This is a genomic window from Maribacter algarum (ex Zhang et al. 2020), assembly GCF_005885635.1.
Taxonomy (GTDB): Bacteria; Bacteroidota; Bacteroidia; order Flavobacteriales; family Flavobacteriaceae; genus Maribacter_C; species Maribacter_C algarum.
In genome coordinates this window covers 230,686-288,356 of the sequence record NZ_VATY01000001.1, presented here as the reverse complement: position 1 = coordinate 288,356, position 57,671 = coordinate 230,686, and the positions used below count along the sequence as shown (strand labels likewise).

General features: G+C 37.6%; 57 protein-coding genes (2 of these 57 only partly in view). 37 read left to right on the top strand and 20 right to left on the bottom strand.

The features are described 5' to 3' along the window. The 3 genes in view from FEE95_RS01280 to FEE95_RS01270 are tightly spaced (at most 2 nt apart) and all read right to left on the bottom strand, a layout consistent with a single transcriptional unit that may run on beyond the window. Positions 1-126 carry the 5' portion of an SDR family oxidoreductase gene (locus tag FEE95_RS01280; protein ID WP_138656024.1) on the bottom strand. It extends 1,299 nt beyond the left edge of the window, so 126 of the gene's 1,425 nt are visible here — the first part of the coding sequence; its start codon is at positions 124-126; its stop codon lies beyond the left edge, outside the window. After that, on the bottom strand, positions 123-548 hold the full coding sequence (locus FEE95_RS01275) for a hypothetical protein (RefSeq protein ID WP_138656023.1): 426 nt from the start codon (positions 546-548) through the stop codon (positions 123-125). The genes FEE95_RS01280 and FEE95_RS01275 overlap by 4 nt, the downstream gene beginning before the upstream one ends. A 2-nt stretch (positions 549-550) precedes the next feature. Next, entirely contained in the window at positions 551-904 is a 354-nt protein-coding gene (locus tag FEE95_RS01270) for a bleomycin resistance protein (protein ID WP_138656022.1), read from the bottom strand. Between the two features lie 166 nt (positions 905-1,070). Between FEE95_RS01270 and argS the strand changes: the two genes are divergently transcribed. Then, positions 1,071-2,858: an arginine--tRNA ligase gene (argS, locus tag FEE95_RS01265; protein ID WP_138656021.1), complete on the top strand. Its 1,788-nt coding sequence runs from the start codon at positions 1,071-1,073 to the stop codon at positions 2,856-2,858. Positions 2,859-2,862: 4 nt separating this feature from the next. Here the strand turns inward: argS and FEE95_RS01260 are convergent, their stop codons facing one another. Together FEE95_RS01260 and FEE95_RS01255 are read right to left on the bottom strand one after the other, a co-directional pair. Further along, positions 2,863-5,055: a DUF3857 domain-containing protein gene (locus tag FEE95_RS01260; RefSeq protein WP_138656020.1), complete on the bottom strand. Its 2,193-nt coding sequence runs from the start codon at positions 5,053-5,055 to the stop codon at positions 2,863-2,865. After that, a complete protein-coding gene (locus tag FEE95_RS01255; RefSeq protein ID WP_138656019.1) occupies positions 5,052-6,995 on the bottom strand; it encodes a transglutaminase domain-containing protein in 1,944 nt (647 codons plus the stop codon). The genes FEE95_RS01260 and FEE95_RS01255 overlap by 4 nt, the downstream gene beginning before the upstream one ends. Positions 6,996-7,174: 179 nt before the next feature. On the opposite strand from FEE95_RS01255, the gene FEE95_RS01250 reads away from it, so the two are divergent. Further along, a complete protein-coding gene (locus tag FEE95_RS01250) occupies positions 7,175-8,005 on the top strand; it encodes a zinc-dependent peptidase (RefSeq protein ID WP_138656018.1) in 831 nt (276 codons plus the stop codon). On the opposite strand, the gene FEE95_RS01245 is transcribed toward FEE95_RS01250, so the two are convergent. The 3 genes from FEE95_RS01245 to FEE95_RS01235 all read right to left on the bottom strand — a co-directional run bounded on the left by FEE95_RS01245 (position 7,983) and on the right by FEE95_RS01235 (position 12,083). After that, the gene (locus tag FEE95_RS01245) at positions 7,983-10,535 is read right to left on the bottom strand and encodes a TonB-dependent receptor (RefSeq protein ID WP_138656017.1); all 2,553 of its coding nucleotides are present in this window, start codon (positions 10,533-10,535) and stop codon (positions 7,983-7,985) included. The genes FEE95_RS01250 and FEE95_RS01245 overlap by 23 nt on opposite strands. After that, positions 10,516-11,427, bottom strand: a complete 912-nt coding sequence (locus FEE95_RS01240; RefSeq protein ID WP_138656016.1) for a FecR family protein — start codon at positions 11,425-11,427, stop codon at positions 10,516-10,518. Before FEE95_RS01240 ends, FEE95_RS01245 begins: the two co-directional genes overlap by 20 nt. A 143-nt stretch (positions 11,428-11,570) precedes the next feature. Continuing rightward, positions 11,571-12,083: an RNA polymerase sigma factor gene (locus FEE95_RS01235; RefSeq protein ID WP_138657535.1), complete on the bottom strand. Its 513-nt coding sequence runs from the start codon at positions 12,081-12,083 to the stop codon at positions 11,571-11,573. 106 nt (positions 12,084-12,189) lie between these two features. On the opposite strand from FEE95_RS01235, the gene FEE95_RS01230 reads away from it, so the two are divergent. The 3 genes from FEE95_RS01230 to FEE95_RS01220 all read left to right on the top strand — a co-directional run bounded on the left by FEE95_RS01230 (position 12,190) and on the right by FEE95_RS01220 (position 16,020). Beyond that, positions 12,190-13,581 (top strand): hypothetical protein, encoded by a 1,392-nt coding sequence (locus tag FEE95_RS01230; RefSeq protein ID WP_138656015.1) that lies wholly within the window; start codon positions 12,190-12,192, stop codon positions 13,579-13,581. Positions 13,582-13,751: 170 nt separating this feature from the next. Continuing rightward, entirely contained in the window at positions 13,752-15,089 is a 1,338-nt protein-coding gene (ffh, locus tag FEE95_RS01225; protein WP_138656014.1) for a signal recognition particle protein, read from the top strand. Positions 15,090-15,135: 46 nt separating this feature from the next. Further along, positions 15,136-16,020, top strand: a complete 885-nt coding sequence (locus tag FEE95_RS01220; RefSeq protein ID WP_138656013.1) for a bifunctional 5,10-methylenetetrahydrofolate dehydrogenase/5,10-methenyltetrahydrofolate cyclohydrolase — start codon at positions 15,136-15,138, stop codon at positions 16,018-16,020. A gap of 44 nt (positions 16,021-16,064) precedes the next feature. Here FEE95_RS01220 and FEE95_RS22055 read toward each other — a convergent pair whose 3' ends face one another. Continuing rightward, complete coding sequence (locus FEE95_RS22055) at positions 16,065-16,202, bottom strand: hypothetical protein (protein WP_171036952.1); 138 nt, start codon at positions 16,200-16,202, stop codon at positions 16,065-16,067. 221 nt (positions 16,203-16,423) lie between these two features. Between FEE95_RS22055 and FEE95_RS01215 the strand changes: the two genes are divergently transcribed. The 6 genes from FEE95_RS01215 (at position 16,424) to FEE95_RS01190 (ending at position 21,498) form a co-directional block, all read left to right on the top strand. Beyond that, positions 16,424-18,154 (top strand): alpha/beta hydrolase, encoded by a 1,731-nt coding sequence (locus FEE95_RS01215; protein ID WP_138656012.1) that lies wholly within the window; start codon positions 16,424-16,426, stop codon positions 18,152-18,154. Between the two features lie 14 nt (positions 18,155-18,168). Next, positions 18,169-18,801, top strand: a complete 633-nt coding sequence (locus FEE95_RS01210) for a DUF2306 domain-containing protein (protein WP_138657534.1) — start codon at positions 18,169-18,171, stop codon at positions 18,799-18,801. Between the two features lie 18 nt (positions 18,802-18,819). Next, positions 18,820-19,143 carry a hypothetical protein gene (locus tag FEE95_RS01205; protein WP_138656011.1) on the top strand — a complete coding sequence of 108 codons (324 nt, stop codon included), beginning with the start codon at positions 18,820-18,822 and terminating at the stop codon, positions 19,141-19,143. 9 nt (positions 19,144-19,152) lie between these two features. Further along, complete coding sequence (locus FEE95_RS01200) at positions 19,153-19,593, top strand: hypothetical protein (RefSeq protein WP_138656010.1); 441 nt, start codon at positions 19,153-19,155, stop codon at positions 19,591-19,593. A 64-nt stretch (positions 19,594-19,657) separates the two neighbouring features. Then, positions 19,658-20,515: an alpha/beta hydrolase gene (locus FEE95_RS01195; RefSeq protein WP_138656009.1), complete on the top strand. Its 858-nt coding sequence runs from the start codon at positions 19,658-19,660 to the stop codon at positions 20,513-20,515. Positions 20,516-20,526: 11 nt separating this feature from the next. Next, positions 20,527-21,498 (top strand): aldo/keto reductase, encoded by a 972-nt coding sequence (locus tag FEE95_RS01190; RefSeq protein ID WP_138656008.1) that lies wholly within the window; start codon positions 20,527-20,529, stop codon positions 21,496-21,498. Between the two features lie 2 nt (positions 21,499-21,500). Here the strand turns inward: FEE95_RS01190 and FEE95_RS01185 are convergent, their stop codons facing one another. From FEE95_RS01185 to FEE95_RS01175, 3 genes are read right to left on the bottom strand one after another with little or no spacing between them, the layout of a single operon-like run. Continuing rightward, positions 21,501-21,926, bottom strand: a complete 426-nt coding sequence (locus FEE95_RS01185; protein ID WP_138656007.1) for a VOC family protein — start codon at positions 21,924-21,926, stop codon at positions 21,501-21,503. 32 nt (positions 21,927-21,958) lie between these two features. After that, positions 21,959-22,810: an alpha/beta fold hydrolase gene (locus tag FEE95_RS01180; RefSeq protein WP_238474484.1), complete on the bottom strand. Its 852-nt coding sequence runs from the start codon at positions 22,808-22,810 to the stop codon at positions 21,959-21,961. Positions 22,811-22,860: 50 nt separating this feature from the next. Continuing rightward, positions 22,861-23,403: a DinB family protein gene (locus tag FEE95_RS01175; protein ID WP_138656006.1), complete on the bottom strand. Its 543-nt coding sequence runs from the start codon at positions 23,401-23,403 to the stop codon at positions 22,861-22,863. Positions 23,404-23,519: 116 nt separating this feature from the next. On the opposite strand from FEE95_RS01175, the gene FEE95_RS01170 reads away from it, so the two are divergent. Next, on the top strand, positions 23,520-23,942 hold the full coding sequence (locus FEE95_RS01170) for a winged helix-turn-helix transcriptional regulator (RefSeq protein WP_138656005.1): 423 nt from the start codon (positions 23,520-23,522) through the stop codon (positions 23,940-23,942). Positions 23,943-23,979: 37 nt separating this feature from the next. On the opposite strand, the gene FEE95_RS01165 is transcribed toward FEE95_RS01170, so the two are convergent. Both FEE95_RS01165 and FEE95_RS01160 read right to left on the bottom strand, forming a co-directional pair. Further along, positions 23,980-24,540, bottom strand: a complete 561-nt coding sequence (locus FEE95_RS01165) for a hypothetical protein (RefSeq protein WP_138656004.1) — start codon at positions 24,538-24,540, stop codon at positions 23,980-23,982. A 4-nt stretch (positions 24,541-24,544) separates the two neighbouring features. Beyond that, positions 24,545-26,047: a helicase HerA-like domain-containing protein gene (locus FEE95_RS01160; RefSeq protein ID WP_138656003.1), complete on the bottom strand. Its 1,503-nt coding sequence runs from the start codon at positions 26,045-26,047 to the stop codon at positions 24,545-24,547. 154 nt (positions 26,048-26,201) lie between these two features. Here FEE95_RS01160 and FEE95_RS01155 point away from each other — a divergent pair, with 154 nt between their 5' ends. Further along, complete coding sequence (locus tag FEE95_RS01155) at positions 26,202-27,965, top strand: PQQ-dependent sugar dehydrogenase (RefSeq protein ID WP_138656002.1); 1,764 nt, start codon at positions 26,202-26,204, stop codon at positions 27,963-27,965. Positions 27,966-28,021: 56 nt separating this feature from the next. Then, entirely contained in the window at positions 28,022-28,654 is a 633-nt protein-coding gene (locus FEE95_RS01150) for a 7-carboxy-7-deazaguanine synthase QueE (protein WP_138656001.1), read from the top strand. A 3-nt stretch (positions 28,655-28,657) separates the two neighbouring features. On the opposite strand, the gene FEE95_RS01145 is transcribed toward FEE95_RS01150, so the two are convergent. The 4 genes from FEE95_RS01145 to FEE95_RS01130 are packed head-to-tail and all read right to left on the bottom strand — an operon-like array spanning position 28,658 to position 31,593. Then, complete coding sequence (locus FEE95_RS01145) at positions 28,658-29,035, bottom strand: DUF7079 family protein (RefSeq protein ID WP_138656000.1); 378 nt, start codon at positions 29,033-29,035, stop codon at positions 28,658-28,660. 12 nt (positions 29,036-29,047) lie between these two features. After that, positions 29,048-29,896, bottom strand: coding sequence for a hypothetical protein (locus FEE95_RS01140; RefSeq protein WP_138657532.1), 849 nt, complete (start codon positions 29,894-29,896; stop codon positions 29,048-29,050). Positions 29,897-29,956: 60 nt separating this feature from the next. Then, a complete protein-coding gene (locus FEE95_RS01135; protein WP_138655999.1) occupies positions 29,957-30,841 on the bottom strand; it encodes a hypothetical protein in 885 nt (294 codons plus the stop codon). 44 nt (positions 30,842-30,885) lie between these two features. Next, positions 30,886-31,593 (bottom strand): class I SAM-dependent methyltransferase, encoded by a 708-nt coding sequence (locus FEE95_RS01130; protein ID WP_138655998.1) that lies wholly within the window; start codon positions 31,591-31,593, stop codon positions 30,886-30,888. A 55-nt stretch (positions 31,594-31,648) separates the two neighbouring features. Here FEE95_RS01130 and FEE95_RS01125 point away from each other — a divergent pair, with 55 nt between their 5' ends. From FEE95_RS01125 to FEE95_RS01115, 3 genes are read left to right on the top strand one after another with little or no spacing between them, the layout of a single operon-like run. Then, on the top strand, positions 31,649-32,170 hold the full coding sequence (locus tag FEE95_RS01125) for a DUF2059 domain-containing protein (protein ID WP_138655997.1): 522 nt from the start codon (positions 31,649-31,651) through the stop codon (positions 32,168-32,170). Positions 32,171-32,172: 2 nt separating this feature from the next. Further along, positions 32,173-32,670: a YkgJ family cysteine cluster protein gene (locus FEE95_RS01120; protein ID WP_138657531.1), complete on the top strand. Its 498-nt coding sequence runs from the start codon at positions 32,173-32,175 to the stop codon at positions 32,668-32,670. A 57-nt stretch (positions 32,671-32,727) separates the two neighbouring features. Then, entirely contained in the window at positions 32,728-33,570 is an 843-nt protein-coding gene (locus tag FEE95_RS01115) for a sterol desaturase family protein (protein ID WP_138655996.1), read from the top strand. Here the strand turns inward: FEE95_RS01115 and FEE95_RS01110 are convergent. Next, complete coding sequence (locus FEE95_RS01110; protein WP_138655995.1) at positions 33,567-34,805, bottom strand: exo-beta-N-acetylmuramidase NamZ family protein; 1,239 nt, start codon at positions 34,803-34,805, stop codon at positions 33,567-33,569. The two genes, FEE95_RS01115 and FEE95_RS01110, sit on opposite strands and share 4 nt — an antisense overlap. A gap of 3 nt (positions 34,806-34,808) precedes the next feature. Here FEE95_RS01110 and FEE95_RS01105 point away from each other — a divergent pair, with 3 nt between their 5' ends. The 17 genes from FEE95_RS01105 (at position 34,809) to FEE95_RS22415 (ending at position 51,572) form a co-directional block, all read left to right on the top strand. Beyond that, on the top strand, positions 34,809-36,053 hold the full coding sequence (locus tag FEE95_RS01105) for an ABC transporter permease (RefSeq protein ID WP_138655994.1): 1,245 nt from the start codon (positions 34,809-34,811) through the stop codon (positions 36,051-36,053). A gap of 48 nt (positions 36,054-36,101) precedes the next feature. Then, positions 36,102-37,463 (top strand): pyridoxal-phosphate dependent enzyme, encoded by a 1,362-nt coding sequence (locus tag FEE95_RS01100; protein ID WP_138655993.1) that lies wholly within the window; start codon positions 36,102-36,104, stop codon positions 37,461-37,463. A 56-nt stretch (positions 37,464-37,519) separates the two neighbouring features. Continuing rightward, positions 37,520-38,920 carry a CotH kinase family protein gene (locus FEE95_RS01095; RefSeq protein ID WP_138655992.1) on the top strand — a complete coding sequence of 467 codons (1,401 nt, stop codon included), beginning with the start codon at positions 37,520-37,522 and terminating at the stop codon, positions 38,918-38,920. A gap of 9 nt (positions 38,921-38,929) precedes the next feature. Beyond that, positions 38,930-39,706 (top strand): aldose epimerase family protein, encoded by a 777-nt coding sequence (locus FEE95_RS01090; RefSeq protein ID WP_138655991.1) that lies wholly within the window; start codon positions 38,930-38,932, stop codon positions 39,704-39,706. Positions 39,707-39,712: 6 nt separating this feature from the next. Then, positions 39,713-40,345: a Crp/Fnr family transcriptional regulator gene (locus FEE95_RS01085; RefSeq protein WP_138655990.1), complete on the top strand. Its 633-nt coding sequence runs from the start codon at positions 39,713-39,715 to the stop codon at positions 40,343-40,345. Between the two features lie 173 nt (positions 40,346-40,518). Then, on the top strand, positions 40,519-41,109 hold the full coding sequence (locus tag FEE95_RS01080; protein ID WP_138655989.1) for a DinB family protein: 591 nt from the start codon (positions 40,519-40,521) through the stop codon (positions 41,107-41,109). A gap of 100 nt (positions 41,110-41,209) precedes the next feature. Next, a complete protein-coding gene (locus FEE95_RS01075) occupies positions 41,210-41,725 on the top strand; it encodes a hypothetical protein (protein WP_138655988.1) in 516 nt (171 codons plus the stop codon). A gap of 171 nt (positions 41,726-41,896) precedes the next feature. Further along, positions 41,897-42,661, top strand: a complete 765-nt coding sequence (locus FEE95_RS01070; protein WP_138655987.1) for a DUF6090 family protein — start codon at positions 41,897-41,899, stop codon at positions 42,659-42,661. Positions 42,662-42,846: 185 nt separating this feature from the next. Continuing rightward, complete coding sequence (locus FEE95_RS01065) at positions 42,847-43,263, top strand: VOC family protein (protein WP_138655986.1); 417 nt, start codon at positions 42,847-42,849, stop codon at positions 43,261-43,263. A 320-nt stretch (positions 43,264-43,583) separates the two neighbouring features. Next, positions 43,584-44,477, top strand: a complete 894-nt coding sequence (locus FEE95_RS01060) for a DMT family transporter (RefSeq protein WP_138655985.1) — start codon at positions 43,584-43,586, stop codon at positions 44,475-44,477. Positions 44,478-44,615: 138 nt separating this feature from the next. Then, the gene (locus FEE95_RS01055) at positions 44,616-45,395 is read left to right on the top strand and encodes a helix-turn-helix domain-containing protein (protein WP_238474483.1); all 780 of its coding nucleotides are present in this window, start codon (positions 44,616-44,618) and stop codon (positions 45,393-45,395) included. Between the two features lie 143 nt (positions 45,396-45,538). Then, a complete protein-coding gene (locus tag FEE95_RS01050) occupies positions 45,539-46,102 on the top strand; it encodes an NAD(P)H-dependent oxidoreductase (protein ID WP_138655982.1) in 564 nt (187 codons plus the stop codon). Between the two features lie 90 nt (positions 46,103-46,192). Next, the gene (locus FEE95_RS01045) at positions 46,193-46,678 is read left to right on the top strand and encodes a nuclear transport factor 2 family protein (protein ID WP_138655981.1); all 486 of its coding nucleotides are present in this window, start codon (positions 46,193-46,195) and stop codon (positions 46,676-46,678) included. A 193-nt stretch (positions 46,679-46,871) separates the two neighbouring features. Next, positions 46,872-48,047 carry a cytochrome-c peroxidase gene (locus FEE95_RS01040; protein WP_138655980.1) on the top strand — a complete coding sequence of 392 codons (1,176 nt, stop codon included), beginning with the start codon at positions 46,872-46,874 and terminating at the stop codon, positions 48,045-48,047. A 54-nt stretch (positions 48,048-48,101) separates the two neighbouring features. Then, positions 48,102-49,829 carry a SulP family inorganic anion transporter gene (locus tag FEE95_RS01035; protein WP_138655978.1) on the top strand — a complete coding sequence of 576 codons (1,728 nt, stop codon included), beginning with the start codon at positions 48,102-48,104 and terminating at the stop codon, positions 49,827-49,829. A 59-nt stretch (positions 49,830-49,888) separates the two neighbouring features. Next, a complete protein-coding gene (locus FEE95_RS01030) occupies positions 49,889-51,298 on the top strand; it encodes an MBL fold metallo-hydrolase (protein WP_138655977.1) in 1,410 nt (469 codons plus the stop codon). A gap of 145 nt (positions 51,299-51,443) precedes the next feature. Continuing rightward, positions 51,444-51,572 carry a hypothetical protein gene (locus tag FEE95_RS22415; RefSeq protein WP_262710870.1) on the top strand — a complete coding sequence of 43 codons (129 nt, stop codon included), beginning with the start codon at positions 51,444-51,446 and terminating at the stop codon, positions 51,570-51,572. Positions 51,573-52,024: 452 nt separating this feature from the next. On the opposite strand, the gene FEE95_RS01020 is transcribed toward FEE95_RS22415, so the two are convergent. Continuing rightward, positions 52,025-53,407: an exonuclease domain-containing protein gene (locus FEE95_RS01020; protein WP_138655975.1), complete on the bottom strand. Its 1,383-nt coding sequence runs from the start codon at positions 53,405-53,407 to the stop codon at positions 52,025-52,027. Positions 53,408-53,622: 215 nt separating this feature from the next. Here FEE95_RS01020 and FEE95_RS01015 point away from each other — a divergent pair, with 215 nt between their 5' ends. The 3 genes from FEE95_RS01015 to FEE95_RS01005 form a co-directional block, all read left to right on the top strand. Further along, positions 53,623-55,167 carry a DUF4832 domain-containing protein gene (locus FEE95_RS01015; RefSeq protein WP_138655973.1) on the top strand — a complete coding sequence of 515 codons (1,545 nt, stop codon included), beginning with the start codon at positions 53,623-53,625 and terminating at the stop codon, positions 55,165-55,167. Positions 55,168-55,247: 80 nt separating this feature from the next. Next, positions 55,248-56,840, top strand: a complete 1,593-nt coding sequence (locus FEE95_RS01010) for a sulfatase family protein (protein ID WP_138655971.1) — start codon at positions 55,248-55,250, stop codon at positions 56,838-56,840. Between the two features lie 16 nt (positions 56,841-56,856). Continuing rightward, a protein-coding gene (locus FEE95_RS01005; RefSeq protein ID WP_138655969.1) for a sulfatase crosses the window boundary here: on the top strand, positions 56,857-57,671 show its 5' portion. 730 nt of this gene lie beyond the right edge of the window; only the first 815 of its 1,545 coding nucleotides appear in the window; its start codon is at positions 56,857-56,859; its stop codon lies off the right edge, out of view.

Here is a 57,671-nt window from a genome sequence, read left to right as displayed (position 1 = left end):
TTCTTTATCTACCGATAAACGCTCGGCATCACGAACGGTGCAGACAATCTCATGTCCTAAATCAAGTAACATAGGAAGCAATCGCATTCCAATATAACCATTTGCACCTGTAATGAGTATTTTCATAAGTCTCCAATGGATGTAGGTGTATTGTCTGCCTTAAAATCCAACATTTTACGAAAGTACTTTTGAATCGCCTTTGTGTCTGATTTTACTTTGATGAAGTGATTGTCTCTATATATAGAATAGATGGCAAAATCACCTTTGTATACTGTGAGTTTGTAATAGGGGATTACCAATGCAAAAGTTTCTAATAAAGATCTAAACCGAACGATAATTCCTTCGGGGCGCATTTCAATATTGCAGGAGTTGGTGTTGTTATCTAAAATAAGCAGGTTGTTTATTTCAACGCTGGTTTCTGTTATGAAAAGTTTTGGTGAACCAATACCGTTCATTTTCCAGCGCTCTTTCAATGTAAAGGGTTTACCAACAGCCTTATCTACTTTGCGTGTAACTTCTTTATTGTTATATGATACGTTTAAGAGCATGTCTAGAGGTTTTCTCCGAATTTTATCATATTACCGTCCTCATCTAAAATGGCAAACTCACGAATGTTCCAGGGTTGGTCAGTTAAGGGGCCATTGGGGTGCACAACACCTGCTTGTTTCATTTCTTCATAAAGCCCATCAACATCCTTTACACGAATGTAGCAACTTGTATTCTTGGGATGAATCTTATTGTTGCACTTCCAAAAATGGATTTCTATTTTATCACGACATACTACTGCATAATCTTTGTCTTTATACCCAATACGGTTAAAGCCGAGTTTGGTTTGATAAAATTCAACGGTTCTGTCAATATTTAACGAAGCCAATACCGGAACCGCGATTTGCATATGTTCCATAAATACTAGTTTTTTCTAAAGTTAAGTAAAACTCATGAAGGCATTGAAATAGCTCGTAGATTTGACTTGATAATTTAGATTTAAAATGTACTGAGGATCGCCCGGAGCTTGATTACCTAAAAGGCGCAAAAAATGCTTAGTTTTGCAAGCTTAGAAACCCAACACAATGAGCATTCACACTATTTTAGAAACTAAAGTAAAAGTAGCTGCGCGGTCTATTTTTGATGCGGAATTACCATCTGTAGAGTTTCAGCCAACACGCAAAGATTTTGAAGGTGATATTACTGTGGTCGTTTTTCCTATGTTACGCGTCTTGAAAGGTAATCCTGTACAGATAGGAGAGCAACTTGGAGCCTACTTGAAAGATGAGGTTGCCGAAGTATCTGGTTATAATGTGGTTAAAGGGTTTTTGAATTTGGTGATTAGTGATTCTTTTTACCTTGATTTCTTTAATGGAATCAAAGATTTATCTGATTTCGGATTGGTGAAAGAAAGTGCTAAAGACGCCATAATGGTTGAGTATTCATCTCCTAACACAAACAAACCGCTTCACTTAGGCCATATAAGAAACAATCTCTTAGGATATTCCGTTGCAGAGATTTTAAAAGCTTCAGGAAAGAAAGTATACAAAGCCCAAATCATAAACGATAGAGGTATTCATATTTGTAAAAGTATGTTGGCTTGGCAGCGTTTTGGAAATGGCGAGACTCCAGAAAGTACTGGATTAAAAGGTGATAAGCTAGTTGGGAATTACTATGTAGCTTTTGATAAAGCTTACAAAGAAGAAATTGCTCAAATGATGGCAGACGGCGTTGAAGAAAAAGTGGCTGTCAAGGAAGCACCCATTCTATTGGAAGCACAAGAAATGCTTCAGAAATGGGAGACCGGCGACAAAGAAGTAGTATCCCTGTGGAAAAAAATGAATGGCTGGGTCTATAAAGGTTTCGAAGAAACCTATAAGAACATGGGTGTCGATTTTGACAAACTTTATTACGAAAGTAATACCTATTTGCTGGGAAAGGATTTTGTGGCTGATGGATTAAAAAGAGGTGTTTTCTACAAAAAAGATGACGGCAGTGTTTGGATAGATTTAACCGATGAAGGTTTAGACGAGAAAATAGTCTTGCGTTCGGATGGTACTGCAGTTTATATGACCCAAGATATTGGTACGGCAATTCAACGTGTAAAGGACTATCCGGATATTAACGGAATGGTCTATACCGTGGGTAATGAACAAGATTACCATTTTAAAGTATTGTTTCTGATTTTGAAGAAACTTGGTTTTTCTTGGGCAGAACAATTACACCATTTAAGTTATGGAATGGTTGATCTCCCCAGCGGGAAAATGAAAAGTCGAGAAGGTACGGTAGTCGATGCTGATGATTTGATGGTTGACATGACTGCTACCGCACGAGAATTATCCGAAGAATTAGGTAAGTTAGAAGAATACTCCCATGAAGAAAAACAAGTTCTCTACAAAATGGTTGGGCTTGGAGCTTTGAAATACTATCTTCTAAAGGTAGACCCTAAAAAACGAATTCTTTTTAATCCTGAAGAATCAGTAGATTTTCAAGGGAATACGGGTCCGTTTATTCAATATACCTATGCTCGTATTCAATCGATATTGAGAAAAGCGAAGGACACGAATGTTGACCTCTCGACTCCACTAGAGGCGACAGAAGAATTACATCCAAAGGAAAAAGAACTCATCAAACAACTACAGATTTTCCCTGAAACGATTCAATTGGCAGCCGCGCATTACAGTCCGGCTTTGATTGCCAATTACGTATATGACTTAGTTAAAGAATTCAATTCTTTTTACCAACAAATTTCTATTCTTGGTGAAACCAATGAGAAACAGAAAGTACTTCGTGTACAGCTTTCGAAAAAGGTAAGCGAGGTAATTGAATCTGGGTTTAGACTTTTAGGTATAGATGTTCCTGAAAGAATGTAACTCCTTACTTTGCAGTGGTTGTAACTTTTTTCAGCATTATTTTTTCTTGGGTAAATTGATATGATGCTTCAAGAAAATCTACCATTTTGTTCCAATTAGCATTTGGCTCGTAGTAGTTTCTATAGTATTTATTAGTATTAATTTTAAGTATACCCCCTACTACTTCTGCGGTACTTACAAAACCACCAGTTTCGTTTTCGATTTTTGTATTAAGCTTATCGAGACCTTCAACACTATATCCGGCGGGAATATTGAATTCAAGGGTGTTTTTAAATGACCTGGGGTATGACATATAGATGTTGTTCGTACGCATTTTGTCATCCTCGTCCAAAGAGATTTGCCCACCTATTAGCTTTCCGATTTCTAGTAAGTAGTTAGTACCAGCTTTTTTAATTAAGTGCTCGGTAATTTTAAACTTTTCCTCTAAAATTAGAGGCTGTTTATTACCATATCTTCCTGTATTTGAAATGGTAAATTCATGATCTTCTACTGAAAAATCATATTGATCCTCTGTTTGCTTTTTGATGTATTCAGCTTGGTTTTCCTTTATTTTCTTTACCAATGCTGCTGCTTCGCTCGTAATACGGTTTTTATCTTTTTCCTTTCTTACCTGCTTATCTACATATGTTTCGTTACCGAATTTTTTGTAGTCTTCGGAGATAAAGTCGTAATACATTAAAAGATCATCTTGAGTGCTGGTTTTACTATGTCCTAGATGCTTTGTTGTTTTACTAACAGCTATGGCATCCATATCCTCATTAAACGAAAAAGTACTAATCTCTACTGTACCATTATCTTCTGAGGCTGATGGAGTGACTTTATGAGGTTCAATATCCTGAATTTTGTGCTTTTCTATATTTACAAGTAGGTTATAGGCATCACTATTTTCGAAGCCGTAGTGTATTTCACCAATATTGGAATGTAAACCTAGAGGAGGTAAGTAAAGTGTTTTACCATCTACCGGCACGGCCAAGAAAGAGGTAAGGTCACTTTTAAAAAGCATATTATCCATAGTGCCATAACTTCTTGGAGTAGCCGCAATAATGCTATATGGAATTTTCGCCCTATAGAGGAAAATACCCATCATATTCGTGTTGTCCATAGAAAACTTGTAATCATCATAAGCGGTGGAACCGTATACCATATCAGGAATTATCTTAGCACTTGCATAAACGGAGCGCTCAACAAATTGTGTTAGGTAATAATGTCTGAAATAGTAATACGCTTCACGAACTTTTTCTTCAGTGGTCAGGTCTTTTTCTTTTAAGGAATTTTCCAGTTCTTTAATGGTGCGAACTATTCCATAACGCCATTTTACCTTATATAAATCTAAAACATCTTCCTTTGTATTTATAGTTTTCACCACTCCTTGTTCAGGAGATATGAATTCAAATATATCGTTCTTATGGTATCCTTTTCTAGCAAAAGTTATCTGGAATTTATAATGAGGCAATTCTTGCAAAGGATAATACCAGAAAGGGAACTCATTTTTATCAATATCTTCCGCTTCTAAAAAATATTTTTTTTCATTTCCTTTATCAGTTTCTATTTCCTGCAGTTTTGGCGCTCCATTATAACTATTGAACTTTAGGTAAAAATCGTTTTCAGTATATAAATTAAGTGCAATTTTCTTGATAGGATATTCGTCACTAATGATTTTAGTAACTGGTTCGAATGTATACCCATTCGATTGTCTAAAAGGTTCAACACTATAGATATAGTAATCTAAAATATCTCCTTTTTCCAGACCGGAAATAGCAATTTTATACGCGTCATCGGTTTTTACCGCTTCCTTGTCAATTTCCAGTTCTTTTTCGGTTCCATCTGGTTTAATAATTTTGATGCCTACATAGTTTTTCCCTTTTTTAGCCCATCCTCTTTTAATCGCGAATTTTTTCGTGAATGTAAACTCAGAATAATCTTCAATGGCAGCCTTGTCTAATAACTTGATACGTTTTCTGTAGAAATGTTGGTAAGTAACATTTTTGGCAAACTTGTGGTAGTCATAGAAATATTCCTTATATAGAATGACGGCAGATTCGTTTTGCCATTTTTCAGGGATTTCTATATTGCCTTTTTGAGAATCACTTTCTCCCCATATTGATTCTTTTATCTCTAGCTCCTTTTTGCTTTGTGCAAAAATAAAGACTGAAGAAAATGCGAATGCTACGATTAATAATATACCTTTTTTAATCATTTGGTGGTTATATTTTGGTTTTTGGTAAGAACAATTTGCTCTTTATAGAGTTTTTTAAGTGTTGCAGAAACGGCATTCCATTCTGAAAAAGACGCTTTAGTTATTGTTGCATTTTTAAATATAAATTCCTTTTTGTAAGTAACTGTACGGTCTCTTTCGATAAACGAAAGGTCCACAATAAAGTCATCAGTTTCTTTATGAATACTTTCTGGCATATGCTGTATTCTATAGCCTTCAGGTAGATGTAAAACGGTGGTAAATTCTAGATTTGTCTTATACGGTAACTCTAGATCGTGTCTTCGTTCGCTGACATCGGTATTTTTAAAATGTTTGACGTATTCTAGGTCAATATAGATGTCATCTTCGTATTCGGAAACTTTATTTTTTAATGCAATGTCGTATGAAATGGTAATGGCATTATCCCTATCCTCTAAATCAGTAGTTTCTATTGAATTTACACTGCAATTTTTATCTCCTTTGGTTAGGTAATACTTTAGTGCTTCTTCCTTATTATGATCTTTAAGGGCATTGTAACCGTTAAGAAGGCTTGCTTTGCTTTCTCCTTTGTATACTTTTTGCACAGTACCTTCAAGAGTTTCTCCAACGATATGAAGTTCCAATGCCGTTGTTTTTTTGTTCAAGGCAACATCCGCTACAGGGACCTTATCTAGGATATAGTCTTCCCCATTTTCTATCAATACGGGTCTACCTTGTATTCTCTCAGCATAGGAACCAAAAGAATTGTATTTTTCAGTACTGTCTAAAAAGTAAGATTTGCCATTATGAAGAAGTGTGCAGATCATATGATTATCTACTGCCAAACTTGGAATGGAATAATCGTACCCTCCTTTTCTTTTGGTTCCAATCCAGGTAAGTCTGGCATCAAAACCAGCGATTTTAAGCATTTCTTTGGTGAGGTTGGCCATCCCCTTGCAATCTCCATATCGCTTTTTAAATACATTTTGGGATTCGTCAGGTTTAAAACCGGCAATTCCATCTTCGAAGGCTATGTACCGTATGTTATCTTGAACCCAGTAGTATATGTTTTTAATTTTTTCCTCATCTGTTGCGGCGTCTTTGGTAAGTTGGTTCACTTTAGATTTTAATATGGTCGGGTCTTCGCCCATGCTATCTACTAAAAATTTATACCAATTATACAATTGTTTGGTCTCTGAGAACAGTGTAATAACTTGCCCATCCTTTTTCATCGATTTTACAACGACTAGAACATGAGGGTTAATTTTAGAGGGACCAGGAGTATTTTCTTCATCACCAACAGAGGGCATATTTTTTACAATGAAAGTATGTTCTGTCACCTTTAATTCTTCATTGTAGTTTTCTTGTTTTTCAATGTCATAACCTTCAAAATTAAATTCCAATAAATCTACTTCGAGCCAGTCTGGTACGTTAAAAGTTACCGATTTGTTTAAAATAGGATGTTGGTCTATCAATGAAATCTGGGTAAAATATTTGGAGTCGGTGTATTCTTTTTCTAGGTGGTATAGATATTTAAAACCTTTTACTGGGAAATCTATATTCATGTACTTTACCCTAGCATCAGTGTAAAAAATACTACCACTGGTATAGAACTCATCGTTTACCGGAAAGTGAACTATTTTAGAATTACGGTGTCTGGTATTGAAAGTGGTGATTTTAGAAGTATTATCGTAAAAAACATACTTCTGAATATCAGCGCGTTCACTTATGTTCATAAGCTCTTCTTCCGCTTTGTGCTTTACCGTTACAAGGTCGTTAGATTTGTTCTGGCCAAAATGAACAGTCTCCTTGCTTTGAAGAATTATCACATCGTCTTCCTCATATATTTCTTTTAGAGAATTCGCTTGATTTACATGCTCAGGAGTAGGTGAAACATTTTTTTGTGCAGGTAAGACATTACATAGTAGGAATGTAATACCCAATAACAGATAAGGGCTTTTCATGAGATTTGGTTGGTGACAATTTGGTGAATACTAGAACTATAAATATTTGAATTTATTGCCTTTGAGCACCCTATAAAAGAGTATTTAATGATGCTAATTTTGAAATGCCCACTATAATTTTTTTCTCAATTCAAGTCTGCTGATAGGCAATTAAAACCCGCTTTCGTAGTTTTAAATCTATGCAGTTTTGGGATGTCCTAAAATATTTAGCCCCTGCGTGTATAATTGGTCATGCATTTTATTTGATATACTATGCGATTGATTTATACCAATTCAATCCTTTTGTAAAGCTCAAACCTTTATCTGAAGGCGAGGAAGATTTTCTTGCGGATAACTTTCCTATATATAAAGAGTTTTCTCCTCAAATGAAGGCAAAATGCCACGAAAGAATCATTTGGTTTCGGAGTAAAAAGCACTTTGTTTTTTACGGAAATACCGACAGAAGTGAAGACCTTAAATTACTTTTAAGTGCTACCATCGTTATTATGACACTGGGTTTACGACAATACCGAATGATGCGTTCCTTGATTCGAATTATCGTTTATCCTAGCCAATATTATTCAAAGATTAATCGAAGAAATCATCTAGGTGAGTACAATCCCAATTTTAAGACTATCATTCTTTCGGCTGATAAGATTTGGGAGGGATTTGAGGACTTAATGGACAATAAGAACTTAGCCATGCATGAGTTTGCACATGCCCTAAGCTATGAAATGAACAAGAATAATTCTTGGCAGGGGCGCAAGTTTAGAGTGGGATTACGACGAATAGAAAAGTTGTTTGGAGAAGAAGACTTTAATGTAAAATTAGCTGCTTCTCAATATTTTCGTGAATACGGTCTTACCAATTTACAGGAGTTCTTTTCAGTGGCAGTAGAGAACTATTTCGAAACCCCTGCTATTTTTAAGAATGACTTTCCTGAATTGTTTGAAGAGTTACAGGTGATGTTAAATATGGATTTTCACTTTAATAAAGAAGGTCGGACTTTTAGAACTTCACTCGAAAGCTAAAATTGGGAGTAATTCCCAAAGAAAAGCTTTCTACGGTCTCAATCGTATTGGTGTCATTGACTTGGTAATAGGTGTTTAGAATATTCTCCCTATTCGTAAAGTTTAAAACGGAGATTCCCGTAGAAGCTTTAATACCACTTTTAATGTCAAAATTGTAAATCACTGACGCATCGGCCCTAAGGTATTCGGCTAGTCTTTGGCTATTGGTTTCTTGGTAGTTTATCAAGCCTGGAAAAAATGTTGTATCGATTGGATTATCAGGGTCGGGCTCGGTAAAGGGCTTTCCTGTGCGATAATTAAGTCCGACACCAATTTTTAGCTTATTGAATGTTAGCGTGCCAGCAAAGGTTGCGGTATGCCTTATATCTAGATTGTTCGGAAAGGTGGTTGGTGGAGGAATAGATTCAAAAGTATAATTATTGAAATTGTACGCATAACTGGCCCAAACACTATACTTGGAGGTTTTCTTATTGATTAAAAATTCTATTCCTTTAATATCATACTTACCTATTTCGCTTCCGAATTGACTTTGATTTTGAAACCCTTGCGTTATAGTGTTAATACCATTTACCTCTTTGTAAAAGCCTTCTAGGCCCACATATAGGTTTTTTGCATCATAGTTGATTCCTAAAGAGATTTGTTTGCTTTTGGTGACGGGAAGACTTTCTCCGTCAGAAAGAACCCAACGACGTTTTTCAATTCCTAAGAAGTTTTGCTCCAAGTCTAGTTTTTGGTTAACCCCTTGACTTTTGAATTCACCTAATATATTAACTTTTAGTTCTTTAGTAATCGCATAATTAATATTCAAACGAGGTTCAACCGTAACTACACTTAACGAATCAGGATTGTCAAAGTAATTCAGTCGAATTCCACCTCGGGTGTTCAATTTTTTATTTGGCGATGTATAACTCAGTTCTGAAAATAGTGAATGCACTTTAATTAGGTCTTTTACTTTACTACCAAATTGGGGTTGGGTAACCAGGGTCTCATTTGTGATACTAGTTTCTGTTAATTGATACCCATTCAGCCAATTGAGGTTATTCTTAAGTTGAAAATTCGAATTTAGTTTAAAAGCCTTTTCAGCAACCTTATTTCTTTGTAAGAGCGATTGTTGGCCAGTGGCCGAGTTGGCATCTAGATTGTAATTGCTATAATACGTATTCAGAACGGTGGAGAATTTTTTTGACCACTTGCTTTCAAGGCTTCCGCCAAGTGAATAATTGGTTTGGTCTAACCCACTAATGGTTTCACGATTTAGGCTTGGTATATTTTCTGAATAATCTAAAAAGTTGTTGATGTTAATAAAACTGAATCGCAGTTTCTGTTTCTCGTTAATATCGTATAGAACCTTTCCTGTAAAATCGTAAAAGTAGAACTTGTCATCTCTTTCTACGTCAACAGCTTGGGCGAGACCATCTTTGATTTGGTCATTTAAGAATGCTTTGGTAAATAGGTTGTCGAAGGTTGTAGTAGTAAAGAAATCTGTAAGAGAACGTCTTCCTGAGAATTGAAAGGCTACTTTTTTCCCCAAGGGTACTTGTCCATATAAATCGCCACTAATAAGATTAAAACCCCCACCTCCATAATAATTTTCGGTAAGCTCATTATTGGTTCGCATGTCAATAATGCCACTTACTCCATCGCCATATTGGGCACTTGTTCCATTTTTAATCAGGGTCACTTCATCTGTTAGAAATGGATTGAAAGCAGAAATCAGTCCAAAAAAGTGTCCGGATTGATACATTTTAATTCCATCCCACAAGATGAGGTTTTGGTCATTACTACCCCCACGTATGTTAATGTCCGAAACGGTTTCGTCAATACTTTTGATTCCAGGTAGGGCTTGGATTGTTTGCAAAACGTCGGGTTCTATCAACCCCGGTAATATTCCAAATTCATCTGTGTTCATTTGTATGCTACCATCCAGTTGTTGTACCAGCCCTTTGGTCAAGAATTCATAAACAACTACCTCTTCAAGTTTTTGATAAAATTGAGAGAGTAATAATGTTTGACAAGGGTCAGTATTTACCAGTTCTTTGGCATCAATGAACAGGGTTTTAAAACCAATGTGTTTGATTTGGATTTTAGCGTTCAATGGAACATTTTCAAGAGAGAAATTCCCCAGCCCATCAGTAATTATCGCCCTATCGGTTTCTAGGATTTCAACAGTAGCACCCGCCACTGTGTTTTGTTGAAAATTATCGAGAACAACACCACAAATAGAAATCGTATTGGTATTTACAATAGTGTAATACCGCTCGTTGAGTTTTTGGATTTTAAGCTTGGTTTGAATTCTTAGGTGATTTAGAATCTCGGCCAAAACTTCCGATTCCGGAATGGTAATCTTTACGGACCCAATATCAGCATCCGCAAAAGAAAATTTAATCTCAAATTTGTCTTCGAGCTGCTGAATATATGTGATAAGAGAGGTTTCTTCTATCGTCTTTTCTTGGGCATTAGTTACGGAAAAGACGCAAAGTAGAACTATAATGGAAAGAATTCCTAAAAGCTTACTGTGAGTTCTCGGCATAGAAGAGCACTTTGTTGCCCTCTAATTTAAACTTTATTCGTGAAGGCGTACTAATACTTCGTAACGCCAAATTAGCATCTGTATTGCTAAATGAACCCGTGTACAGTAGGTTTGTGTCAATATTTTTGGTCTCAACAATGATATTGTGTTGTCTTTGAAATTCGTCGAGAACATACTTCAAAGGAATACTTTTAAAAGAACTTTCAGCATTTATCCACGAAGGAGCTGTTGAATTTTCTTTTTCTTCAGAAACAATTTCGCCATTTAAGGCGACAAACGAATTACCGGCGGGTAGTTTGGTTTCTTTTCCGTCAAAGGAAACACTTACTAATCCTTCAAAACAGGTAACTTCGAAGAAACCTATTCTATTTTCAACATTAAATTGGGTACCCAAAACGGCTACTTCTCCCGCATCAGTAGCAACCGTAAAGCGTTTTCCCTTTGCGACCTTAAAGAAGGCTTCTCCTTCTAAGGTTACATTTCGGTTGCTGTCCCAATTCTTTTTGTTGTAGGTGATTTTTGAATCGGCATTTAAAACAATTTCCGAATTATCAGGGAGAACGATTTCCTTGTTTTCGGCATATTGTGTGCTTATTTGCTCATCCAAAGAGCTTACATAAAAGTAAGTACCCGTAAGGAGTATGGCCACAACCGCGGCCACTTTTAGGAACCTCTTAAATGGATTCAATTGAATAACCTTTTTATCGCTTAGTGAACGCTTATTTTTTAGGGCCTCAAGGGCTGCATCAGCATTAAAATCGGGGGACTTTAAAGCATTCGCGGCGTCAACAATTTGCTGATACGAAGCATACTCATCGGAATTCTTAAATTCCGCAAGTTCTGCTTCAGAGAGCTCATTGTTCAGCCATTTTGCTAAATAATTTTCTTGCATGATTTCTATCTTACTATCTTAATAACAACCAATTAGCTTAAAACCCTACCTTATATACAGCGTTCATTTCTAATTTATCGTTGAGTATATAAATATTCACGTTTAAAGGGGCAAAATCACCCCAATTGTCGTTTTTTATTCTTTTAAATTCCATCAATTTTCTCCCTGAGCGACTTCAAAGCTAAATGCATCCGCTTCTCGATTGCTTTCACGCTAACTCCCTCCATTTGAGCGATTTCCTTATATTTTTTTCCATCAATACGATTTAATAGGAAAGTAATTCTTTGATTTTCTGGTAAATCGTTGAGTGCTTTGTCTAGTTTGGTTTTAAATTCACTCTCTTCCATCAAGAACTCCGGAGTCTCTGAAGTAGTCTTCAAAGTCTTGTCTGCATACTTCAAACGCACCTTTTCCGCCTTGATAACATTCAGATATAAATTGTTGGCTACAGTGTATACATATGATTTTGCTTTTTCTGGTGAAACTTTGGCGCAATTTTCCCATAGCTTTACAAAGGCCTCTTGCACAGCGTCATACGATTTTTCCTCGTTGCCGAACTTATAATATATATAATTAAATACCGTTTTAGAATTAGCTTTGAAGATATTGCTAAAGACCTGCTCGTCGCAGACGGTATCGTTATTTTTGGTTTCCAAAGAGTTGGTTTTTTTCAAAGATATTTAGAAAAAATTTAAAACCGAAAGTAGGGTGTTTTTAAAATCGATTGTTTTAAACCTATAACAAACAAAATTCCAAATCATTATGAAAAAGTTCTTGAATTTCGCGACCTATGCAATCCTACTTGCATTCGCTCTAAGTTTTACCTCTTGTTCGAATGAAGAACCCCTGGATATTCAATTAGATGAAAAACAGACCCTTACTGCTAATTCGGCAACTACTAAATTAATTGAGCGCACCGTTTCAAATGACGGTTCTCATGACAATATTGTAGATGGATCAAGTTGTTTTGATATTCGTTTTCCATATACTGTCATGGTAAATGGACTTGAAATTACCATTGATTCTGAAGACGATTTAGAAATCATTGAAGAATTATTTGATGCACTTGATAGTGATGATGATATTCTTGACATCATTTTCCCTATTACAGTTACTAAAGCTGATTATACCGAAATAACAATAAATAGTATAGCTGATTTAAGAGAGCTTGCTAAGGAATGTATTGAAGGCGGTGATGATGATGATATCGAATGTATTGATGTAGTTTATCCAGTTACGCTTTTTACTTATAACCCAAACTTGGAGCAAACAGGTTCGGTTACGGTAAATAGTGATAAGGAAATGAGACGTTTCTTTGCAGGTCTTAGTGAAACCGATGTGATTAGTATCGAATTTCCAGTTATGTTCGAAATGTTTGATGGTACAAAAGTAACTGCAAATAATAATGAAGAATTAGCTGATGCGATGGAGCGTGCTAAGGAGGCTTGTGACGAAGATGATGATAATGATCACAATGATGATGATTTTACGAAAGAACGTTTGGATAATCTATTAGTTGAATGTCCTTGGTTGGTTAAAGAATTGCGAAGAAGTGATTTAACTCAAGGTATAGTTGCGGATGCTTATGCTGATTATGTTTTGAATTTCAAGGAAGATAGTACCGTAGTTGCTCGTGATAGAGAAGGCAATATGTTAGAGGGAGAATGGAGTACAAAAGTTACAGATTACCGTGTGAAATTAACTTTAGAATTTGAATTCATAGAGGCCTTTAGCTTAGAGTGGTTTGTGTACGAAATTGATAAGGATAGAATAAAGCTTTATATCATAGGTGCTGACGGAGATAAACTTATCTTAAAAAGAGTTTGTGAAGAACCAATGGTAGAGTGCACAGAGGCTTTTATAAAAGAAACATTACTCGATGAATGTGTTTGGGCTGTTTCAGATGGGAATAATGAGTATTTGGATGACTTTAGAATGGACTTTACAAGTATGAACATTCACGTAAGAAATCCAAATGAAACAGTTGTTGACGAAGGTAATTGGGAAATTTCAGGAACCACAATCACTTTCAATAACTTAAGTATGGAAATGGCCAACTACATTGGCGAATGGGAAATTATTGAATGTAGAGGAGACCGATTTAAAATGAAAAGAGGAGACCAGTATTTAGTGATTGAAAAAGATTGCGAATAAAGCCTCCTGATTTATAAAAGAAAGTTTAGTCCCACACCTTTTTTGCCCCACATTTTTAAAGAGCATTCATCGCAAGATGGGTGCTCTTTACTTTTGATATTTTTTGGAGCATATCTAACTTTTCCTTTTGTATTCCTTAAATTTGCTTTTCTTCAAAAGACAGCAAGACGATGTTTGATAATTTAAGTGAAAAGCTAGATAAAGCTTTACATGTTCTTAAAGGGCATGGACAGATTACAGAAATCAACGTAGCAGAGACTACCAAGGAAGTCCGTAGGGCCTTATTGGATGCCGATGTTAATTTCAAAATAGCAAAAGAGTTTACCAACCGTGTAAAGGAAAAAGCGCTAGGTCAAAATGTATTGACGACTTTGCAACCCGGTCAATTGATGGTGAAAATCGTCAAGGATGAGCTGACTGCATTGATGGGCGGAGAATCCGAAGGAATCAACCTTTCAGGAAATCCTTCCATAATATTGATGTCCGGACTACAAGGTTCTGGTAAAACCACTTTTTCTGGAAAGCTGGCGAATTATTTAAAAACGAAGAAGACCAAGAAACCACTGTTGGTTGCCTGTGATGTTTATCGTCCCGCAGCGATTGACCAACTTCATGTAGTTGGCGAACAGATTGGTGTTGAGGTGTATTCTGATAGAGAAAACAATGACCCTGTTTCCATTTCAAAAGCGGCTATCGCTCATGCAAAATCCAATGGACATAATGTGGTAATTATTGATACCGCAGGTCGTTTGGCTGTGGACGAAAAGATGATGGATGAAATTTCAAACATCCATAAAGCCATACAGCCGCAAGAAACACTTTTCGTAGTTGATTCTATGACAGGTCAAGACGCTGTGAATACAGCGAAGGCTTTCAATGATATTCTAAATTTCGACGGAGTTATTCTAACCAAGTTAGATGGTGATACACGTGGTGGTGCAGCTATTTCCATTAAATCTGTAGTTGATAAGCCGATTAAGTTTATAGGTACGGGCGAGAAGATGGAAGCTATTGATGTCTTCTATCCAGATCGTATGGCGGATCGTATTTTGGGAATGGGTGATGTGATTTCCCTTGTGGAAAGAGCACAAGACCAATTCGATGAAGAGGAAGCGCGGAAAATCCAAAAGAAAATCGCCAAGAACAAATTCGGATTCGATGATTTTCTATCTCAAATTCAGCAGATTAAGAAGATGGGTAATATTAAAGATTTGATGGGCATGATACCTGGAGCTGGCAAAGCTTTAAAGGGATTGGATATTGACGATGATGCTTTCAAACACATTGAAGCTATTATTCATTCAATGACTCCCGACGAACGTTCAAATCCGTCAAAACTCAATGCCAGCCGTAAAAAAAGAATTGCCAAAGGTGCAGGTCGCGATGTGCAAGATGTGAATCAATTACTAAAGCAGTTTGACCAAATGAGCAAAATGATGAAGATGATGCAAGGTGGTGGTGGCAAACGTATGATGCAAATGATGGGTGGAATGAAAGGAATGCGCTAAACTAGTATTTAGTAAAAAGTAGTTAGTAATTAGTAATATCCCATAAATGGAAATACTGGACGGAAAAAAAATATCGAACGACATTAAGGCTGAAATCAAAGCTGAAGTTGATAAAATGAAGGAGCGAGGCGAAAAAGTTCCTCATCTAGCCGCGGTTTTGGTTGGTAACGATGGTGCCAGCTTGACCTATGTTGGTAGTAAGGTCCGTTCATGTCAGCGCATTGGTTTTGAATCTACATTGGTACAAATGCCCAATACGACGAGCGAAATAGAATTATTAAAGAAAATTGAGGAACTAAACGAAAATGATGATATCGACGGCTTTATAGTGCAATTACCGTTACCTCCACAAATCGATGAGCAGAAAGTGCTCTTGGCTGTTCATCCTGACAAAGATGTTGACGGATTTCACCCGATGAACTTCGGTAAAATGGCTTTGGATATGAGCACATTTATTCCCGCAACACCCTTTGGAATTTTAGAACTGTTGGATCGTTATCAGGTGGAGACACAAGGCAAACATACGGTGGTTATTGGAAGAAGTCATATCGTAGGTCGCCCAATGAGTATTTTGATGGGCAGAAAAGGATTCCCGGGGAATTCTACGGTTACCTTGACGCATAGTCGTACGAAAAATATCAGTCAAATTACCACACAAGCTGATATTATCATTTCTGCTTTGGGTGTACCGGGTTTTTTAAAGGCGGAGATGGTTAAAGATGATGTCGTTATTATTGATGTAGGTATTACAAGAGTACCTGATGAGACAAAGGAAAAAGGATATTATATTACGGGAGACGTTGATTTTGAAAACGTGAGTAAAAAAGCATCTTATATAACTCCTGTCCCCGGCGGAGTAGGGCCAATGACAATTGCAATGCTACTAAAGAATACACTTTTGGCAAGAGAAAGGCACAGAAGTAAGGAATAGTATTAAAAACAAAAAAGCCCTCAATATTGAGAACTTTTTTGTTTTCACAAAGTTTTCACTTTTCCTGTTACCGTACTATCAATCGGATTGAGTACGTCGATGTCGTTACTGTCATCATAATCACAGCTGCTCATAACTACTACTGAAACTAGTAGTACGAAAGCAAACATAATCTTCTTCATAACGAGTGAATTTAGTAGGAATATTTCACCTAGTTAGTTTGTGGAAAACGTAATATTCTAATAAAATATTGCTTAAATCCCTTTCTCATTTTTATATGGACTTTCCGGTTGAGCACCTCGACAGCGCTCGGCAAAGGCTGCGTCGAGACCAATCTTAGTAGGAAATACTTTGTTTGATTCCTGACCTAAAATCAGTACCTTTTGTGGTAAATCAACCAGCCATGAAAAAACTTTTTTTCTTATTTGTTTTATCAAGTTTAATAGGATGTCAATCTAACTTGAAAAGTGAGTCTCAAAATTCCATTAATGTTTCTTTTTCCGAGGATATAAGTACCGATACCAAAGATGGACGTTTGTTGCTAATGCTTTCCACCAATGATGAGGAAGAACCTCGATTTCAAATCAATGATGGCCCTTCAACCCAGCTTATTTATGGAATGAATGTAGACGGAATGACTCCTGGCGCGGCAATGACATTTACCAACGAAGTCTTTGGATATCCGTACCCAAGTCTTTCGGAAGTCCCACCAGGTGAATATAACGTTCAGGCCTTACTACATGAGTATGAAACATTTAACCTTGCAACAGGGCATACGGTAAAACTTCCTATGGATAATGGAGAAGGACAACGATGGAATAGATCTCCTGGAAACATCTATAGCAGGCCTTTCAAAATAACCGTAACGGAAAACGGGATTCAGAATATCGATGTGGTTATGGACCAAGTAATTCCTCCGATAGAAGAACCAAAAGACACTGAATGGATTAAACACATCAAGGTAAAGTCTGAAAAACTCTCTGAATTTTGGGGTAGGGATATCTATTTGGGAGCTCATGTTTTGTTGCCAAAGGGATTTAATGAGCATCCTGAGGCAAAGTACCCTTTGATGGTTTTCCACGGACATTTTCCATCTGACTTTGGGGGATTCCGAACTACACCACCAGACCCAAATTTAGAACCTGAATATTCGGCACGTTTTGATTTAGAAGGTTACAATGTAATTCAACAACAAGAGGCCTATGATTTCTACAAGCGCTGGAATGAACCTGATTTTCCTAGAATGCTGATTATTGAAATCCAGCATCCAACACCTTACTATGATGATTCGTATGCGGTGAATTCTGCAAGTCAAGGACCCTACGGCGATGCGATTACTTATGAACTGATTCCTGAAATAGAAAGACAGTTTAGAGGTATAGGAGAAGGATGGTCCCGCTTTTTGTATGGAGGTTCTACTGGTGGTTGGGAAGCTTTGGCCGTTCAGGTAAAATACCCTGAAGAATACAATGGCTGTTTTGCTGCTTGCCCTGACCCAATTGATTTTAGGGCCTATTGCCTCACCAATATTTATGAAGATGAGAATGCTTACTACTATGATAGTGATCATAAAAAATTAGAAGTTCCATCACATAGGGATTATCTTGGAAATATTCAATCAACCCTCCGTTTTGGAAATCATTTGGAACTGGTTTTGGGGGATAAATCCCGCTCAGGGCAACAATGGGATATTTGGGAAGCTACTTATTCCCCTCAAGGGGAAGATGGTTATCCCGTTCGTATTTGGGATAAAATGACTGGTGATATTGACCATAAAATTGCAGAATATTGGAAGGAGAACTATGACCTGAGACACATTTTGGAGCGTGATTGGGATAAGTTAGGCGAAAACCTAAAGGGGAAAATAAATATTTATTGTGGCGATATGGATAACTATTACCTTAATAATGCCGTCTATCTAATGGAGGACTTCCTTGAAGGAACGACGAATCCTCATTATGACGGAGAAGTTTTGTACGGAGATCGTGCAGAGCACTGCTGGAATGGTGACCCTGAACAACCCAACGCTATAAGTAGGTTGCGCTATAACAGCATGTATGTTCCAAAAATAATGAAACGCATTTCGGAAAGTGCTCCCAAAGGTGCGGATTTGACGAGTTGGAGATATAAATAAGCAATAGAATGAATATGAATAAAATAGGAAACAAAATAGCCTGGTTTCTCTTTGCATTTTTAGCAATTGGCGTAAGCCTTTATCCAATATTATATGGCTATCTAGCCTACATAGATGTAGAAGAAGCTTTGCGGAGTAGGAAGACTGCGGAATTGTTGGCTGATGTTTTTTGGAATACTGGTTTTTATACCCATATTTCATTTGGCGGTTTGGCCTTGTTAGTGGGATGGGTGCAGTTTAGTAAGCGTTTTAGAAATGCGAATTTGAAACGACACAGACTGATAGGCAAAATTTATATGATAGCCGTTGGTATAAGTGGTCTTGCGGGATTGTATATTGCTTTCTACGCTACTGGTGGTGTAATTGCTAAACTTGGTTTCGGGAGTTTGGCTGTAATTTGGCTTTATACGACCTTCAAAGGATATCAAACTATTAGAAACGGAGATATCCAAAAGCATGAAATTTATATGATATACAGTTATGCTGCCTGTTTTGCGGCGGTGACCTTGCGTATTTGGTTACCTATGTTGTCCACAGCTTTTGGTGGGTTTATTCCTGCCTATCGAATTGTGGCTTGGTTGTGTTGGGTGCCGAATATGATTTTTGCCTATTTCTGGGTGAGGAGAAAAAGTTTGGCGACGGTTTGAATTAAAATAACAAGCCCTATGGATACAGAAAAACTAAAAATCTACGACGCACTTATCGCCAAATGTGACCGATTTGAAAGGAAGGGTAAAACGATGCCCTATACATCTGCCAATGGGTATATGTTTTCGCTTTTCAATAAGGCCAATGAAATTGGAATTCGTTTTTCTAAGGAAACTCAGAAAAAATATATCGCGGAATTGGGAACTACTATTTACAAGTCATATGGCGCGATGATGAAAGGATACATTTTAATTCCCGAATCAATGTGGGCAGATGAAGAAACCCTTTTGAAACTCCTCAACGAAAGTTTTGATTATGTAATGTCACTTCCCCCTAAATAGGCAAATACAATGACAGATGCTAAATTCAATTTTTGGCAAAAATGGCTGACTTGGGCCAACGTGATGACCGTATTAGTTGGATTGCTTGTGGCTTTTGCGGGTAATTCCATTTTCTTTGACGCTTATAATTCCTTTACGAATGAACTCTTTTTTCAAGGAAATGAAATGCAAGGAGAGCTTCTGAATTTTAAAAATTGGTTGTTTGGAATTATTGGAGGCACCATCGTAGGCTTTCATGTATTGATGATTATGATTTCAGAAAATGCGTTTAAGAAAAAGGAGTCCTGGGCGAATAAGACCTTGTGGCTAGGACTTCTGTCTTGGTTTATAGTGGATAGCAGCATCACAATTTACTATGGAGCATTGCACAACATGGTAATGATAAATTCGGTCGCCCTAGTCCTTATAGGACTTCCCTTGATAATGACCAGGAAGGCTTTCAAAAGCTAGATTTCTGGAAAAAGTCTCCACTCTTTTCCTATCTTGTAGAACACTTCAATCAATACTATAGAAAATGAAAAAGCTACTCTTTGTCTGTGCCATAGGTTTGTGTATCATGGCATCATCTTTCGCCCAATCCGGAAAGGTTCATGATAACCTTACCATGACGAGTAAGATTTTAAAAATGGAACGTAACTATGCTATTTACCTTCCTCCTGATTATGAAACTTCTGAGCGTAGTTATCCAGTACTATATTTGTTGCATGGAGCAACTGATGACCATACAGGTTGGGTTCAATTTGGTGAGGTTCTACGAATTACCGACAATGCAATCAAAGATGGTACCGCTACTCCCATGATTATAGTAATGCCCGATGCCGACACAGGCCGAATGGGTTATTTTAATGCTGGAGAATGGAAGTATGAGGATTTTTTCTTTGAAGAATTTATGCCTTATGTGGAAGAAAAGTACCGAATTAAATCTGAGAAAAGATACCGTGCGGTTGCCGGTCTTTCCATGGGCGGGGGAGGTTCTTTCATGTATGCTTTGCACCACCCCGAATTGTTTTCATCTGCTTGTCCCTTGAGTGCTTACGTAGGTCCATTGACTATGAAAGAATTAGAAGACCGAATGGATTGGTACAAAGAGAAATACACAAAAGCTGAACTAAAGGAATATTATGAAAGGCATAATGTTTTAGAATTGTTGAAAACTGTTCCAGAGAAGGATGTGAAATCCGTGCGTTGGTATATTGATTGCGGGGATGATGACTTCCTCTACGAGGGAAATAGTTTGGTTCATATCGCTATGAAAAAAAAGGAAATACCGCATGAATATAGAGTTAGAGATGGACGACATAGCTGGACCTACTGGCGAGAAGCCTTGCCGACAGTTCTCGGTTTCGTGTCTGATGCTTTTCATCAATATTAAAACAATGCAGAATGATTTATAGAAAATTTGGAAGAACAGATTGGCCGGTAAGTGAAATAGGGTATGGTATGTGGGGAATGGCTGGTTGGACGGAAAGTAGCGATATACAATCTGCAAAGTCCTTGGATTTGGCTGTGGAGAACGGCGTGACTTTTTTCGATACGGCTTGGGGATATGGAGAAGGGCATAGCGAGGAACTCTTGGGAGAATTGGTGCGAAGACATCCTTCAAAAAAGTTATATACTGCTAGCAAAATTCCACCAAAAAACTTTCGGTGGCCTGCAAAACCAGAATATACTTTTGAAGAGTCCTATCCGACAGAGCATGTTATTGAATACACCGAAAAAACATTAAAAAACCTTGGTTTAGAGCAAATTGATTTGATGCAGTTCCATACTTGGGATGATGGTTGGAGTCACAGGGAAGAATGGCAACGAGCTATAGAAGATTTAAAAACATCAGGTAAAATTGCCGCAATGGGCGTAAGTGTAAACCGTTGGGAACCTGAAAATGGAATTAAAGCACTCAAAACAGGAATGTTGGATGCGGTTCAGGTGATTTACAACATCTTTGACCAAAATCCTGAAGATGTTCTATTTCCACTTTGTGAAGAACTGAATATTGGAGTGATTGCCCGAGTACCTTTTGATGAAGGAACACTTACCGGAAATATCACCAAGGAAACTACCTTCCCAGAAGGAGATTGGCGAGGAACCTATTTCGTACCTGAGAATTTAAATTCGAGTGTTGATCATGCGGATGCTTTACGTCCTCTAATTCCCGAGGGAATGACTATGGCTGAAATGGCACTTCGGTTTATTACAATGAACGAAACTGTCAGCACGATTATACCGGGTATGCGGAAAGAAAGAAATGTTTTGGCAAATGTTGCTACGAGTGATGGAGAAAGCTTGTCCAGAGAGCTACATCAAGAACTTAAAAAACACCGATGGGATAGAACTCCCACGAAGTGGTCTCAATAAAATTAGGTGGCAAATAACTGCCCCATATCTTTAAAAGCCTTGAATTCCAGTGCATTCCCAGCAGGATCTAAGAAAAACATAGTAGCTTGCTCACCAGGCTGCCCTTCAAAACGAATATAGGGTTCAATTACGAACTGAATTCCCTTGGATTTTAGTTCTTCGGAAAAAGATTGAAATGTATCCCACGGGAGAACCACTCCATAATGTGGCACAGGCACATCATGACCATCAACAGGATTGTGATGTAAATCTTCTGTTTCTGCTTTGGGCTTATAGTGAATAACCAGTTGATGTCCGAATAAATTAAAATCTACCCAATGGTCACTACTACGGCCTTCTTCACAGTTTAAAACTTCACGATAAAAGGTCCGGCATTCTGCAAGATTATGAACAGGAATTGCAATATGGAAGGGAGTAACGGTATTCATAGGTAAATATTTTAAATAAAAATACTTCTTTCCTATGACTTCAAAAAACCAATAATTTCATCACGTACTTTATCTTGATGCAATGAATGCCCCAAGCCTTTGGTTGCTACGAGCTTACTTCCTTTCCAACTGGCATGTACCTGTTCTGAAGACCAATATGGAGCAACTGCATCGAGTTCATCATGAATCAATAGTCCTTTTTTGGTGATATGTTTTGCAAATTTTGATGAAGAAAAATCGGTAAATCGAAATCCGAAGGTCTTAATGAAGTAATCTTCCAAAAGGCCCATCATGCGATTGCTAAGTCCTAATATATTCTTGTATTGCCGCATAAAATCTGATAACTCTGAGGGTGAGCCCAAGGTTACCACCTTTTCAATAGCCGCATTATTGGTTTTGTACTTGTACAGATTATATAAAATTGCCATTCCACCAAGAGAGTGACCTATGACATGTGTTGGGTTATATCTATTGATTACTTTCTGAGCACATGAGGAGTATAAGGGTAAGTTGAGCAGGTTGCCCGATGTATTTCCATGTCCGGGCCCATCCATAGCTATGATATTGTAATTCTCTTTTTGAAGACGGGGAATGAAGCTCCTCCAACGAAATGAATTACTTTCCCAGCCGTGCATTAATAAGACGGTAGGGCCAGAACCTTTCCAACGGTAGGTTTGAATTTTAGTAACTTCCTCTTCAAGTATAAGATCCTTTGCATCTTCCAAAAACCCTCTCTGACCATTTTCTACCTTTCCCTTACGAGGTGTACAGAAAAGTAGGAATGCACTTTCTGCTATTCGCTTTGGTGCGAAAAATGAGGCTAAATTAAAGTAGAAACCTATTGTACGAGGTACTAATTTGCCAATAAATTTATTCATGCTCATGTTTCCAATTTATTAAGGCCAATTTTTAGTGTGCAAAGATAGTTGATGATCTAACTTGTCTTTTCAAATTTCCTATTTATCATTTTGAGAACTAAATTTTGATGATGTTCCGCGTGGTAAATGGCATTATACAACATTTCGCGTAAGCTCAAGCTGCCTAATAAGGGATGCGGCACACAAAAGGAATCAAGTTCTTCTTCTGAAAACCTATCTATGGAAATACATAGTTGGTCGATTAAAACCCTTAGTTTTTGGGCAAGTTCCGTTTTTGGACGAGCCGCTGCGATATCAGGAACAAAGCGTTCAGGTGCTTTTCCACCATCTTTTAACTTTTCAAAATATAAGTTTTTCATTTCGGTATAGGTACAACCTATTTTAGTAGTGTTTCCGAATTTTTCAACAATGGAGGTTTTGTCCAATTCGAAAACATATACCAATGGTTTCACACTAAGCATCAAATGTGCAGTATGTAAACCAGCAGACCATTTCCCTGCAACACTATAATCATAGGATTCATTCGACAGCGAATCAACAAAGTTTATAAAAGCATCATAGTTCTGTTTTAGCGACGCGATGAGCTTGTTTTTTTTCATGGCTTATAGTTTTGTAATAATGGTTACTTTTAGTAACTTGGTATGAAATAATAACTAAATTTACATCTTCTTTTTATGATTTAAAAGAGGTATATGAAACATAATTAAGTACCCAAATGGAAACTATTACTGAAAATCAGAAGGTTAGGGCCGCAAAAAAATTAAAAAAAATGTTTGGGCATGTTGACCTTAGGGATACATCTTTGATTTGCCCCATACGTGATGTTATGGCCGTAGCATCTGATAAGTGGAGTATTTTAATTGTGCTTTATTTAGGATATTTTCCAGTTTTACGTTTTAACGAATTAAAAAAGAAGGTTTATGGCATTTCGAACAAAGTCCTCAGTGAGCGTCTCAAGCATTTGGAAGGTGATGGCTATCTAAAACGCACGATGTATCCTGAAGTTCCGGTTCGCGTGGAATATAAACTAACCGATTTCGGACATTCTTATCTTCAAAAACTTATAGAACTTACGGAATGGGCGGAGACACATAAAAATTGCGTGATTTCAAACCGAACTAGTTATCATGGAAGTTAGTAATCATATGGAATACTAATTTCGATTCAAAGTGTAATTACTCCCATCCCAACATCATATACTTAATCTTGGCATCATCGGGTATTTGAACGGCTTCGATGTTTACACTTGAAGCATACCGTAAACTTGACGGTAGCTCTTCCTTGTCAATTGTGAAGTAGAGATCACTATTTTTTATAAAAACAACCACATTTTTAGTTGAAGTTAATAACTTGCCCAGTTCATACTTGTCTTTGATTTCCTTAAAGGTACTATTTAGGCCAATACCCAATTCAGTTTTGAAACGTGGATCTTGAATGCGTACGTTTTCAATAGTTGGAATACTATCTGAGCTTGGGGTTAAGGTTAGTAAATGCTCCCCACCTTTTTCGAAAACATCGATTTTTTTAGCACCAAAGCCGACCAGAAGCCTTGCCGTATCCTTTACAATAGAATCTTGTTCATAAATAATCTCTAAATCGCGAGCAAGACTAGACTTATCGAGTTTGCCAATACTAGATTTTGTAATTAAAAAAGTAGTGTCCTTTGGAGCCTGTTCACAGTTAGCTATTAAGAAAAGACTCAAAACTACAAGTACAGTTATTGTTATTTTCTTCATAAAACTATCGTAATACCTTTTTTAGCACCCCGAGCACACCTCGTATAAAGGTCGCACTTGTCAATACTTTTATTACAGGGTTTTGACGTGTACTCCTCCTCCTCGAAGATTTGGACTTTGGTTTTGCCTTTTCTTTTTCAGCAGCCTTCTCAGCTTTCTCAATTTTTTCATTAAGAATTTCATAGGCGCTTTCGCGATCAATAACCTCTCCGTATTTTTTGACTAGTTTTGAGCTTTTTATAGCGGTTTTCAACTCGCTATCCGTAAGCACATCCATGCGGCTCATAGGTGCTCTTAACAGTGTTGCTGCTAGGGGAGTTGGTCTCCCTTTCTCATCTAAAGCTGAAATTAGGGCCTCACCAATTCCGAGAGAGGTCAACACTTCCTTGGTGTTATAATAAGGTGATTCCGGATAATTTTCTGCCGTAAGTTTTATGGCCTTTCTATCTCTGGCAGTAAAAGCTCGTAGCGCATGTTGAACTTTTAGACCTAGTTGCGCCAAAACCTCATTTGGCACATCAGTCGGGTTTTGGGTAACAAAATATAGTCCTATGCCTTTAGATCGTATTAATTTAACAATACCCTCAATTTGGTCAAGTAAGGCCTTGGAAGCTTCTTTGAAAATGAGGTGTGCCTCGTCAATAAAAAGAATTAATTCTGGGGAGTCACTATCACCTTGCTCAGGAAAAGTAGAATAAATCTCCGCCAGCAAACTCAACATAAAAGTAGAAAATAGTTTAGGTCGATCCTGTATATCCGTTAAACGGATGATGTTAATATATCCTTTTCCATTTTTGTCAATTCGGGTTAAATCATCTACTTCAAATGACTTTTCACCGAAGAACAAATCTGCCCCTTGTTGTTCTAACTCGATTATTTTGCGAAGAATGGTTCCTGTAGAACTTGTAGAAATTCTGCCGTAGTCCTTTGCGAATTCTTTTTTGCCTTCTCCGGTTGCATATTGCAGTACTTTTTTGAAATCCTTTAAGTCTAGTAACGGCAATTTGTTATCATCGCAATATTTGAAAACCACTGCAACGATACCTTCCTGTGTTACCGTCAAATCTAGAATACGTGATAAGAGGGTAGGTCCAAATTCTGAAACAGTTGCTCTTAATTTAACACCATCTTGTTCGGATAGGGATAATATTTCCACTGGAAAACCTTTGGCTTCAAAAGGAAGTCCAATTTTCTGGTGGCGTTCATCTATTTTTGGATGACCCGGACTAGGTTGTGCTATTCCACTTAAATCACCTTTTAAATCCATCAATAAAACCGGAATACCCTTTTCAGATAAATTTTCTGCGAGAACCTGGAGTGTCTTTGTTTTTCCTGTACCAGTGGCACCAGCAATAAGACCGTGACGGTTTAAGGTTTTTAAGGGGATTTTCACATAAGCATCGGTAACTGCTTCCCCATCAAGCATCGCTGCCCCCATGGTTATAAAATCGCCTTTTGTGGTATATCCTTTTTCAATATGTGAAAAGAATTCGTCTCTGGTACTCATTTGGTTTAATTTGGGATAAAAATAGGGGATTTTTGGGCAACACAAAAAGAGATTAATGCTGGTGCCAACAAAAAGCAGTAATTTGTGTAATCTAAGCTATTGATTTAGACGAACCTGTCTTAAATATGCTTGGTATAATTTTTTCTAGGTTCAAATGTTATATCTCCATAAGAAACTACTCCGAGGGTTATTTCAACTGCTATTGGTCATTTGTTTTACTTCTTGTAATTCTACCGATAAGAAAAACCGAGAGCAGAACGAAGCCAAAGTAGATACCTATGATACTGCCGAGCTTACGATTCAGCGCGGAATGGTATTGTTTAACCAGCACTGCGCGAGCTGTCATAATTTCAGCGAAAATGTAATCGGCCCCAACTTGGCGGGTGTCACTTCGGAGGTATCCAAAGAATGGCTAATTGATTTTATCAAAAACCCCAAGAAAAGTATTGAAAGTGGTGATAAAAGAGCGGTCGAGCTTTATGCAAAATACAAGTCTTATATGCCATCATTTGAAGTCATACGAGGAAAAGACTTAGAAGACTTGTTAGGGTTTATTCATAAATTTTCTGAAGCCGAAAAGAGGAATGTAAACAATAGACCTGGAGGAATCCTAAATCCGATACCTGAAAAAATCCCTGATTCGGATTTGACTCTGATCATCGAAGAATTGCTAACGGTTCCATCAAGTTCTGAAACAGCTCCTAAAGCGCGAATCAATAAACTTTCGGCCCTTAAAACCAAAGAAGGTGAACGTCTTTTTATTGCTGACCTAAGGGGGAAGTTATACGAAGTAGTTGGTTCTGAAGTGAACACTTTTCTTGACCTGAAGGTCGAAATTGAGAATTTTATTGATAACCCTGGCTGGGGAACAGGCTTGGGCAGTTTTGATTTTCATCCTGAATTCCACTCGAATGGACTTCTCTATACCACCCATACGGAACCATCAAGAATTGCAACTGCTGATTTTGAACTTCATGATACCATTTCTTCAAAATTACAATGGGTATTGACCGAATGGAAGATGGATGAGCCATCTGCTTTGTATTTCTCAGGAAAGAAAAGGGAAGTCTTACGTGTAGATATGGTAACTGCTGCCCATGGTTTTCAAGAATTGACTTTTAATCCCTTGGCAAAAAAAGGAGAACCGGATTATGGACTTTTGTATTTAGGAATTGGGGACGGAGTTGCCGCTCTAAGGGGCTATCCGTTTCTATGTGACAATCCGGGGAGTATTTGGGGAAGCGTCATTCGAATTGACCCAACTGGTAAGGATAGCCGAAATGGTAAATATGGTATTCCTAAGGATAATCCATTTGTAAGCGACCCAGATAAACTCGAAGAAATTTGGAGTTATGGCTTTAGAAACCCGCATCGCATTTCTTGGGATGAAGCAGACTCTGGTACTATTTTCGTAACCAATATTGGACAGCACAGTCTAGAGGAAGTGAACCTTTTAAAAAAGGGGGCGAATTACGGCTGGCCTAATCGTGAAGGTACTTTTTTGTATGATGTTAATGCGAATACTGAAATAGTATATCCGCTTCCGAAGGATGATGGAGAATTTTCATATCCCATTATTCAATACGACCATGATGAAGGCAATGCCATTTCTGGTGGTTTTACTTACAATGGTTCCGAAATACCACTCCTTAAAGGTAAATACATATTTGGTGACATTCCCAGGGGAACGCTCTTCTTTTCTGAGCTATCCGATATTAGTGAGGGAGAACAGGCTGAGATATATAAATTGGGTTTAGAATTAAATGGAAGAGTGACCAGCTTTAGTGAAATGGAGAAGGGGCAGCGTGTTGATCTTAGATTTGGCAGGAATAGTTCTGGGGAATTATTCATTTTTACCAAAAGCAACGGAAAGGTATATGAAGTTGTTGGTTGTAAAAACATGAGTGTTTCCCTTTAGGAAATATACATGCTATCATTTCAAATATTACAATCGTGTTTTTCTATCTTTGCACGATGGTTAAAGACGACGTTTTAGCATTGGTAGATAAGGGATTGATGCTTCCGTTAATGGAAGAATTTTACACAATCCAAGGTGAAGGTTTCCATAAAGGAACAGCCGCTTATTTTATTCGGGTCGGTGGTTGCGATGTTGGCTGTCATTGGTGCGATGTTAAGGAAAGTTGGAATGCCGAACTGCATCCTCCAACATCCATAGGGCATATTGTTGAGAATGCTGCGAAATATTCTGATACTATTGTTGTTACTGGGGGTGAGCCCTTGACTTGGGATATGGGACCTTTAACTGCATCTCTAAAGGCAAAAGGACTTCAAACGCATATCGAAACCTCAGGGGCCTATGAACTTACAGGGAATTGGGATTGGATTTGCCTATCCCCTAAAAAAAATAAACTCCCTTTTGGTAAGATTTACGACGAGGCCCATGAGTTAAAGGTCATAGTTTATAATAAACACGACTTGATTTTTGCCGAGGAACAAGCCCCTAAAACAAATGAAAATTGTATTTTATACTTGCAGCCCGAATGGAGTGTAAGAGAAAAAGTAACACCTTTAATTGTGGATTATGTTATGCAGAATCCAAAATGGAAAGTTTCCCTACAGACGCATAAATATTTGAATATTCCTTAAAAGTTAGGAGCTCAATTCTAAATACTTTTTCTCAAGTTTTATCCAGTGATCTTTGTTCATTCCTTTGAAGCAAAAATACATGAAGCGATTGAAAGCGCTTTGAAATAGGGTTTTCTTCTGAATTTTACTTCTGATTTCATTCACTAACCATTCTTCTTGAAAGCCTGTCCAATTTCCTGCTACGCTTAATAAATTCCAAAACAATACTGGGAAAATCTCTTTTCTATCGATTTGCTTCACCTCTCTTATAGAATACTTACTTTTCTTGATGACAGAAGCTATGCGTTTGAAATCGTAATCTTGAAGTTCATTATCAACATACAAATCGGAAAGCGCAATCCAAATGGGTTTGTGGTCCTCAATATTTATTTTAGGTGTCATTTACAGATGGATTTATCTTCCTCCGTTAGATTTTAAATCGAGAATGCATTCGTCATCTAGCGAGGTTGTATTCTTGAGGGACTTAGAAGTACTACTCTTTAATATTTTTAGTAGGCTCTTTTCATTGAAAGAGCAAGCTGACTTGAGCCAGTCATTTTCTTCAGCATAGCTTGAAGATTTTCCAACGCGGCTAAATTGCAGTTCAGCACCCATCAAACATCCTGCAATATTGCAATGATTTTCAGATTCAGGATCTTCATGTTCATTTACCGGTGTTGACCCTAAATCGACCAACCCTAATAAATGTCCAAATTCATGTTTAATAGTCGCTGTTTCGACGACTGATTCTCGAATAATATTGCGAACAGCTATTCTTCTAACAGTTGGCTGATATATCACCATAGTTGTATTTCGATATACCGCTCCTAGGGTAGCTCCTTCATCATCCGAGGAAGAAGGTGCATCGGTAAAATAAATATATACCCCCAAGGTTTCTCCATCATTGTAAACGGTTCTATTCTCAGTTTCAAGATCTGCTATTTCTTCAAGAGTAAGGGTTTCTTTGCCAGGGGAAGGTAGTTCATTGAACACTATTTCAATATCCTCTTTGAAGGTATAGGTTTTCAAATAGTTTTCAAGTACTATTGTTGTCGCCCGGGTAGGTCTGAAACCCGTAACATAGGCAATTTCTATTTTTAGTTTTGTAAAGGTATCGTTTGAAAGAATATCATTGGCTGATTTACCGATGGCTAAAAGATTTGCCGATTTAGCCGCTTCTTCACTGCTAGAGTCATCTGATTTTTTACATGAAAAAACGAGACCTAAACAAAGTAAAATAGTCCAAATTTGCAAATGCCTCATCTTCATAGTTGTAGTCTAAAAATGTACTTAACTACTGCCTCAATATAGCTTTGTAAGACATTATCTTCCTCCATTCGATCTCAAATCAAGTATACATTCAGCATCAAGCGGAACAGCATTGACACTACCTTTTTTAGTATTACTTTCCAGAATTTTAAGAACACTTATACTACTTAGTGAACAACTTGGTTTAATTTCTGTTTTTGCAACAAGGTTTGAAGATTTTCCATTTGATTGACCAAATTGCAATTGTGCACGCATTAAACACCCAGGAACATTACAATGTGCTTCGGCATCAACATCCTCATGATCATTTACTTGGTCTGTCCCAAAATTTACTAAACCAAACAAATGTCCGAATTCATGATTTAAAGTTGCGGTTTCAACATCAGCATCGGTTATTAAAATACTACGAGCAGCCAGTCTTCGAATGGTCTCTTCATGAATTACTATTGTTGTATTTCTATACACTGCCCCCAAAGTGAGAATACCTTCGTCTTCTTTGTTGTCATCAGCAGGTGCATCTGCAAAATAAATATAAATACCCAAGGTTTCCCCATCATTGTAAACCGTCCTATTTTCAGTCTCAAGATCAGCTATCTCTTGTATGGTTAGTGTTTCTTTTTCAGGAGAGGGCAATTCATTAAAGACCATCTCAATGTTTTCTTTGAAGGTGTATGTTTTTAAAAAGGCAACGAATTCATCCATGGATTCTTGGGTAGGTCTAAAACCAGTGACGAACGCAATTTCTACCTTGAGTTTCGTGAACTTATCATTTGAAAGAATGTCGTTTGCGGAAGCTCCTGCAGCGAGAAGATTTGCCGATCTGTCAACTTCAACTACAGGATCTTCAGTACTGTCAGGAGAAGTATCATCAGACTTTTTAGAACAAGTTATGGTAAGTCCTAAAAAAAGAAATAAAATCCAAATACGTAAATGCTTCATCTTCATAGTTTTTATCTAAAATAACGCAAAAATTAGACCTTCTATTATTTTTTTAGGGTCAATCTGGCTAAATAGTCGAAATGTTCGCCTAAACTTACGATTTCACAGTTGAAATGGTTGGTGTTTGCTGCTCGTTTCAAGGTGTTTTGGTCAAGATACAACCAAGTGAAGGGTTCACTTTCTATATTTTTATAACTCATGGTATAAGTGACTTCACCATAGTATTCTTGGTGAGTCGGAATCCATCTGCCACCGTCATCATCTTCATCGAACATATAAATGATATCACTTGAATCCAATAAAATTTGACCACCGGGTTTAAGGAGTTTTTTCAAATGGGAAAGAAACCCACCAAGATTTTTGAGTTCTCCCGCCAAACCAATACCATTCATTAAGAGAAGTAGGGTATCAAATTGATTTTCTTTATAATTCAATATGTCTGAATGAATCGAATTTTCAATTCCGCGAAGTCGAGTAGTGGCAACAGCTCCTTTTGAGAAATCCAAGGCCGTTACTTCAAAACCTTTTTCTTGTAAATAGAGACTATGGCTTCCAGCTCCGCAACCAATGTCCAAAACTTTTCCTTTACAAAGATTCAAAGCTTTTTGTTCCAAAGCGGGCATTGCTTCAAAGTCTCGAAAAAGGTGGGTCAAAGGAATTACATCTTCCTCATCCAATGAGGACTTAGTAATGATATCTTCGGTATACAAGCCTTGCTGATAATCGAAAATTGCATCGCCCAAAACATCCATGGTAATATAATTTGTAATTTGTGCAAATGTGGCAATTTTTGCCTTTATTGAATATATGATGAGAACTTTAAAACTATTTTTTTGTTTGTTTCTGGCGATTTCGTTCAACAGCAATGCTCAAGAGACAGACTTTACCTCTGAAGTTGCGACTTATTTGGAGAGTAATGGCACTTTGAACCAATATGAATTTGCCTATGATGAACTTCTCAAAATGTTGGGGAAGCAGTACCCAAAATCTGAAAGCACGGCAAATGGTTGGGAGTTTCTTGAAAGTAACAAAGAAAAAGCTGTTGCGGAGATAAAAAAAGAGTTGGTACCTATATACCAGCAAAATTTTGAGCGATCAGAAATTAAAGAGATGACAACTTTCTATCGAAGCCCTACAGGAAAGCAGTTGACCATTGACCGTTCCAAGATGTCTGCCATCCAAAAGGAAGAATTGAATGCCTTTTACAATTCAGATTTGGGGAAAAAGATTCTGGCCAAACAGCCTATTTTGGCAAAGGAAGTTTCGGCAGCATCTGAAAGTTGGAGCAGAGATTTGTATGAGACAGCATTGAGTCTATTGAAGGAATAATGATGATGGAAATATTAGAAGAACTTCCCGCGAAAGCGAAAGAAAAACATGCTGAGAACAAAAAGTACTTTGCAAAACTTCGCAAAAAACCACCCAAACAACTAGACTATCTGATGCAGGAGTTGCATGAGGCAGAATTTCAAAGAACAGATTGTCTAGAATGTGCGAACTGCTGCAAAACGACCGGGCCTTTGTTTACAAATGCTGATATAGTACGTATTGCGAAACATCTTAGGCTGAAGCCTCAGCAGTTTATTTCGACATACCTTCACTTAGATGAAGATAATGACTATGTGCTTCAGCAAGTGCCTTGTTCTTTTTTAGACGCGGATAATTACTGTTCTATTTATGATGTAAGACCCAAAGCGTGCCGCGAGTTTCCACATACAAACCGGAAGAAATTTCAACAAATCACTGCCCTGACTCTGAAGAATGTGGCTATCTGTCCAGCGGCATTTAATATTGTTGAAGAGATGAAACGAAGAGTTCTGCTGAAATAAGGAATTACCATAATCAAGAAATACTATTGACCTGATACTTTTGTATATTTAAACCCTATGGAAGAAATAATTAGTTATTTTGAATCTATTCCCCCCTTACATAGATCTTTGATTTTAGTAGGCGGAATTACTTTTTTTTGGTTGCTAGAAGGTATTTTGCCGCTCTTTAAATTTAAATACAAAAAGTGGAAACATGCGCTGCCAAATTTCTTTTTTACATTAACAACAATTGTGATTAATTTCCCGCTGGCGTATCTATTGTTGAAAACTTCCGATTGGACTATTGCAAATGATTTTGGTATCATCAACTGGCTACCGCAGATGCCACTTTGGTTATATGTTGTGCTGGGTCTAATGCTTTTGGACTTAATAGGCGCTTACACTGCTCACCTAGTAGAACACAAGGTAAAACCTTTATGGATGATACATTTAGTACATCACACCGACCATAATGTTGATACAACTACTGCCAATAGACATCACCCATTAGAAAGTGTAATACGCTATATATTTACCTTAATAGGGGTTTTTCTAGTTGGTGCTCCAATAGGTGTTATCATGTTATATCAGAGTTTGTCTGTTGTATTGTCACAATTCAATCACGCCAATATTCAATTGCCAAAGAAGGTTGATAGGGCATTGAGTTATGTAATTGTTTCTCCAGATATGCACAAAGTACATCACCACTATAAATTACCCTACACGGACTCCAATTACGGTAATATATTTTCTTTTTGGGATAGACTGTTTGGAACTTATTTATGGTTCGACCGTGAGCATATCGTTTATGGGGTAGATACTTTTTTTAATGAAGAGGAAAACAGTAAGATCGGAGTGCTTTTGAAACAACCTTTTCATAAATACCGGAAGCCAACTGGTTATGAAGAAACTGCAGGTTAATTATAGAGTAGATACTTTTTTCTGATTTTTTTAAACTTTTCTAAATCGGTTTGCCAAGAATTCTTAATTTCTTGTTCCGTGAGCCCCAATTCAATCTGTTGTTGTAGTTTTTTGGTACCCGCATGCCTTGTGAAACCATTGGTAATAAAGAACTTTGATTTATCAGTCGAATTTTTATAAGCGTCGATAATCCATTGCAGCGTAACTTCGTTCATTTTCGAAATTTTAGACAAGTCCTTTCCGTAGCATAATTCCCCTTTTTCCTTAGGGTTTTTTGACCCGAAATTAGGTTTTGGGGTATACGAAAAACTGTATTGTGTACTATCCAAAAATGAAGCGCCATACCGTTGAAATTGAAATTCTGTACCTCGACCGGCATTCGCGTTCGTGCCTTCAAAAAGTCCAAGACTTGGGTATAGATTAATGGCCTGGTCATTAGGTAGGTTTGGCGAAGGTCGTATTGGGAGGTGATATGGAGTGATATGTGTCCAATTTTGAAGCGGAATGATGATGAGGTTTGCTTTCAAACCATCTGTCAGCATACCTTCTTCGTTAATCATTTTGGCATATTCACCGATGGTCATTCCGTAAACCAAGGGTATTTCTGTCATACCCAAGAAGCCGGTGTTTTCGGCTTCCATTGTCGGTCCATCAATATAATGCGCATTAGGATTGGGACGGTCTAAAACTAGAACAGGGATATTATTTTCTGCGCAAGCTTCCATAACCAATTGTAACGTTGCGATATAGGTATAAAAACGCACCCCGACGTCTTGAATGTCAAAAAGTACAACATCCAATCCTTTTAGATGTTCAGCAGATGGTTTTCTATTTTCCCCATGAAGGGAAATTAAAGGGAGTCCGGTTTTAACATCAGTACCATCTTTCACTTTTTCCCCAGCATCTGCTTGACCTCGGAATCCATGCTCAGGAGTAAATACTTTTTTAACTTCTATATCTAAAGTGATTAGGGAGTCTACGAGGTGTGTGTATTGATTACCTTTAAAAATTACACTAGTTTGGTTAGCTACCATACCAACCGATTTCCCTTTGAGCATCGGAAGATATTTCTCGGTCTGATTAGCGCCTATCTCAATGGCTTTTAGAATTTCTGATTTTTCCTTGACTTCAGCAATAGCACCATTTGCCTTTTCCGTTTTTTGAGGGCTTCCACAAGTGGATAAGATTAAAAACCAAATGAAAACTGTACTTTTATATCCGGAAAAAAATGCCATAGATTGAATTTTGAATACTTTATCGCCAAGCGACTAATTCGTGGTGGTGCTGATAAAATTAGCATTTCCGCACCAATAATAAAAATAGCTATTGCAGCTATTGCTCTTGGTATTCTGATGATGCTGATAGCCATTGCCACAGGAGATGGTTTGAAGGTGAAAATTCGTGAAAAAGTTACCGCCTTCAATGGGCACATTCAAATTTACAACTACGATAATAACGATTCGGATGTCTCGGTGGTTCCCGTTTCATTGGAACAAGATTTTTATCCCGAGTTTAAAAACGTAGATGGGATAGTCCATGTACAGGCAGTCGCTAGTAAAGCCGGCGTCATTCGTACTGAGGAAACATTTGAGGGAATGATAGCCAAGGGAGTTGGCAAGGAATATAACTGGAAAGTTTTAGAGGAGTATCTCATTGAAGGTCAACTACCCAATTATACCGGAGACCTAAATGATGAGGTACTGATGTCAAGAATAATGGCGAATCGCTTGCAACTAAAAACAGGGGATACTTTTTTTTCAGTTTTTTTTAAAGATGATTCTAGTAAATCATCCACCCCGAACCAAAGAAAGTTCAAAATCACGGGTATTTATGATAGTGGTTTTGAAGAAATTGATGGAGTATTGGTTTTTGTTGATATCCGCCATATTCAACGTATGAACAAATGGGATTCCAATCAAGTAGGAAATTTTGAGGTTTTCTTAAATGACTATGATGATATCAGGGAAAAAACCTTAGAAATTCATGGTAAAACATTTTCAACCTTAGATACCCAGAATATTCAAAACAAATACCGCAATATATTTGAATGGATTGGTCTTTTTGATTTCAATACGGCTTTGATTATTGGTATTATGATTCTTGTTGCTGGTATTAATATGATAACAGCTTTGTTAGTACTCATACTAGAGCGAACTCAAATGATTGGAATATTAAAGGCATTAGGTTCATCTAATTGGAGTATTCGAAAAGTATTTTTATATAATGCCACCTACCTTATCGGAATTGGTTTACTCTGGGGAAATATCATAGGACTGGGAGTTATCTGGCTTCAGAGCAAATACAAACTCTTTAAGTTTCCGAATCCGAAAGAGTACTATATCGAATATATTCCAGTGCATATTAACTTTTGGACGATTCTGATATTGAATATTGGCGTTCTGCTCCTTTGTTTGTTAATGCTTTTACTTCCTTCTTATATTATTACAAAAATCACCCCGGTTAAGGCAATCAAGTTTGAATAAAACAATAAACGCTTTCTATCTGCTACAAATCCATAACTTTGCAAGCATATGAAGTACGCTGAAAATATCCTAGGTACCATAGGTGACACACCTTTGGTAAAACTGAATAAGCTGACAGCTGAGTTACCATGTTTGGTGCTGGCGAAATACGAGACTTTTAATCCCGGAAACTCCGTAAAAGACCGTATGGCAATTCAAATGATTGAAGACGCCGAAGAAGCGGGAATTTTAAAACCAGGTGGTACTATCATTGAAGGCACATCGGGTAATACAGGTATGGGCTTGGCCCTTGGTGCTGTGGTAAAGGGCTATAAGATGATTTGCGTAATCAGCGATAAACAATCCAAAGAAAAAGTGGATATTTTAAAGGCCGTAGGTAGTGAGGTTTATGTTTGCCCTACGGATGTTGCTCCTGATGATCCGCGAAGCTATTATTCTACAGCCAAACGATTGGCAAAGGAAATTCCAAATTCTTGGTATGTAAATCAGTATGACAATCCTTCAAATACGAAAGCACATTATTTAAGTACGGGACCTGAAATTTGGGAGCAAACTGAAGGTAAGGTCACTCATTTTGTCGTTGGAGTTGGAACAGGCGGTACAATATCTGGTGTGGGAGGGTATTTAAAAGAACAAAATCCGAATGTAAAAGTTTGGGGAATTGATACTTATGGTTCGGTTTTTAAAAAGTACCACGAAACGGGTATTTTTGACGAAAATGAAATATATCCCTACATCACAGAGGGAATAGGTGAGGATATCTTACCCAAAAATGTCAATTTCGATATCATAGATGGCTTCACAAAAGTAACGGACAAAGATGCGGCGATTTACACGCAGCGATTGGCTAAAGAAGAGGGAATGTTTTTGGGGAATTCCGCTGGTGCAGCGATAAAAGGATTACTTCAATTAAAGGAACATTTTACCAAAGACGATGTCGTGGTAGTGCTATTTCACGATCACGGAAGTAGATATGTCGGCAAGATGTTTAATGATGACTGGATGCGCAATCGTGGCTTTTTGGATGATGAGGTTACCAAAGCCATAGATTTGATTAAAGATCATATCGAGGAGCCCCTTGTTACCGTAAAAACAGAAGAATTGGTGATGCATGCGATAGAACGAATGAAGAATTACAATATTTCTCAAATCCCCGTTGAGGATGTTGATGGCTTCGTGGGTTCTGTTGATGAAGCAATACTGTTTCACGCTATTATGGATGACGCTTCGGTAACTTCAAAGCCTATAAAGGAATTTATGCAAGAACCTTTCCCAATCGTAGATCGAAATACTTCCATCGACAATGTTGCCAAATTAATTAATAAAGATGTGCAGGCCGTTCTGTTGGATTTGGGAGATGGCAAACATCATATCATTACCAAGCATGATATTATAAGCGGACTACATTGAATTCCTTAGAGATATCCCTGCGTTTAGTTTCGTTATCTTTAAAGAAAAATTGCTTTATGTCGAAAAAGAGAAACCTACTTCTTTTAACTTTACTACGGTGCTTTTTTGCATTCACACTGCTAGTGGTTGTATCGTCCTGTAGTAGTGATGATAATCCTATTGATGTCCCAGAAGAAGGTCAACCTGAACCTCCTGAGACAGGTACTGAAAATGGGCTTACCTTAATTTCGGTGAATACGAATGGAGTTACCATTCCCGATGAACCTAAAATTGATGCGAAGTTGACAATTACTACGGATGGGCAAGTCGTTCATACGGGTGATATAGGCGTCGAGATCAGAGGTTCTTCGTCACAATTTTTCCCTAAAAAGTCATATGGGGTTGAAACTTGGGATTCTGATGGTATGGACATCAACGTTTCGCTCTTGGGCATGCCTGAAGAAGAAGATTGGATTTTACATGGTCCTTATAGCGACAAATCCCTAATTCGAAACATGTTGATTTATGACTTGTCGCGAGACATGAATCGCTATGCAAGCCGGACACAGTTTGTCGAATTGGATGTTAACAGCGGAAAAAAAGGGGTTTATGTTTTTATGGAGAAGTTAAAGCGCAACGATCAGCGTATAAATATCAACAAATTAAAGCCGGATGAAAATTCAGGCGAAGATCTTACAGGAGGTTATATTATTAAAATAGATAAGAATGATAAAGGTGGATACACCCCGCAAAACTCCTTTAATTCAGTGTATCCGCCTAGTAATTCTACTATGGGCCAAGAAATTCGGTTCTTATACGAATATCCAGATGAAGATGATATTACGGTCCAACAAAGGGATTATATTTCAACTTATGTAGCAAATTTTGAAGCTGCACTTGCCTCTGATGATTTCGCTGACCCAACTATTGGTTATGCAAATTATATTGATGTAGATAGTTTTATAGATTTTTTTATTCTTAATGAAATTTCCAACAATGTAGATGGCTATCGTATCAGCACCTATATGCACAAAGACAAGAACGGAAAGTTGAATATGGGACCTATATGGGATTTTAACCTGGCTTTTGGAAATGCGGATTACTGTGGTGGAGGCGAAACGAATGTGTGGGCCTACAAGTTCAATGAAAGATGTCCTGACGATTTTTGGGCCATACCTTTTTGGTGGGATAGATTATTGGAGGACCCCGCTTTTGTAGCGAAATTGAAAAGTAGGTGGAATGAATTAAGAGGAAGTACATTAGCAGATGCGGCTATATTTGGTAAAGTTGACTCGTATGTGACTACTTTGACTGATTCAAAAGCAGTAGCCACCAATTTTGGTCTCTGGCCAATTCTTGGAAGTTACGTTTGGCCAAATAATTTTATCGGTAACAATTACGGAGAGGAGATTACCTATTTAAAACAATGGGTTTCCGCTAGGACACTCTGGTTAGACGATTCGATAGCTGCACTTTAACTATTTACTATGATTCTAGAACATGGAGCTCAAATATTAAGAATTGACGCGGGTGAACTTGTAGGCTACCAGGTGAATGGTCATGAATACATTCATCAAAAAGGCAGTCCTGGTTGGGGTAATTCAGACACTGAAATGTTTCCGATTATCGGGCCAACCGCTGAGGCAGGTTTTCAAGTACAGACTCCTCGCGATGCCGCTATACAGGATCAACATGGCTTACTTCGTGAGCTAGAGTATGAACTGATTTCTCAAACCGAAACAGAAGTAGTTTTTAAAAAAAGCTATACCGCTAGAACTCCAGTTAAGAATTCAAAACATCCTGAGAAATCGAATAAGCCATTTTTATATTGGACTTATGATTTCGAATTCGAAAAGAAGTTTAATCTAACTGAAAATGGACTAGAAATTTCTTTTACGGTTTATGGTGAAAGGGATACGCCCTTTATGTTAGGGTATCATCCTGCCTTTAATTTAGTTACTGAAAACCCTGTTGTTATTGCAGAAGAGCACAGTATTTCACTTTCTCAAGTAATGGCTGTTGGAAGTCGGGCCTTTAAAGTAATTGGTTACGAAGAAGTGATTCTAAAAGATAAAAATGAACTACAAATTCGTACGGAAGGTTTCGGTAACTTTATGTTGTGGACAGAAGTCCCGAATATGATTTGCATTGAACCAATCACTTTTTATCCCTACGAAGTAGAACAAAAAAATCTGCATGAGGGATTTCAGTATTTGCCGAGCAGTTCAAAGACCTTTAAAGTTTATATCTCCGTAAACGATTAGGATTTTATGAGAGCCGAATTACAACAACAGTACGGGTATCTTTTTGAGGATGAACTTTTAGCTGAAATAGATGCTACCGGCATGTATAAAAACATTCCTCAGGGTCAGACCATTATGGATATTGGTGAACCTATAACGCATATGCCGCTATTGCTCAACGGCGCTATTAAGATTCTTCGAGAAGATAATGAGGGAGATGAATTGCTCCTTTACTTTTTGGAAAAAGGAGATACCTGTGCCATGACTTTTTCTTGTGGAATGGGAAAAACCAAAAGTGAAATTCGGGCTGTTACCGAAAGTGATACCGAGCTACTTATGGTTCCCGCCCAAAAAATGGAAGTTTGGATGGCCAAGTATCCCTCATGGCAGCAATTTATAGTTGACAGTTACCATACAAGAATGATGGAGCTTTTAGAGACAGTTGATACGCTTGCATTTCTTCGCATGGATGAACGTCTACTAAAACACTTACAAGACAAGGCCAAAGTCACTCACGATGATAGCATTCATACCACACATCAAGACATAGCTTACGACCTTCATACTTCTCGGGTAGTGATTTCACGCTTACTTAAAAAATTGGAAAAAGAGGGTAAAATCGAAATGCATCGGAATCACATTAAAGTGCTTGATTTATAATTCGGGGGGTAAAATAGAATATAGAGTAAGTGACAAATGTCATCCTGACCGGAGTCGAAAGGCTACAACGCTAAGAACTCAATCAGAAGTTCAAGTAAATTCCATAAACTCAAACCTTCACTCACAATATCTTTCTTCGTAAATTTCAACCCAACAAACTCAAAACCCAACAAATGAAACTTCTTCTGCCCATTGTACTGGTTTTAATATCGCTAACCGTACAATCCCAAAAAACGATGAATGATTCTTTACCGTACGCTAGCATACCTGAAGCACCACAAGAATATACCGCTGGTGCTGTTATTGCAAGAATGGTAGATGGACTTGGGTTTAGATACTATTGGGCCACTGAAGGTCTTACCGACAATGAATTGGATTATGCCCCTGGCAACGAAGGCAGAACCATTCGACAAACTTTAACGCATCTTTATGGACTCTCAGAAGTAATTGCCAATTCAGCCAAAAAAGAAGCGACCGACCGTACCAAGAAAACTCCGGATATGACCTTTGAAGAGACGCGGAAAGCAACTTTGATGAATTTTAAAACAGCAAGCGAACTTTTTCTTAAGACTGACGATTTAGGAGGGCTCCCCGTAATTTTCCAACGGGCCAATGGGGAATCAGAATTTCCATTTTGGAACAACATCAATGGTCCTATTGAAGATGCCGTTTGGCATGCGGGGCAAATTGTAGTTTTACGTCGTTCAGCGGGTAACCCGATTAACCCTAAAGTGAATGTTTTCCTGGGGAAGTTGAATGAATGAGTAATATCCTAAAGCATACCAAAAGTGTCTTTATCATAAGCTATTACCCTTTAAAGAGCTATTTTAGTTGTCATAAAACAAGTTGTAAAACATTTTGAAAATGCACAAATTAATAACATCCCTTTTAATTTTATTTGCCTCCATAAATGTGTTTTCTCAAGATGAATATTTCAAATTGCCAAATGCTAAAACTCAAAAACCTTGTTTGATTTTCAACAAAAAAATTATTGGAAATGAATATTTAATGAAGAGTTTCGGAACTTCAGAAGAAGAAGTCAAAGAGAAAGTCAAAGAAATAGCAGTTTTAAAAGGCAAGGGAAATAGAAAGGAAAACGATTATTATAATCTTACGGACTACGGACTCGTATTTTTGGACTTGAAAGAAAGTCCTGAAAGTAAAACGCAGACGGAATTCAAAGAATTTTTCGGACTGGACAAACAAAACGAAATCTATATTGACGGCTATTTATTAGAAAGTAAAAAATATCGAATTGCATTAACCGGAATTACGGAGATTGAAATTGTTGAGCCAGATAACGCAAATGGACTTAAAAGCAAAGCACTTAATATTTGGACTTTAGCTAAAAGCGAAAGATATCGAGAAAACGCAAACTAACCGAGAAAAAACGTTTTACAACAACGGCTAAAATTCATTGCTTGCGGATTTCCTAAACGGAAATCACGCGCAAAAAGCTATCTTTAGGTTCGGCTGGATTGTCCTTCGGACGAATCACAGCAACGAACCTTAGCCCAACCGTTGTGCTTCATTATGACAAACCGCTAACCAATGATAAAATTCTTTAGAAAAATTAGACAAAAAATGCTGACTGAAAACAAATTCAGTAAGTACTTGATTTATGCAATCGGAGAAATTATCCTTGTTGTTATTGGGATTTTAATTGCGCTTTCTATAAATAATTGGAATGAAAATTCTAACCAAGATAAATTGGAATTAGAAGCATTAAAAAATTTAAGAGAGGATTTTAATTTTAATCTTTCAGAGTTAATTCGTATTGATAGTGTGAATACAAAAAATATCAAATCTTGTGTACAAATACTCAACCACACTGGTAAAAGATATACAGAAGAGTTTATTTTGGAAAAACACTTAAATGCTGCTGCTGCATCACCAGATTATAGTGCTAAAAATGGTTTTCTAAACGATTTAATAAGTTCAGGAAACCTTGGTTTAATAAAAAATAGTGTTTTACGTAATCTTTTATCATCTTGGCTTACTGAATTATCTGAATTAACATTAAGAGAAGAAGCCTCGCAAAAAACCGATTTTGAATTGATTGATTTTATTATTAAAAATGGAAGTTATCTTGATGTTGATGAAATAGTCGGTTTTAACAACAACTTGAATCTAAAATTACCTAAATCTGGATTTGAAATTGATAATAACCAAATGCTAAAAATGCCAGAATTTGAAAATAGAATTGAAAATCAAATTATCTTTTTCAACATTGCAACTGAAAAATATAAGGATTGTATGAACTTGAACAAGGAAATACTTCAACTTCTGGAATCTGAAATAAAAACAAAAAAATAACGAAAGAACAACAATGGCTATAAGTAATTGCTTGTTCTCGCCTACTTTGGAAATTCCTGCGGAATTTCCAACTTGATGTGTACTTGTAAAGTTAAGTGCTAACCCACGCAACTACTCATAGCCGAGACCGTTGAGCATCATTTTGTAGCGACAAAACAAGTAAATTGCAATATAAATAATTTCTGATGGCAACAGTGAATCCATACCTTTATTTTAATGGCAATTGTGAAGAAGCATTCAAATTTTATGAAGGAGTTTTTCGCGCAGAGATTTCTTACATTGGACGCTATGAAGATGTTCCAAAAAAAGACAGACACATTTTTCAAGAAAAGGACGAAAAAAAAATTATGCATGTCACTTTGGATATTAGTGAAGAAACATGTTTGAATGGGGCTGACTATACAGAAGGATATGAGGCCTTAAAAGGATATAGCAACTTTGGCCTTATCATCCATTCAGAGGGTAAAGATGAGGCGGACAGGTTATTTAACGAACTCTCTGAAGGTGGACAAAAAACATTGCCAATGCATACGACATTCTGGGGGTCTTATTATGGTAATTGTGTGGACAAATTTGGCATTATGTGGAAGATTACGACCTAATTAAAATAATTCATTCATCCTCTCCTACCTATAAAAACGAACGCTCGACCACGGCTACAATTCATTGTGGTTTTACCTTACACCAAAAACTATAGCCGAGATCAATATTCATAATGAAATACGGCATAATCAAGCATGCATAAAGTGAACATTTAATGTTAGTATAATTCAAGTCGGTTTTGTTAGACCTCAAAATCCATCAACTTGAACCGATTATCCATATTTCATTTTTAACATTGCATAACTTTGTAGTGCGATAAGTAAACTTCTTCTTTCATGCAATTATTTTGAAATACAAGAAGAACCAATTAAATGATAATATGAAGGGAGTGTCATTTCTAATTATAGCTGTTCTTTTCTGGGCACTCAACTTTCATCTCGGTAAAACCATGATGGATTATGCTTCTCCCAATGTATCCGCTTTTTGGAGGTACTTTTTTGGTGTAGCTACCCTAGTGATTTTGACCTTTTCTACTTTTCCCTCTTGGTCAAAAATCAAAGCCAACTTTAAAGGGATATTTTTAGTCGGGTTTATTGGGTTGTTTGGTTTTATCTTTTTCTTTTTTCAAGGTTTGAAATATACCTCGGAGATGAACGGCGCTCTTATTATTGCCCTGAATCCGGCAACTACCCTCCTGCTGGTATATCTTTTACAGGGCGGCAAACCTGACAAAAAACAAACCATCGGAATTGTACTGGCCTTCATTGGTGTGGTTTATCTATTATGTAAAGGAAATCTTCAAATGCTTCAAAATATTGATTTCAATAAAGGAGATATCTTTTTTCTAATCGCGAACCTCGCTTTCGCATTTCAAAACATTTGGATTAGAAAATATATGAACGATTTGGGCAATCTCAATTTTACCGCACTTACCAATTTGTGTTGCTTATTCGGGTTTATACCCTTATTGTTTCTTGAAAGTGAATTTCAGCTTAACTTACCCCTCGAGTTTTGGGGTGCAGGAATAGTTATGGGTGTTTTTGGAACCGCCCTGGCCTATTACAGCTGGAACTATGGCATTGCCCAACTTGGTGCGGCAAATGGGGCCGTTTTTCTAAACGCCGTTCCACTTTTCGTTGCTTTGTTTGCCCTCGTATTTGGAGCACAGTTATTTGGATATCATATCGTAAGTAGTATATTAATAATTCTAGGATTGCTTTTAGTGCAAATTAAGAACAAACGTAGTATGGCAACTGACCAAACTGCCCCTTGAATTAATCAAGTTAATAACAATTTGGAAATTCTTATATAAAGAAAGTTAAAACCTAATTGCATCCCTTCGATATAGTAGAGTCATATGATAATTAGTCGTTCAACATTCGATTACCAAGGTAAAGTGCTTATTGAAAAAATGAAAATGACAACCCCATACAAGTATGAGGCCATTTTTGAAAACAGTGGTTGTTTTATCTACTTCAAAGACCGGGCACCCAAATTACTATCTGCTGACCAGAACGTTCAAGTGAACAGTCAAGAGGCTGTATTATTGAAATGCGGAAATCATTTTTTAGAACTATTGAAACACACTGAGGAAGAAGAAGTAGAAGCAATGATTGTTCATCTCTATCCGGAGATATTGAAAAAATTGTATGCTAAAGAACTCCCCAAAATTATAGCGCACAACGATTGCAATGAGCGAAGTGAAGTTGTGGTTTCAAAAGAGGTGATTTCAAGGTTTATTGAATCGTTGGAATTCTATTTCGAGAACCCCGCCTTGATTAATGATGATTTATTAGAACTTAAAATAAAGGAGCTGATTCTTTTGTTAATACAGTCAAAGAATGTGTGTTCAATACAAGAATTAATATCCGACTTATACTCGGCACGAAGTGTTCAAATAAAAAAGGTAATCGATTTACATCGGTATTCCAATCTTGGGTTGGAAGACTTGGCAAAGTTATGTAACCTCAGTTTATCTTCCTTTAAAAGGGAGTTCACCAAAGTATTTAATGATTCACCAAACAATTATATTACCAACCAAAAGCTTCAAAGGGCTAAAGAACTTCTTCGTGTAACGGAAATGCCCGTTAGTGAAATTGCCTACGGTGTAGGCTTTAATGACCCCTTATATTTTACTAGAACCTTTAAAAAGAAGGTAGGTAGTTCTCCAACTGAATTTCGTCAGGGATAATCTCGCTGAACCGATAGTCCATATCAACGGACTTTTTCTCCATTTACTAGATAAGCTATCACTATACCTTTGTGTCAGTAATCAAGTACAACACAAATTACCTGTTCTAATAATTAAAAGAACGTTTTTAGATACAAGTATACATGGAGAAAACATTGGTCATAGTAACGCACCCAAAACTAGGTAGCTCTAAAATCAACAAGCGTTGGATTGAAGAGCTTCGTAAATATCCGGAAAGTATTGTTGTGCACGATTTGCATGCCGAATACCCTAGTTTGGAAATTGATTTACGACGAGAACAACAATTATTGGAATCTTTTGATACGGTCATTTTACAATTCCCCTTTTATTGGTTCAATTGTCCGCCATTTTTAAAGAAATGGATTGACGAGGTTTTAGCTCACGGCTGGGCGTATGGCAAGAATAGTGGTTACAAGCTTGCCGGTAAGAAATTTGCCTTGGCAATTACTGCTGGTATTAAAGAGGAAGACAATAAAGCTTCTGGAAGGTATGAGTATACACTTGAGGAATTAACGAGGCCTTTTGAAATTACCTTTAAATATGTAAAAGCTGATTACCAAACATTGCATGCGTTCTATGGTGAGGAGCATAATCCAACAGAAGAATACATTGAAGAGAATACGAAGGACTATATAAACTTTATTGAGAACCTAAAAAAAAAGAACAAAGAAGCGATTCTCGGTTAATTAAGAAGACTTGATTTTTGAGAACGATTCTGATTTGAAATAGCAAACATCGATAATACGAGCATATTAATTTGAACATAAAACAATCTTATGAAAAAAATACTTTTAACATCAATAGCAATAGGTCTTTTGGCATTCCATAGCAATGCTCAAGAACGTAATTCAAATACTAATATAAATACATCTAAAATGAATATTCAAGACGAGAAACATAGTTTCAACGAAATAAAAGAAGTAGCTAAAGCTTTAGAGCCTTACATAACAGCTGCGAAAACCGGAGACGGTAAATTAGGTCGATCTGCTTTTTTTGACCATGCTCATATTGTAGGTTCAATAGGCGGGACACATTACAACATGACCGCTGACGATTTTCGAGGTGCGGTGGATCAAGGAGGCCCTTCGGAAAATGTACAAAGCCATATCGCCTGGATTGATATTTCTGGACCCGCAGCCGCGGCCAAAGTAGAATTTATCGATTGGAGTGGTTTGCGCTTCACCGATTTCTTTGTCCTCTACAAAAATGATGGCGTATGGAAGATTAGTGGAAAAGTCTACGATTCGCATTCTAATAATTGATTGGTGAATTAACAGTACCCAACAACATACATGAATATTGAAATTAGCGCAGACTTAAGAGTCTGCGCTTTTCAATTTTCAGTGGTTCAATGAACAAAATACTTAAATTAGTTTCTTTCTAAAACCTAACATTAGTCATAATTCCCAATTCTCCTTTTTGTTAACTTTACAATTGGTGTCTCAAAACCTACGTATGAAAAGCCGTTGCATTTTTATTATTTCTGCCGTAGCCTTGCTAATAAGTGGTTGTAGAGAAGAAAAGTATGTAAAAGTTGCCGTGAATGCCCCAAAGGTTTCTACAACAATCACGGCACTTCCTGAAAATGTGAAATTTCCAGATGATAATCCGTTTTCCGAAAGAAAAGTAGAACTAGGGCGATTACTTTTCTTCGATCCAATTTTATCGGGCAACAAAGATGTGGCTTGCGCAACCTGTCATCATCCCAGTAGTGGCTATGCTGAGTTTCGGGATCTCTCCATTGGGCCAAATGCACGCGGATTCGGTAGTAAACGTAAGTTCAATGCGCAGAATGACATTCCCTTTGTAAAGAGAAATTCACAAACCGTTATTAATACTGCCTTTAATGGAATTGACACTCGAGATAGGTACGACCCTGAAACTGCTACCATGTTTTGGGATGAACGCGCTAAAAGTCTTGAAAAGCAAGCTTTAGAGCCTATCAAGGCATTTGAGGAAATGAGAGGTCATGGCTTTGAAGAAACCGAAATTTTAGAAGAAGTAGTAAAACGCCTTCGGGAAATTACAGAATATCAGGAATTATTCGCGGCTGCTTTCGGAGGTAAGAATGCAATATCGGTCGAAAATTTAGGTAATGCAATTGCTACTTTTGAACGAACCCTTGTAACGAACAATTCGCGTTTTGACCAATTTATGAGAGGTGACGAAGACGCTATTTTACTTTCCGAAAAAGATGGCTTCGAACTATTCAAATCCGTCGGTTGTGTGAATTGTCATAACGGACCGATGTTTTCCGATTATAAGATTCATATTCTAGGCGTTCCAGATAACAACAAATTAGTGGAAATTGATAAAGGGGTCAGGGATAGTTTTGCCTTTCGTACACCTTCTCTGCGGAATCTTCGTTTCACAGCTCCATATATGCATAACGGTAGCCTAAAGAACCTAAGGCAAGTACTTGAATTTTATGAAGATATTGCCGGAGGAAAGGAAAGAAATCCATCCGTATCCAAATCACAGTATGACCCATTTGTTCGTGAATTGAAATTAAGTGTGAAAGAAATGTCTTTGATAATTTCCTTTTTAAACACTTTGAATGACGATAGTTTTGATAAGACTATTCCTGAAAACGTTCCTAGTAGATTACAGGTCGGTGGAAACATTCAATAACTTGAAGGTAACTAGAGTTACAGCCATTTCCACATTTAAACGTAAATTTGGGCAATGCAAAAATTCTTTCCATTTCTGCAATGGCTGACCAACTATCGTAAAACTGATTTCTCCAAAGATTTGGTTGCGGGACTTACCGTGGGAATTGTTTTGATTCCGCAAGGCATGGCCTATGCCATGATTGCTGGTCTTCCTCCAGTTTATGGACTCTACGCCTCCATTTTTCCATTGTTGGTCTATCTATTTCTAGGTACTTCAAAAAACGTAGGTGTTGGCCCAGTGGCAATGGACTCCCTTTTGGTAGCAGCGGGTCTCGGAGCATTGGCGATTACTGGAGTTGAGAATTATATTGCCATGGCTATTTTCTTGGCCTTTATGGTCGGTGCAATTCAGTTGTTTTTGGGCATAAGCCGAATGGGATTTTTGGTCAACTTTTTGTCTAAACCAGTAATTAGTGGTTTTACTTCTGCAGCAGCTTTGATAATAATTTTCAGCCAATTAAAGCACTTAATTGGTGCAGATATTGAACGGAGTAATAAGTTTCACCAGTTGATTTTAAATGCCTTTGAAAAAGTATCTGATACGAATATTGCAGATTTTGCCATCGGCCTGGTTGGAATTTTGATTATTGTAGGCTTAAAGAAATGGAGTAAAAAGATTCCGTCTATTTTGCTAGTTGTCATATTGGGGATTCTTGCTGTTTATTTCTTGAATCTAGAAGATTACGGAGTTAAAATTGTGGGAACAATCCCAACGGGACTACCTAGTTTTAAAGTCCCAAATATGAGCTTGGAAAGTGCCCTGAGCATCTGGCCAATAGCATTGACTTTGGCGTTAGTAGGTTATTTGGAGACTATATCCATAGGAAAAGCACTGGAGGAAAAAGAAGGGGTAGAAACTATCGATGCCAACCAAGAATTGGTAGCCTTAGGCACCTCGAATATTGTGGGTTCTTTTTTTCAATCCTACGGATCTACAGCAAGTTTTTCACGTTCGGCCATCAACTATGAATCGGGCGTGAAAACTAATTTGGCAGCTATTTTTGCCGTCTTGTTGGTTGTATTAACCTTGCTTTTTTTAACGCCTTTGTTTTACTATTTACCCAATGCGGTTTTGGCCAGTATCATTATGGTTTCCGTTTTTAGTCTCATTGACTTTGCATACGCCAAAAACCTTTGGTACAATCGCAAAGATGAGTTTGTAATCCTCCTAGTTACCTTTTTGATTACTTTGTTCATAGGCATTCCACAAGGGATATTAATAGGGGTGTTATTCTCACTACTATTGATGGTCTATCGTACTTCAAACCCTCATTTTGCAGTTCTGGGCAATATTGAAGGCTCAGAGTATTACAAGAACATAAATCGTTTTGGGGATGAGGTTATTATAAGGGATGATTTGTTGATTGTTCGTTTTGATGCCCAACTTTACTTCGGTAATGCCGGATTTTTCAAACGACAACTTTTTAAAGAGATTTCCGGAAAAGGGAGTACACTTAAAGGGGTCATATTGAATGCCGAAGCAATTAATTATATTGATAGTTCAGCTGCCCAAATGCTGACTAAGGTTATTAAGGAAATCCATGAAAGAGGTTTACATTTTTCTGTTGCCGGAGCCATTGGCCCCACCCGAGATATTATTTTTAGCAGCGGTATCATAAAAGAATTGGGAAAAGAACACCTCTTTGTAAAAACCAAGGATGCAGTGGCTCATTTTGATGACCCCAATTGTATTTCTGCTTTACAAGGGAAAGTGGCGAATCAAAACAGAACCCTAAAGTGACTAATGTCACATTCAATCCATCTGATTAGTCTTATTTTTGTAGTAATAAATGTTGAGTTATGAATATAGAACAAATATATACCGGATGTCTTGCCCAAGGCGCATACTATATTGAAAGTAATGGAGAGGTTGCCATTATCGACCCCCTTCGTGAAGTACGGCCTTATTTGGATCGCGCAGAACGCGATAATGCCAAAATCAAATATATTTTTGAAACCCATTTTCATGCGGATTTCGTTAGTGGTCACGTGACCCTTTCAAAGCAGAGTGGCGCACCAATTGTTTATGGGCCAAATGCGAATCCTTCTTTTGAAACTATCATAGCTGAAGATGGGCAGGAATTCAAATTGGGTGATTTGACCATAAAAGTTATACATACACCTGGCCATACGATGGAGAGCACCACATATCTCTTAAAAGATGCCGACGGTAAAGATCATGCTATTTTCTCTGGAGACACTTTGTTCTTAGGTGATGTTGGTAGACCTGATCTGGCACAGAAAGCCGCTGATATGACTCAGGAAGATTTAGCAGGAATTCTTTATGACAGTTTACGTACCAAGATTATGCCTTTGGCGGATGATATTATTGTTTATCCTGCTCATGGAGCAGGTTCGGCCTGTGGCAAGAATATGATGAAAGAAACGGTTGATACCCTCGGGAATCAAAAGCAGATGAACTATGCTTTACGCGCTGATATGACGAAAGAGGAGTTTGTAAAAGAAGTTACTGACGGACTTTTACCTCCGCCAAAATATTTTCCATTGAATGTAAAAATGAACAAAGAAGGATATGAAGATATTGCTGATGTACTAGATAGAGGCAACACGGCCCTCACGCCAAATGAGTTTGAAGTTGCAGCAAATGAAACAGGTGCCTTGGTATTAGATGTGCGTCACCAAAATGAATTTGTAAAAGGACATGTTCCACGCTCCATTTTTATTGGTCTTAACGGAGATTTTGCTCCATGGGTAGGTGCTTTGATAGCGGATGTAAAACAAGCCATTTTATTGGTCACTCCAGAAGGAAAAGAAGAAGAAACCATTACGCGTTTATCGAGAGTAGGTTTTGATGATACCATAGGTTATCTCAAAGGAGGTTTCGAAGCATGGACGAATGCTGGAAAAGAATTCGACACTATTACCTCATTACCAGCTGAAGAAGTAACACCAAAAATCAATGCAAAAGAAGTTCCGGTTTTTGATGTCCGAAAAGAAGGAGAGTATCAGTCCGAATATGTTGTAAATGCAAATCATGCACCTTTAAGTTTGTTGAACGAACACCTCGCAGAATTCCCAAAGGATGAAATCTTTTACGTGCATTGTGCTGGAGGTTACAGATCAGTCATAGCGGCTTCTATTTTAAAGAGTAGGGGCTATCACAACTTAATTGATATCGCCGGTGGTTTCGGTGCTTTGAAGAAGGCTGGGGCTGAAGTGACCGATTGGGTTTGTCCTTCTACATTGTAGAGTTTTAAAACTACAATATTTTTGAAACGCTTTTCTTGTTTACAAGGAAGGCGTTTTTCTTTGAAAACAGTAGCGACTCATGAGATAAGTCATGTTTTATACGTCCTAAACCCGGTAATTTAGAGATATTAAATCCATCCGAGTTATGAGTAATTTGATCCTTCCATTAGTAGATTGGAGCAATGGTATAATCATGATAGGGGTCTTCGCCGCAGTAGTTGCCTTGCTAATATTAGTTTTATTGAGCCTGATGAATAGCGGAAAGAAGAGCTAATCTATGCTACTATGAACTATACAAGTATCTATTTGGGACTTGTTCTTTATATTAATTGCAGTTTTTAACCTGTAATTACGAGAAATCCGCAGATGTTAAAGAAAACTTAATTTTTGCTAGTTTTCCGCTCCTTAAAACCTTATATTTAATAAGAATTACTTTACGCTGAATGATTAAAAATTTTATTAAGCGCATAGGACCAATGAATTGTCTGATGTTATTGATAGTCCTGTCGATTATCGTGTTTTCAGAATATTTGTTCCTAAGCGGAAAGAAGTTAGATGCAATTTTTGTTGCATTTTGGGCCCCCACCATACTAGGTTTCATGAACTACCTAAAGTATAAGAAGTAATGGATTTGATTTTGACGTATTCCATTTTTGTCGGTGCCATGTTTACTATCTGGCTTGTATTTATTATACGCATGTATAAAAAACTAAATGACTAATAGAACTAGAGAATAGGAGCTGTAATAAAGAATTTTTCTTTCTCCGGATTTTTTATAAGATACGATTGTACAATGCGCTGAGTTTCAAGCGTATTTTTTTTGCGAATTAAAAAAGTATCAAGGTCTTCATACGAATGTATGGTTTCTTCTTTTTGCACGAATCCGTACCCGGCATACCTACCATTTTCTATCCAAATAAAAGCTTGTTCCTCTATAGACCTGCCTTTTTCCTGAACTACAAAATTTTGGTTTTGGCCTTTTAATTCTTCGATGGCATTTAGAACCTTGGAATTATAATCGCTAATTTCTTCCTTTCCCCTACAAATACCATTGCAATTTGTAATGTCGTAATGTGAGCAATGTTCAACTCCCTCTTGAAGATGACAGTATTTAGGGCAAAGTGCAAAGGTTTTACATATTTCTTGAATTGCAGCACGACAATCGGTAGTACTGTAAAAAATAGTTATTGGGTTTGGCACCGACTTCAACTTATTATGCGCTAAATGTAGAATCCCATTTCTATCCTCATAAGAGAAAATCGCATATTGTTGAATGGTCCGTTTTTGTGCTCTGTTATAGTGCGGATAGTGATGCTTGATGGCGTCGGATTCCATAAGTAATGCAACCAGCTCACTCCCCGAAAGCTCAAAATCGATATCGGCCGTTTCTTGGCACATTTGTATCTCCTTGGTGGATTTATCATAGAAATGGCTCAATACCCGTTTTTTGATATTGATAGCCTTACCCACATAGATTATAACACCTTTTGAATTTTTAAAATAGTAGATACCTGGCGCTTGCGGAAGCCTTTCGTAAACATCTCTAGATAAAGCTGGTGGTAGTGTAGCTTCTTGTGAACGTGCATTTAAGAAGGTTTTGAAGACCGCTTGAGCACCGTCTTCCCGTAAGAGTCTTTGAAACAATAGGGTAGTGGCATGAGCATCACCTCGAGCTCGATGCCTATCCGTCAAAGGAATTCCCAAAGCAGAACAAAGCTTTCCTAAGCTATAGGAGTTGTAACCAGGAATCAATTTACGAGACAAGCGAACCGTGCATAGTTTCTTTCGAACAAATTCCTTCCCTATATTCTTGAACTCATTTTTGATGACGTTGTAGTCAAAATTGACGCTATGAGCGACGAAAATGGTGTCTTTGGTGATTTCTAGAATTTGGTCCGTAATTTCATCAATGGTTGGGGCATCACGAACCATTTGATTATCGATGCCGGTCAAACCGGTTATAAAATAGGGAATCTCACATTCTGGGTTTACCAAAGAAGAGTATTCCTCAATAATCTCATAACCATCATATTTAAAAATGGCTATTTCGGTTATTTTGTTTCCTTTAATACCGTTTCCGGTCGTTTCTATATCAACAATGGTATACAATAGTGCAGATTAATCGCTGTGGAGGATAAAGATAGTTTCTTTTTGGAAATCTGTAAAAATGAGCTAAACCCAAAGCTCGGGTAAAGTATTTTGTTTTTCAATTTTGAATTGAAAAAGCATGGATGAATTGTATTTTATTGCAAAATAGAACAAACAATTTTGTAACCTTGTAAGCTAGTACCTTGGTAAATACTTACTATTGAAAACACTATTAGATGAAGTATTCTAGTATCCTTTATGCTCTGTTTGCATTTCTATTGCTTTGGAACTGTAAAAAGGAGAATCCCGTACCAATAGTGCCTGATACTGATACCATGGTAAATGATGAGGTGGTCATTACTTATAGGGCTGATGACTCAGACTTTCCAAATCCTGATCGCGGGTTTTATCGTTATACAAGTACGAGAGCGAGCAATTATGACCAATTAAATGAAACGATATTGGATTCATACAAGGGACCTTTGACCTCCTTCGGTGCCAACTACAGCACGGTATCAACTTTGATTTTTAGATATTTCATCTTAGATGATTTTATTGATAGTCCGATTTCTCAAGATTTTCTAACTAAAATGCAAGAAGACTTCAACAAAATTAGAAGAACAGGGATGAAGATAATACCACGGTTTGTTTATACGGTTGATACGCAAAGTGGCGATTGCCCCGAAGGAGACATTTGTCCTCCTTACGGAGATGCTCCGAAAAATATTGTCCTCCAGCACATTCAACAACTGGGACCTTATCTCTCTGATAATGCCGACATAATTACCTGCTTGCAAATGGGATTTATCGGAATCTGGGGTGAAAACTTCTATACCGACCATTTTGGTGGGTTTGATGAAAATGGTGTTGATATTGCCCTCACCGATACCAATTGGGAAGATCGCATAGAGGTGCTGGCTGCATTATTGAATGAGCTACCTGATGATATGATGGTGCAGGTGCGCTACCCGCAGCTCAAGCAGCGCTACCTGAATGGTGTTAATGCGCCAACATCCACACCTCCAATATCTGAAGAAATTGCCTTCGGACCTTCTGAAGCAGCTCGAATAGCTTTTCATAACGACTGTCTCCTTGCCAGTGAAAGTGATAATGGCACCTATGTAGATTTTGGGAATTCGTCTTCGCCAGAAAAAAGTGATATTGCGGTTTTAAGAAATTATCAAAGTCAAGAGGGTCAGTTTGTAATCATTGGTGGAGAAACTTGTGATGACACTTATAGTCCGCAAAATGATTGTTCTCCTTTGGGAGTAGCAGATCAAGAATTGCGAGAACACCATTATACTTTTCTAAACGCTGATTTTAACCATGACGTAAATAATGATTGGCAAGATGGCGGTTGTATGGACGATATTAAGAAAAACCTGGGTTATCGTTTTGCCTTGGAAAAGGGCACCTATCCTTCTGAAGTGACTAAAGGAGAAATAATGAAGTTGACGATTGATATTAAGAACTCGGGTTATGCTACGCCGGTTCGTTGGCGTGATGTCAAACTCATATTAAGAAATTCTTCAGATGGTAGAGTTTTTAGTTTTCCTTTTTCTACGGATATCCGTCGTTGGTATACCTCGGCTAGCTTAGTAGGGGCTTTTGCCATCCCTTCAAATGTACCAACCGGAAATTATGAACTCTTTTTGCACTTGGCAGATTCGTACGAAAGGATTGCATCTATACCAGAATACAGCATTCGACTAGCTAATGAAGATGTTTGGGAAGAATCTACTGGCTATAATAAACTTGGGCATACCATCGAGGTGAAGTAGCCTTCTGTTTTTCGAGGATATCAAATTAAATACTATTTCAAATTGCTTATTTTTAAGGATGTTCTACAACAGCTAGCTCCATGAGGATAAAAGCATTTTACATTGTTTGCCTTATACTGTCAAATCTATTATCTATTTCCTGTGGCGAAAAGAAGGTTGCGCCAGTTGCGGAAAAGAAACTGCCCAATATCATCTATATATTGGCTGATGATTTAGGCTATGGTGATATCAGCTCGTTTAATCCCGGGGGAAAAATAAATACTCCCAATATTGATAAACTGGCTCAAGAGGGAATGAAATTTACAGATGCCCATAGTCCTTCAGCAGTTTGCAGCCCAACTCGTTATGGTATTATTACAGGTAGATATAGCTGGCGCAGTGAATTGAAAAATGGAGTCTTGACTGGAAAGTCCAAAGCCTTAATTCCAAAAAGTAGAACTACTGTTGCCTCTCTGTTAAAGGGAGCTGGTTATCAAACAGCCTTTATTGGCAAGTGGCATTTAGGATGGGATTGGGCTCAAAAAGACAGTACCAACTTTGGTGCAGAAGGTTGGAACCCTGAGGATTTTGACAACCTTGATTTTACCAAGCCGATTACCAACACTCCAAATGATTTGGGATTTGATTATGCCTATGGCCACTCAGGTTCTTTAGATATGGCGCCGTATGTTTATGTTGAAAACGGGAAGAGCACTGCAGAAGTTGACCATATTACAGAAGATACAGGAGATTATACTTGGTGGAGAAAAGGACCTACTGCGGCTGATTTTGTTCATGATGATGTCACCCCAAATTTTTTCAGAAAGTCGATGAATTATATCAAAGAGAAATCAAAAGGAGAGACTCCTTTCTTCTTATATCTTGCTTTGCCTTCGCCACATACTCCAATTTTACCAACCGAAGAATGGCTTGGAAAGAGTGGATTGAATCCGTATGCTGATTTTATGCTCATGATTGATGATTATGTGGGGCAGTTAACTAAAACGCTAGAAGAGCAGGGCTTGGATGAAAATACCCTGCTCATCTTCACCAGTGATAATGGTTGTTCCCCTGAAGCTAATTTTGAATTATTGGAAGAGAAAGGGCATGATCCTAGTGGGATTTTCCGAGGACATAAAGCTGATATTTATGAGGGTGGTCATCGTGTTCCTTTTCTAATGAAATGGCCGGGAAAAATACGACCCAATTCAGTTTCGAACGAAACCATTTGCCATACGGATTTAATGGCTACCTGCGCAGATATTGTGGGTGTAGATCTCAAGGAAACAGAGGGAGAGGATAGTTTTTCACTCCTTCCTATTCTCGATAAAGGTGATAGTACAGGTTATAAGCGAGAAGCTACGGTACACCATTCTATAAACGGAAGTTTTTCTATTCGGAAAGAAAATTACAAGTTGATTCTTTGTCCAGGTTCGGGCGGATGGAGTTATCCCAGACCAGGTACAGATGACTTATCGGTATTTCCGAAATTTCAATTGTATGATTTAAAAGTAGATCCCTCTGAAGAGAATAACCTATTTGAGAAGTATCCGGATAAGACAAATGAATTGGCAGTTCTAATGAAGGTTTATATTGAAAATGGACGAAGTACTCCTGGAACGAAGCAAACCAACGCGTCCTTGCATTTGAATGGAAAAGAATGGCATCAAATAGAACCTATTTTATCCCATTAAAAAGTTCAGAAAGAAAATGAGAAAGCTAAAACTATTTTTTACCGGTGTTGTGCTGATTTTTGTTTCCTGTCAATCTGAAGAGATTGAGGAAGTTCCACCAAATATTATCCTCTTTTTAGTTGATGATATGGGCTGGCAAGATACCTCGGTTCCTTTTTGGACGGAACGAACGCCTTACAATGATTTGTACCATACCCCAAATATGGAGCGATTAGCGAAAGAAGGGATGAAATTTACCCAAGCTTATGCCACTCCAGTTTGCTCACCAACACGAGTAAGTTTGATGACCGGTATGAATGCCGCCCGTCACAGAGTCACCAATTGGACCCTTCGAAAAGATTCTATTCAACCTATGGAGAAAAATCATGAAGCATTAACCTTCCCGGAATGGAATGTAAATGGGTTGAGTCCTGTTGGAGGAGATTCAAAAGCCGTTCATGCAATGCCACTAGCACAAGCTTTGCACGATGTAGGCTATTTTACAGTTCATTCTGGTAAGGCACATCTAGGGGCTGTTGGTACGCCTGGAGAAGATCCCTTGAAATTAGGCTTTGATATCAATATTGCGGGACACGCAGCTGGAGCACCAGAAAGTTATTTGGGTACGGAAAACTTTGGAAACGGAAAAGAAGGGAAAGAAGTTTGGGCCGTACCGGGATTAGAGAAATACCACGGAAAAGACATTTATTTAACGGAAGCAATTACTCAAGAAGCCCTTACGGCTTTGGATTCAGCAGTTACAGGGCAGCAACCTTTCTTTTTATATATGTCGCATTACGCCATTCACACACCCATAATGGAGGACAAGCGTTACTTTCAAAAGTATTTGGA

Coding starts and splice junctions, on each gene's coding strand:
- FEE95_RS01010 (WP_138655971.1), top strand. CDS start 55,248: ATGAGGATAAAAGCATTTTACATTGTTTGCCTTATACTGTCAAATCTA.
- FEE95_RS01210 (WP_138657534.1), top strand. CDS start 18,169: ATGAATAAAATAGGAAACAAAATAGCCTGGTTTCTCTTTGCATTTTTA.
- FEE95_RS01205 (WP_138656011.1), top strand. CDS start 18,820: ATGGATACAGAAAAACTAAAAATCTACGACGCACTTATCGCCAAATGT.
- FEE95_RS01140 (WP_138657532.1), bottom strand. CDS start 29,896: ATGAGGCATTTGCAAATTTGGACTATTTTACTTTGTTTAGGTCTCGTT.
- FEE95_RS01050 (WP_138655982.1), top strand. CDS start 45,539: ATGGAGAAAACATTGGTCATAGTAACGCACCCAAAACTAGGTAGCTCT.
- FEE95_RS01095 (WP_138655992.1), top strand. CDS start 37,520: ATGTCGAAAAAGAGAAACCTACTTCTTTTAACTTTACTACGGTGCTTT.
- FEE95_RS01090 (WP_138655991.1), top strand. CDS start 38,930: ATGATTCTAGAACATGGAGCTCAAATATTAAGAATTGACGCGGGTGAA.
- FEE95_RS01045 (WP_138655981.1), top strand. CDS start 46,193: ATGAAAAAAATACTTTTAACATCAATAGCAATAGGTCTTTTGGCATTC.
- FEE95_RS01060 (WP_138655985.1), top strand. CDS start 43,584: ATGAAGGGAGTGTCATTTCTAATTATAGCTGTTCTTTTCTGGGCACTC.
- FEE95_RS01220 (WP_138656013.1), top strand. CDS start 15,136: ATGGAAATACTGGACGGAAAAAAAATATCGAACGACATTAAGGCTGAA.
- FEE95_RS01115 (WP_138655996.1), top strand. CDS start 32,728: ATGGAAGAAATAATTAGTTATTTTGAATCTATTCCCCCCTTACATAGA.
- FEE95_RS01230 (WP_138656015.1), top strand. CDS start 12,190: ATGAAAAAGTTCTTGAATTTCGCGACCTATGCAATCCTACTTGCATTC.
- FEE95_RS01055 (WP_238474483.1), top strand. CDS start 44,616: ATGAAAATGACAACCCCATACAAGTATGAGGCCATTTTTGAAAACAGT.
- FEE95_RS01145 (WP_138656000.1), bottom strand. CDS start 29,035: ATGACACCTAAAATAAATATTGAGGACCACAAACCCATTTGGATTGCG.
- FEE95_RS01275 (WP_138656023.1), bottom strand. CDS start 548: ATGCTCTTAAACGTATCATATAACAATAAAGAAGTTACACGCAAAGTA.
- FEE95_RS01085 (WP_138655990.1), top strand. CDS start 39,713: ATGAGAGCCGAATTACAACAACAGTACGGGTATCTTTTTGAGGATGAA.
- FEE95_RS01180 (WP_238474484.1), bottom strand. CDS start 22,810: ATGAGCATGAATAAATTTATTGGCAAATTAGTACCTCGTACAATAGGT.
- FEE95_RS01160 (WP_138656003.1), bottom strand. CDS start 26,047: ATGAGTACCAGAGACGAATTCTTTTCACATATTGAAAAAGGATATACC.
- FEE95_RS01260 (WP_138656020.1), bottom strand. CDS start 5,055: ATGATTAAAAAAGGTATATTATTAATCGTAGCATTCGCATTTTCTTCA.
- FEE95_RS01120 (WP_138657531.1), top strand. CDS start 32,173: ATGATGGAAATATTAGAAGAACTTCCCGCGAAAGCGAAAGAAAAACAT.
- FEE95_RS01195 (WP_138656009.1), top strand. CDS start 19,658: ATGAAAAAGCTACTCTTTGTCTGTGCCATAGGTTTGTGTATCATGGCA.
- FEE95_RS01135 (WP_138655999.1), bottom strand. CDS start 30,841: ATGAAGCATTTACGTATTTGGATTTTATTTCTTTTTTTAGGACTTACC.
- FEE95_RS01175 (WP_138656006.1), bottom strand. CDS start 23,403: ATGAAAAAAAACAAGCTCATCGCGTCGCTAAAACAGAACTATGATGCT.
- FEE95_RS01130 (WP_138655998.1), bottom strand. CDS start 31,593: ATGGATGTTTTGGGCGATGCAATTTTCGATTATCAGCAAGGCTTGTAT.
- FEE95_RS01270 (WP_138656022.1), bottom strand. CDS start 904: ATGGAACATATGCAAATCGCGGTTCCGGTATTGGCTTCGTTAAATATT.
- FEE95_RS01215 (WP_138656012.1), top strand. CDS start 16,424: ATGAAAAAACTTTTTTTCTTATTTGTTTTATCAAGTTTAATAGGATGT.
- FEE95_RS01155 (WP_138656002.1), top strand. CDS start 26,202: ATGTTATATCTCCATAAGAAACTACTCCGAGGGTTATTTCAACTGCTA.
- FEE95_RS01150 (WP_138656001.1), top strand. CDS start 28,022: ATGGTTAAAGACGACGTTTTAGCATTGGTAGATAAGGGATTGATGCTT.
- FEE95_RS01185 (WP_138656007.1), bottom strand. CDS start 21,926: ATGAATACCGTTACTCCCTTCCATATTGCAATTCCTGTTCATAATCTT.
- FEE95_RS01240 (WP_138656016.1), bottom strand. CDS start 11,427: ATGCAAGAAAATTATTTAGCAAAATGGCTGAACAATGAGCTCTCTGAA.
- FEE95_RS01255 (WP_138656019.1), bottom strand. CDS start 6,995: ATGAAAAGCCCTTATCTGTTATTGGGTATTACATTCCTACTATGTAAT.
- FEE95_RS01075 (WP_138655988.1), top strand. CDS start 41,210: ATGCACAAATTAATAACATCCCTTTTAATTTTATTTGCCTCCATAAAT.
- FEE95_RS01250 (WP_138656018.1), top strand. CDS start 7,175: ATGCAGTTTTGGGATGTCCTAAAATATTTAGCCCCTGCGTGTATAATT.
- FEE95_RS01200 (WP_138656010.1), top strand. CDS start 19,153: ATGACAGATGCTAAATTCAATTTTTGGCAAAAATGGCTGACTTGGGCC.
- FEE95_RS22415 (WP_262710870.1), top strand. CDS start 51,444: ATGAGTAATTTGATCCTTCCATTAGTAGATTGGAGCAATGGTATAATC.
- FEE95_RS01100 (WP_138655993.1), top strand. CDS start 36,102: ATGAAGTACGCTGAAAATATCCTAGGTACCATAGGTGACACACCTTTG.
- FEE95_RS01070 (WP_138655987.1), top strand. CDS start 41,897: ATGATAAAATTCTTTAGAAAAATTAGACAAAAAATGCTGACTGAAAAC.
- FEE95_RS01065 (WP_138655986.1), top strand. CDS start 42,847: ATGGCAACAGTGAATCCATACCTTTATTTTAATGGCAATTGTGAAGAA.
- FEE95_RS01245 (WP_138656017.1), bottom strand. CDS start 10,535: ATGCCGAGAACTCACAGTAAGCTTTTAGGAATTCTTTCCATTATAGTT.
- FEE95_RS01030 (WP_138655977.1), top strand. CDS start 49,889: ATGAATATAGAACAAATATATACCGGATGTCTTGCCCAAGGCGCATAC.
- FEE95_RS01170 (WP_138656005.1), top strand. CDS start 23,520: ATGGAAACTATTACTGAAAATCAGAAGGTTAGGGCCGCAAAAAAATTA.
- FEE95_RS01015 (WP_138655973.1), top strand. CDS start 53,623: ATGAAGTATTCTAGTATCCTTTATGCTCTGTTTGCATTTCTATTGCTT.
- FEE95_RS01125 (WP_138655997.1), top strand. CDS start 31,649: ATGATGAGAACTTTAAAACTATTTTTTTGTTTGTTTCTGGCGATTTCG.
- FEE95_RS01040 (WP_138655980.1), top strand. CDS start 46,872: ATGAAAAGCCGTTGCATTTTTATTATTTCTGCCGTAGCCTTGCTAATA.
- FEE95_RS01190 (WP_138656008.1), top strand. CDS start 20,527: ATGATTTATAGAAAATTTGGAAGAACAGATTGGCCGGTAAGTGAAATA.
- FEE95_RS01080 (WP_138655989.1), top strand. CDS start 40,519: ATGAAACTTCTTCTGCCCATTGTACTGGTTTTAATATCGCTAACCGTA.
- FEE95_RS01110 (WP_138655995.1), bottom strand. CDS start 34,805: ATGGCATTTTTTTCCGGATATAAAAGTACAGTTTTCATTTGGTTTTTA.
- FEE95_RS22055 (WP_171036952.1), bottom strand. CDS start 16,202: ATGAAGAAGATTATGTTTGCTTTCGTACTACTAGTTTCAGTAGTAGTT.
- FEE95_RS01165 (WP_138656004.1), bottom strand. CDS start 24,540: ATGAAGAAAATAACAATAACTGTACTTGTAGTTTTGAGTCTTTTCTTA.
- argS (WP_138656021.1), top strand. CDS start 1,071: ATGAGCATTCACACTATTTTAGAAACTAAAGTAAAAGTAGCTGCGCGG.
- ffh (WP_138656014.1), top strand. CDS start 13,752: ATGTTTGATAATTTAAGTGAAAAGCTAGATAAAGCTTTACATGTTCTT.
- FEE95_RS01035 (WP_138655978.1), top strand. CDS start 48,102: ATGCAAAAATTCTTTCCATTTCTGCAATGGCTGACCAACTATCGTAAA.